Genomic DNA, 56208 nt, shown 5'->3' with positions numbered 1-56208 from the left:
ACACCGCGCTCGAGGCCAGCGGCAGGATCGACACGGTGCTGCTCGACAAGACCGGCACCGTGACCACCGGTTCCCTGCAGGTCGCGGGGTCGTGGCTGCCCGATACGGGCCGCAGTCAGCTGCTCGAGCGGGTCGCCGGCCTCGAGATGCGCTCGGAGCACCCGGTCGCCCGCGGCATCTTCGACTTCGTCCGCTCCCACGCCGAGGAAGGGGAGGCGACCGCCGGTACTGCCACTGAAGTCTCGGACGTGGAGGTGCTTCCCGGAGTCGGGATCGAGGGAATCGTCGACGGGAGGCCGATGGCCGTCATCAGCGTCTCCGCCGCTGCCGAGCGCATCGATCTGGGATCGGAGATAGACGACTGCGTCCGTGTCCAGGCGGAGGCGCAGCGCACCGTCGTGATCGTCATCGACGAGGGAGCGCCGGTGGCTGCGCTGGCGCTCAGCGATGACATCAAGCCCGACGCGACAGCCAGTGTGGAGCAGCTGCGCACCCTCGGACTGCGCACCGTCCTGCTCACCGGCGACGGCTCCGCTCCCGCAGGAGTCATCGCCGAGGAGATCGGCACTGACGATGTCATCGCCGAGGTCCTTCCCAATGACAAAGCAGCGGTTGTGACCTCCCTGCAGGAGGCCGGCCACCGCGTCGCGATGGTCGGAGACGGGATCAACGACGCGTCAGCGCTGGCTGCCGCGGATCTCGGCATCGCCGTGGTCACCGGTTCGGACATCGCGATGAAGTCGGCCGACATCATCATCGTTCGCGACGACCTCGGTGCCGTCGCCGAATCGATCATGCTCTCCCGCAAGACTCTGGGCACCATCCGCGGCAACCTGGTCTGGGCGTTCGGCTACAACGTCCTGGCGATTCCCATTGCGATGTTCGGCCTGCTCAACCCTCTGATCTCAGCGGCCGCCATGGCGATGTCCTCGGTGTTCGTCGTCTACAACAGCCTCCGGCTGCAGCGAGTGAAGCTGCGAGCTTGACACTCTTCGGCCTACGCCCAGGCGCCGAAGCAGGTGCTCAGGATTCCCAGCGGCGCTGACGCAGGATGGGCGGCAGGCCGAAGTAGATCAGCGGGCGCGCCGAGGCCGCCGGTGGTGAAGGTTCCGAAGCGGCAGCGCTGCCCGCGTCGTTCGCGCTGCCCGCGCCGTTGCCGGCCTCACCCAACGCCCACGCGCTCTCCCAGCTGATGAGCTCGCCGGCGTGGCAGACGGGGTCGCCTCCGCTCGAGGGCGGCTCGGCCCACATCCACAGGTTGATCCCGTACTCCATGAGAACCAGCTTGTCCCCGGGCTCCCGTGCCGAGTTCTCCTTGACCAAGGCCGCCCGCAGCTTCGCCGAAGCGTCCTCGAGATCCGCCCACCCGTCCTTCCGGTGCGGCAGAAACACCCACGTCCCCGCGGGGACGCGATCCGGCACGACCTCCTCGACGGTGGCGCTCTCGATCGCGTCCCCGAACGCATCGAGCATCCCCCCGAAGCACGCCCGGGCCACCCCGGGGGAAGGCGCGACGATGAGCAGTCGGGCCGCCTCGGTGCGCACCTCATCGGGGGAAAGATGCGTGAACGGATTCGCCCGCATCGACCCGAGCACCTGCGTCCAGTGCCCCGGCACCGCCCCGTCGGCCAGGAATCCGCTGGTGCGGGGACGTTCCTCATCGTGTCGCATCGAAGATCCTCCTCACCGAGGTTGCCCACCGTTTCCGTCCATCATGCACCCACCCGCCGGTCGAGTCAGCCGATGGCCGGCGGAAGGCGACTCTGTCGGGAGGTGGACGGGCGCTGTGTCTGCCTTCAGGCGCGATGCGCCGACCTTCAGAAGAACACGCCCCAGACGATCACCGCGGCGAGAACGATTCCGGCCAGCCACGTCCACGGGCTGCCGAAATTGATGGTCCACCCCCAGCCATAGCGCTTGGGGATCAGAGGGGCGCGGTCTCGCATGGAGGCGTAGAAGAGGCCCAGCTTCCAGTTGGAATCGTCCTGGCGGAGGGCCTCGACGTTGGGATCCTCGCTCATTGAGTGTCACAGCCTTCCTGCGTTCGAGATCATATGTAGTGGCCAGTCTATGCCCGTGCCCCGAGAGCTCTGAGGCCGTTGTCCGGCCAGTTTCCCCCCCTCACGATCTGGTGCATCTCCGGTCCGGTCTGCCTCGTACCTAACGAATGGGACACGTTCCCGCCGATCCTGTGTCCTCGACGCTCCGCCCGCTCTAAACTGGTCGAAGTGGATCGAGCAGCGGCATTCGTGTCGGCTCGGTCCACGACCACGTCTGAACGATCTCGCCACACCGGTGAGCCTGCACCTTGCGAAAGCCCACACTCTTGCTCTCTTCCTCACGCCGCGCCCTTGCGGCACTCGCAGCAGTCCTGTGCCTCGGTCTCCTCTCCGGATGCGCCGAGGCGACCGAACCGACCGTCGACACCGCAGCCTCCAGCACAGCCGACCCCAAGCCCACTCGGGAGGCCCCGGAACCGACCAGCGATGCCTCTGCGTCGGCGACACCCGATGACGCCGACGACGGGGGAAGCGACGACGGCGACGAAGGCCGCGCGGGCAGCTCGAACCCGGGCACCGCCTCGGCAATGCTGGACGAACTCACGGTCAAGGGTCGGGCACCGAAGACCGGCTATGACGGCGACCTGTTCAAATGGCGTTCGGACACCGACCACAACGGCTGCGACACCCGCAACGATGTGCTGCGCCGGGACCTCACGACCATCACTCTCAAGGCGGGAACCCACGGCTGCATCGTGCTGGCAGGCACGCTCGCCGACCCCTATGCCGGTGAGACCTACGACTTCGACCGCAGCGCGAACGCCGTCGACATCGACCATGTCATCGCCCGCTCGAACGCCTGGCAGACCGGGGCGTTCACATTCGACGAGGAGACGCTCAAGGAATTCGGCAATGACCCGCTCAATCTGCTCGCCGTGAGCTCGAGCCTCAACCGGCAGAAGGGCGACGGCGATGCCGCGACCTGGCTGCCGCCGAACAAGGGCTACCGGTGCGAGTACGTCGCCCGGCAGATCGCCGTGAAACACAAATACGAGCTGTGGGTCGTCCCGGCGGAGAAGACGGCCATGCAGCGGGTCCTCGACAAGTGCGATGACCAACCCGCCTTCGCCGAGGATGCCGACTGGCCCGTCCCAGGCGACGGTGACGATGTCACCACGAAGGAAGAGACCCGCCCGGCGAAGCAGAAGTCCTCGAGCACAGGATCGTCGGGCGGTTCGTCGACCGACGGAGCGTCAGGGTCGGGATCATCGTCGAGCGGTTCGTCGGACTCATCGACCTATTTCGAGAACTGCACGGCCGCCCGCGAAGCCGGCGCCGCGCCCGTCCACCGAGGCGACCCCGGCTACGGGTCACACCTCGACCGCGACGGTGACGGAGTCGGCTGCGAATAGCCGAAACATCGCAGTCAACGGACGGAGCACGCAGGGACGACGTGAACGCTGATGATCGGCCGCCTCGGCGAGGGTGGTGTGCACACCATCACAGTCGCTCGGTAGTCTGATCCCGAACACCGTCGCAGCTGCTCATGCCGACGGCCGCCACGATCATCGACGATGAGGAGACCTGCCATGTCCGGACTCGATACCGCCCTGACTCCGCTGCGCTTCCTCGAGCGCTCGCTCGAGGCCCACCCCGACCGGGAGGCGATCGTCGACGGGCCTCGCCGCTTCACCTACCGGCAGATGGCCGCGACCGTGCAGAACCTCGCCGAAGGACTCAGACGCCGTGGACTGTCCGACGGCGACACGGTGGCGGTGCTCGCGCCCAACAGCGCCGAGGCGCTCATCGCCCACTACGCCATCCCGCTGGCCGGCGGTGTGCTCGTCATGCTCAACACCCGTCTGGCCCCGCCGGAGGTCGAGTACATCCTCGGCCACAGCGAGGTGAAGTTCCTCTTCGGCGACGCCGGACTCCTCCAGCCGGTCATCGACGCCGGCGCCGCGAACGCGGTCGAGACCATCGTCGTCCATCCCGACGAGAACGGCACTCCCGGCGAAGTGAACCCCGGGGATCTCAGCGTGGAAGCGTATGCCGACTGGACCGCCTCGGCGCCGGAATCACCGCGGACCTACGAGGTCGACGACGAGACCGCGACGATCACCGTCAACTACACCTCGGGCACCACGGGCCGGCCCAAGGGCGTCATGTACACCCACCGTGGTGCGTACCTGAACTCACTCGGCGAGGTCGTCACGCAGGACTTCGCGCCGCTGACGAAGTACCTGTGGACGCTGCCGATGTTCCACTGCAACGGCTGGTGCACGACCTGGGCGCTGACCGCGGTGTCGGGCACGCACGTGTGCATCCGGGCCGTGCGCGGACCCGAGGCGTGGCGGCTCATCGACGAGGAGAACGTCACGCGGATGGCCGGGGCACCGGTCGTGCTCAACACTATCGCCGGGGCCGAGGAGGCCCACGGCATGGACGGAGCGCTGTCGATCACCACGGCCGGCGCCCCGCCGTCGCCGACGACGATCGCGCTGCTGGAGAGCCTCGGCATCGAGGTCATCCACGTCTACGGACTCACCGAATCCTACGGCCCGTACTCCTCGTGCGAACCGCAGCCCGAATGGACCGGCCTGCCCGTCGAGGAGCGCGCGGCACTGAAGTCACGTCAGGGAATCGGCATGATCAGCGCCGAGCGCATGCGCGTGGTCGAGCTGCGCGACGACGATGTGCTCACCGACGTGCCCCGCGACGGGACGACGATGGGCGAGATCGTCATGCGCGGCAACAACGTCATGAAGGGCTATCTGAACGCCCCCGACGCCACCGCCGAGGCCTTCCGCGGCGGCTGGTTCCACACCGGCGACCTCGCCGTCATGCACGAAGACGGCTACGTCCAGATCCTCGACCGAGCCAAGGACATCGTCATCTCCGGCGGTGAGAACATCTCCACCATCGAGGTCGAGCAGGCCCTCGTCGCCCACGAATCCGTCGCCGAGGCGGCCGTGGTCGGCATGCCCGACGAGAAGTGGGGACAGCGACCGTTGGCCTACGTCGTGCTGAGTCCCGGCGCCGAGGTGGCCGAGGAGGATCTCATCGCGTTCGTCAAGACCCGAATCGCCTCCTACAAAGCACCGGCCGGCATCGAATTCGTCGATGAGCTGCCGACGACGTCGACGGGCAAGATCCGCAAGAACGCCCTGCGGGAGATGGCGCAGGGTTAGGCTCGGCCGGCCCGCACGGACCGGCCCCACGCGGGACGGCGAAGTCGGCGCTGCCCGGTTCCGGGATCGCCGGCCGCTTCGTTCACTCTCCGTCGCTGGGCAGAGGAACGTTCTGCAGGCGCAGCTGACCGCGTGAGATCTGCTTGCCGCTGGCCGAATCCGTGATGATGACCTCCCACAGCTGCTGGGTCCGACCCTGGTAGAGTGCGCTGGCCTCGACGACGACCCGGGCGCCGGTGCTCGGACGCAGGAAGTCGGTGGCGTTGTGGACGCCGACGGCGAATTCCCCGCGATCGGCCACGGCGTGGCTGGCGCCGATGCTGGCGGCGCTTTCGACGATGGACGTGTAGACGCCGCCGTGGACGACACCCCATGGGGTGTGGTGGTCCTCACCGAGTTCGGCATGTCCCCGCACCGAGGTGGCAGTCACCGCCTCGACGACGAAACCGGACGCGGCGACGAATCGACTGGATTTCGCCAGAGAGACATCGGGGGTCTGGGCGGCCTTCGCGTCATCAGTCATGCGTTCTCCTTCGATCTGACTTGTTATTATGAAGTTAGCTCAAGACGTCGAACATGGTCAACCGAAGGAGGGGAACATGGAATGGCTCGAATTCGACTCCGCTGCCTGCTCGATCCGACGCAGCCTCGACGTGATCGGACAGAAGTGGACGCTGCTCATCCTGCGCGACGCCGTCAACGGTGTGCGTCGGTTCGATCAGCTGCGCGACCACCTCGGGGTCTCTGACCCCATGCTCGCCGAGCGTCTTCGCACGCTCGTCGCAGCCGGGCTTCTCGCGTCCGCACCGTACAGCGAGCCCGGACAGCGGGTGCGGAAGGAATACCGACTCACGGACAAAGGGCGCGACCTCTATCCCGTGCTGATCGCACTGCTCCAATGGGGCGACAAGCACTGCTCAGAACCCGACGGTCCGCCGGTGCGCGTGACACACCGCGACTGCGGCGAACCGGTCGAGGCGAAGGTCATGTGCGCGGCCGGCCATGAGCTCACTTCACCGAGCGAGAGCCAGACCGCTCCCGGCCCCGGCGCGCAAGAGAAGGCATAGGCCGCTCACGCGAAGATCGCGAGACCGAACACGACGAAGATGATGAGGTGGGCGGCACCCTGCACGGCGGTGACTCGCTTGCCGGCGAACCCGATGACCGAGACCAGCAGGGTGATCGCCAGCAGCGCGAGGTTGATCGGCGACTCGGCGAGCACGATCTGCTGATCGGTGAGCATCCCGATGACCAGCACCGTCGGAATCGTCAGCCCCACCGTCGACACCTGCGCCCCGTGGCAGAGGTTGCTCACGCGCTGGATCTCACCGTTCCACGCCGCTCGCAGCGAGGTCAGCGTCTCGGGCAGGAACACGATCATCGCGATGACCACGCCGGACAGCGCCACCGGAGCGCCGAGGCGGGCCAGACCGTCATCGAGAAGCGTCGCCATATCGTGGGAGAGCAGCACGATCGGCAGAACCGTGGCGACGAGGAGAACCAGCCGGGCGATTATCTCCGTCCGATGGGTCGAGAGGATCTCGACGATTCCCTGCGGATCGGATTCGGAAGTCTGCGCTCGCGGTTCGGGGTCGGCCGCCTCGGCGGGGGAGGGGTGCGTCGTTCCGGCAGTCGATGAGGCGCCCGCCGAAGCTGCAGCGACATCCGCGGGCGGCGCCACCTCGGTGAATTCGCGGGCTTGCGAACCCATCTGCCGGTAGAGGAAGAAGACATAGGCGCCGACGGTGATCACGATGATCGGGATCTCCTGCCATATCTCATAGGCACCGTCGGGGGTGCCGATGAGGGCGGGGACGGCGAAGGCAAGGGCGGCGAAGACGACGATCATGACCAGGTAGTTCGATACGCCCGTGCGGTTGTGCTCCATGGCTCCATGACGCAGGCCCCCGACGAGCAGGCACAGTCCGATGACAGCGCCCAGGATGATCATCGACACCGCCATCACCGAATCGCGGGCGATCGTGGCGTGGTCGCCGTGGCCGAGCAGGACGGCGGCGATGAGGATGACCTCGATGAGGCAGATCGAGATCGTCAGCACGAGTGAGCCGTAGGGGTTGCCGAGGCGGTTCGCTAAGTGTTCGGCTTCGGTGACGACTCCGAAAGCGCAGATCAGGATGACCGCGATGATGACCACGAGTGCGGTCACGAGCAGTGTCATGGGCACCGGCGGCGCGAGCAGGGAACCCATGAACTGCAGGGCGATGAATGCGCCCCAGCCGAGGACGAGTCTGGTGATCGCAGTCGGCGTGATGATGGTGCGGAGGGCGGCGGTCATGAAAGGTCTTCCTGTCTCTGAGGCCGTCCTCATCGTGAGTCTCACACAGTCGGGTCGTCCCGACTGGTTCCTTCCACTTTCAGGTTATCCATGCCCGCCTGGACCGGCAAATCCGGTGATCTGGGGCACCGGATGGCTTGGGGTGATGGCGCGGCTCAAGCGCGCCGTCGGCCAAATTGGGGTGCGCGTTGGTGGGCGCGAGCCTTTCGTCGGAGCGCACGTTCTGGTTCTGTATAGGTTCCTCTGAAATGACCACTTTCCTCGCTGTGAAATTCAGAGCAGAATGTACCGATTCGCTGGATCGGGCAGCCGCAACGGCACTATTGAAGTTGAGCAGCCCACGTTTGAAACAGCGCTACTCGTCGTCAACCGTGCCGCTAGCCCCCACGTTGCCGATCACTTCTGTCGCGCGCGGTCGACGAGGCTGCTCAGTGCTGATGTGTCGGAGCCGTTCCGCATCGCGTCACGATTGCTGAAGGGGATGCCTGACTGCAGGCCCCTCCCGCCGCAGGTGATCGCTTCGCCGAGCAGGCTCAATCCGATGCTCAGCGTCATGGGGCGCACGGCTTCTTCGGCGCCGATGAGCTGAGTTCCGAAATGCAGGCCCAGGCCTGCGAGCAGGCTGCATGCCCAGATGATCATCGTCTTCACCGTGTATTTCTGATGGAGGGTCCCGTCTCGTTCGAAGAGGACCGTGGAAGCTCCGCGCAGCATTCCGAAGCTGACACCGACTACCACCGAGGCGGTCAGGAAGGTGATGTTCGCCGGTGTCCAATGGCTGAACCCCCACAGTTCCTTGATGGCCAGCCCCAGCAGGATCACCGGTGGAACTGCGAGATCCTTGGCGTCGACAGGCTCTCCGCGGAAGCGTCGAACGATGACGACGACGATGACGGCTAAAACCCCGAGGGCAATGAGGAGGGGTGACATGGCGGGTCTCCTTCGACGTTGTGGCAGGTGCGTGCTAAAACGATAGCACGGTGTAGCAGGGGTGTGCTATAAAAGACCTATGCCGAAATTCGTCGACCCGGCTCAGCGCCGCGAACTCATTGCCGATGCTCTCTTCGCCATCGTCCTCAGGCAGGGGTTGGCCAAAGTCTCGCTGCGTACGATCGCCGACGAAACCGGCCTGGCGATCGGCTCGATCCGCCACTACTTCTCCGCCGCCGACGGCATCGTGCGCTTCGCGCTCGAGACCCTTGTCGAGCGAGTCGGCGGTCGGCTCGAGTCGCGACTGGCCGACATGCTCCCCAAGCTCGATGCCGGGAATCTCGACCACGGTGAAGCCAAGGACCTGACGGTCGACTTCCTCTCCGAGCTGCTGCCGCTGGATGAGACCCGGCACCGGGAATCAGTGGTGTGGCTGGCCTTCGAGGAGGAGGCGCGAACGACCCCGGAGCTCGCTGACGTCTTCGAAACTGCGGTACGCGGCACCCGTGATCTCATGGCCCGTGTCGTTGAGAGCATGACTGCCCGCAGAGTCCTGCGCGCCGGCCTCGACGCTCAAGTTGAGGCTGAGACGCTCGCGGCTCTCATCGACGGGTTGACCCTGCGCTCGGCTCTCCACCCCGCGGTGCTGAGTCCTGAGCGTGCGCGCGAGCTGCTGGCTGTGCACCTCGAAGGTCTGCGAAATTAGGGCGCTGTATCCGACGATGCGGTTAGCCCTGTCGGCTGCGACCGCGAGTGCCGCGGGCAGGTCTCCCACTGCGCGCCGAAGTCCCTTCCCTACTCGCAAGCCGAGCTGAGTATCGACTCGGCCCCGGCGAGATAGCCTGCGATCATCGCCCGTGCTACGTAAAGCACGGACCGCTCGGACGGCAGATACCCGGGGTTGTGGAGGGAAGCCAGCGGCTGACCGGTGCCGACGAAGCTCATGGCCGAGGGGACAGCTTCGGAGAAGAACGAAAAGTCATCGGCACCCAGTGACCGCATCGGCGATGCCACGGTCGTGCCGAGGCCCTTAGCCTGCGCGGCAAAGCGTCGTGCCAGGTCGGAGTCGTTGATGAGCACAGGTTCTCCGTCGACGATCGTGACGTCGGCCTCGAGGCCGTAAGCCTGTGCAATCCGCCGTGCCATGGTCCCAATCGCCGTCTGGATGTCGGTTCTCTCCTGCGCCGAGGTGGTCCGAACTGTGGCGCGGATGCTTCCGTAGCGGGGCAGCACGTTCGCTGCACCATCACCGACGCTCATCGTCCCGACGCTGACCACGGCCGCCGACATCGGCCCGATGGTCCTCCGTACGATCTCGGGCAGTGACAAGGCGACGTTCGCAACCGCCGCCACCGGGTCGGAGGCGTTGTGAGGGTAGGCGCCGTGTCCTCCGCGACCGTGGATGGTGATGTGGACTTCGTCCGCTGCCGCGTTGATGTAGCCCTCGCCGATCGCCACCTGCCCCAGCGGCACTCCTGGGTGGTTGTGGACGCCCACCATTCTGGCGATAGATACCGCTTCAAGACCCTTTTCGGAGACGATGTCGAGGGCGCCAGAGGGATAGGACTCCTCGCGCGGCTGGAAAACCGCGGACAGTGCCACAGGCAACTTGGAACTGGTGCGCTCGCGGACCTGGGGGATCGCCCGAATGACGGCGACGAGCGCGGACATGTGCACATCATGCCCGCACGCGTGCATTGCACCGTTCGTGGAGGCGAAGTCTGCGCCGGTCGCTTCCTTGCCGGGCAGAGCGTCGAGCTCGGCGCGGATGCCCACAGCGGGACCGTCCGTAGGCCCGATGCGTCCGATGCGACCGGTTCCGGCGATCGTGTCCAGGCACATGTAGGGAGAGAGCTCAGCTTCGATGACCTCGGCGGTTGTCTGCTCCTGACCACCGAGGTCGGGGGAGGCGTGGATGCGGCGGCGGAGGTCGAGGGCATGGTCGAGATCTGCCTCGACTGCATCCAGCCAAGCGGCTCCGAGTTCTGCGGACTGCTTGGTAGAGAACTGCTCCTGTCTGGTGCTCATACTCACTGTCCATGCTCTGTTTCGTTCGCCGCCAAGCCGTAGACCCGACGTGCGTTGCCTGCTCCGATCATTCCGGAGATACGACGGAGCTCATCCTCGGGCCAACCGTGTCGGGTGGCCCAGTCGGCGAGAACCGAGTCGAGTCCGTCTCTGAAAAGAATCGACCCGAGGCTGTAGAGCTCAGCGGCTCCCCAAGCATCGGAAGAGAACAGCGCCTTATGGAAGGGGGTGAGCTCGAGGGATTCGGCGATCACCTGAGCGGCCTGGGCCCCGGTGTAGTTGATGGCGAGTCCGACATCGGCATAGACGTGTTCGAAGCAGTGGGCTAAGTAGCCGGCCTCGCGGTGATAGGGGTAGCAGTGCAGTAGCATGACGCTCGCTCCTGAACCGCGACTGAGCCGCAGGAACTCGGTGAGCAGGAGCGGATTGCAGCGGTGAAGATCAACGTCGGGATCGCCGTAGCCAATGTGGAATTGAATCGGCACGGACCGGTCGACAGCTTCCCAGATGAGGTAACGGATGATCGTTGCGCTGTCGAGGCGGACAGGGCCGTCGGTATGCGCTTTGGTCCACTCACCGACTGCTGCGTCGACCTCGCCAGCGGTTGGGCGCTCGGGTGCGAAGTCGAGGCCGATGCGGTAGGCGGCGATCGACTTCACCCCAACGGCGGTGCGCAGGCGAGCATCAAGTTCGTCGGCGAAGGCGGCCCGGAAGTCGGCGGCGGAAACCCCTGATTCCACGAGCTCTTCGGCGATGCGTTCGAGGCGGACCACCTCGGAGACCCGGGTGCCGGCTCGCACTCCCATCTGTTGGGGACCGAGGATCTCATCCCCGCGGTGTCCAGTCTCGACTAGGAGAGTGTCGTAGCCGTGTCCGGTCAGCAGTCGTGTGTTGACCTCTACCGCGCCGAGGTGGGCCCTCTCAGCAATGTAATCTTCGGGAGAGGCGAAAGTCGGGAGACCCAGGAGCGGGGCGCAGTACCGTCGGACCATGAAGCCGAGTTGTGTGTCGAAGAACGTCGTGCCGGCCGGACCAGGACGATCGGACTCGGTGATGAGATCCTCGAAGCCCGCGCGATCGAGGTCGTGCTCGAGCACGCCATGGCAGTGGTGGTCGACGAGTTCCAGATCGTTCATCCATTCAAAGTGCACGGGGACTCCTCAGTAGAACTTCCGGTAGGCGGCGCACTGTTGTGAGGGCTCGAGGTCACCGAACTCGGCGATCTCCGCGCGCTTGACGGCCAGATATGTCGCTAGAAGCTCCGGATGGAACCAATCACGGACCACGTCATCGGATTCGAGGCGCTCGATAGCCTCTCGCAGGGACGTCGGAAGTTGACCTTCGGCGCTCACGGAGGAGTCGGGATCGCCGACGACCACCTCCGCGGGCTCGAGGTCCTGACGAAGTCCCTCCATACCGGCCTTGAGGAGGATGCCGAGCAGGAGATAGGGGTTGGCTCCGATGTCGCCACCGCGGAACTCGAAATGCAGCTGCGGACGAGGGTCTGCTCCGCCGATCTCGTTGGTGGGCACGATCCGCAGCAGCGCCTCGCGATTCTGGAGGCCGAGGAACGACGCCGCCGTGGACCAGTTGTGTGGGCGCAGCCGCTGGTAGGACACGACGAGTGGCGCGAAGATCGCGGTCAGTGAAGGGGCGTACTTGACGATTCCGGCTGCGAATTTTGCGGCCTTGGCAGAGATGCGTCCGGGACGTTCGGCGTCGAAGACTAGGGTCTCGTCGTCGAGGTCGTTGAGACCGAAATGGACGTGGACGCCGGAGCCTCCGTCGCCGGCGACCGGGACCGGTGAGAAGGTGACCTCCCTGTCGTGGCCGGCGAAGACCGCGGCAACGGTATCGCGGACGAGAACGGCCCGGTCGGCCGCGGTGAGTGCCGGGGCTGGTGAGACGGTGAGCTCGAACTGGTTGGGGGCGTATTCTGGCAGCCAATTCTCCGGTTGGGCGCCCATCTCGGCCAGGGCAGCCATCGCTTCCGAGCCGATGGGTTCGAGGGCGCGGTGGGCCTGCAGAGAGAACGGTTGAGTTGGGGAAGTGTTGCCGAGGTCGGTGAATTCGTGCTCGAAGGCGGCGTTGACCTGGATACCGAATTCCTCCGCCAACTCTGCGATCGCCCGCCGGAGGAATGAACGAGCGTCACCATGCCAGGGTGTGCCGTCGGTGTTGACCTGATCGGAGAACACGATGGTCAGCGGTGGTTGGCCGGGAATGAGGGTGGTGCGCACAGCGGAGTCGAAGTCGGGAAGGAGCCGGAGATCACCGGAGGAATCGAATGGGATGTCATCGGTGATGTGACCACTGGGACCGATGCCGAGATTGGCCGGCACCCATCCCACCGACGTCGACGACTTCAGCGATTCGGCGCGTACCGCACGGCCTCGTGTGTGTGCGGAGAGGTCGGAGGTGGTGAGGAAGACGAGTTCGCCAGGTTCGGGCCGCACGCGTTCGTGCAGCCACTCATGGCAGGGTAGGTCGGTGGCGGAAGTAGGTCCTGTGCTCACGGTGTGACTCCTTGTTCGAACGTCGGTGTTCGCTCGTGGCTGGTGGGCTGGAGTGGCGGGATGATCATACGCAATTCCAGTTATGTAATGAAGAATATCAAATGCAAGGATATGGTCAATCTATGTAATTGTGATTTCAGGCGGTTCTCCTCACCGCGTCGCGATCGGGTTGGCCGGCTGCGTGAGGGAAAGTTCGCCGAGCACAGACGTTGATTCGTCAGCGGACAGACGACTTCGCGCGGACACAGTACAGTCGGGGATGAGACAGAGAGGCGATGAGATGACACGCAAGGACGCGACCGCCGAGGACGAGCCGGATACGCAGGGTTCGAGAGGCGAAGACGGACCGAGTCTGGCAGTGGGACTGCGGGCTGCCATGTCGACGTTCACCCCGGCTGAGAAGAAGATCGCCCGTGCGATCCTTGCCTCCTATCCGTTCTCCGGACTCGAACCGATCTCGAGCCTTGCCGAGACCGCGGGAGTGAGCGCGCCATCCGTCGTCCGTTTTGCACGGACGCTGGGATTCAACGGTTATCGGGAGTTCCAAGAAAGGCTTAGGCAGGAAATCCGTGAGCGCGAGGAGTCGAATCTCTCGCAGGCCGAGACGCGCCCGCGTGGCCAGGAGCCGCAATTCGACGCCGCACGATCCGCCTATCATGCGGGGATCGACCAGACTTTCGACTCGGTGATCGGTGACGACCTCGACAGCACTGTCAGACTGCTCGCACAGATAAAGAGGTCGGTGGTCTTCCTCGGTGCGACGTACTCGGGTTTCATTGCAGACATCTTCCACGCCCAGCTGGCTCCGGCGAGGCCGGGCACGATGCGGCTGGCGGCAAATCCTCTCGTCGCTGCCGGCCAGCTCCTAGATCTCAAGCGGGGTGACGTCGTTGTCGCCTTCGACGTCAGGCGGTACGAGCCCGGAGTCACGGATGTCGTGCGGACGGCCAATGAGCTTGGCCTGACGACGATTGTGTTCACCGATCCCTGGATGTCTCCTGCTGCGGCCTTGGCGGACCACGTACTCACCGCCGATGTCCGCGCGGCGGGTCCCTCGGACACGATGGTGCCGATGCTTGCGCTCGTCGAGGCGGTGAGCGAACTCGTGGTGGTCGAACTCGGTCAGGCGGGATTCGACCGTTTGGGACGGCTGGATCCGCTGAGGCTCCGGCTTGGAGGCAGCGCGAACAGAGCGTGACCTTCACCTGGTCCGGTCCTGATTGCCGTGGTGCGTTAATCTTCCTCGATGACGCAGGCCACAGTGTTCTCACCACTGGCCGTTGCCGTCAGTCCATGGGTGATTCCGTTGAAGCCCGGGTAGAGGCGAGCGAGCTCGGCCTCGGCCTTGAGGTACTCCACGATCTTCGGGCTCACTCGTTCCCCAGGGACAAGAAGCGGGATGCCGGGCGGGTAAGGCGTGAGCAGGACTGCGGAGACGCGTCCCTCGAGCTGCGAGATCGCCGCATGCTCGATCGTCCCGCTAGTCATCGCCGCCCAGGCATCGGTCGGCAATAGTGCGACCGCAGGCTCCTCGAGGTAGATATCCGTAGTGAGGTTCGCGAAGTCATGCTCGCGATAGAGAGCGTGGAGCCGTTGGCAGAGGTCTTTCAGGCCCAACCCCGCGTACTGCGGCGAGTCCCCGACGAACTCCGGCATAACTTCGTCGATGCGGACGTTGCTGTCGACAGCACTCTTGAATCGGTGCAGTTCGGCGATGAGCGTATTCCACCGTCCCTTCGTGACTCCGATCGTGAAGAGGATGAAGAGCGAGTAGAGGCCGGACTTTTCGACGACGACACCATGTTCGGCGAGGTACTTCGACAGCACCAGGCCGGGGATGCCGAAGTCGCCGAACTCGCCGTCGATGCTCAGTCCCGGAGTCGTCAGGGTGACCTTGATCGGGTCGAGCATGGCGAAGTCCTCACCGATCTCGCCGAATCCGTGCCAGTCGTCTGCGGCACTCAGCTGCCATTCGGCCCGTTCTGCCAGCCCCTCCCGCGGGGGAGTGTCCGGCCCCCAGACACCGAACCACCAGTCAGAGTCGGCATGCTCGTCACCGATGCGGATGATCGCCCGGCGGAACTCCATCGCCTCGGTGATGGTCTCTTCGACGAGCGCATGTCCGCCGGGTCCGCGCATCATCTCTGCGGACACATCGCAGCTGGCGATGATCGAGTACTGCGGACTCGTCGAGGTGTGCATGAGGTAGGCCTCGTTGAAGATGTCGCGGTCGAGCTCCGTCTCCTCGGAGTTCTGGACGAGGATCTGTGAGGCCTGCGAGAGCCCGGCCAGGAGTTTGTGCGTCGACTGAGTGGCATAGACCAGCGACCGCCGTGTCTTCGAGGTCCGCTCGCCGACGCCGTGCATGCCCCGGTAGAGCTCGTGGAACCGGGCATGCGGGAGCCAGGCTTCATCGAAGTGGAGGACGTCGACGAATCCGTCGAGGGTCGACTTGATCTCCTCGGCGTTGTAGACGACACCGTCGTAGGTGCTCTGAGTCAGAGTGAGGATGCGCGGGGTCACGCTCTTATCCGAGACCGCCGGATGTGCCCGGATCTTCTCCGCAATTGCCTCAGGAGAGAACTCGCTGCGGGGGATCGGGCCGATGATCCCCGCACGGTTCCGAGTCGGCCAGAGGTAGATCGGAATCGCCCCGATGAGGATGATCGCATGGAGGATCGACTTATGGCAGTTGCGGTCGACGATCACGACGTCGCCGGCGCTGACAGCAGAGTTCCAGACCACCTTGTTCGAGGTGGAGGTGCCGTTGGTCACGAAGAACAGGTGGTCGGCGCCGAAGGTTTCGGCGGCCCTGGCCTCGGATTCGGCCACGGGGCCTGTGTGGTCGAGGAGCTGGCCGAGCTCCTCAACGGCGTTGCACACGTCCGAGCGGAGCATGTTCTCACCGAAGAACTGGTGGAAGACCGTACCGGCCGGTGACTTGAGGAAGGCGGTGCCTCCCGAATGCCCAGGGCAGTGCCACGAGTAAGCGCCGTCGTTCGAGTAGTCCATGAGGGCTCTGAAGAAGGGCGGCGCCAGACGTTCGACATAGCGTGTGGCTTCCCGGTGGATGACCTTGGCGACGAACTCGGGAGTGTCCTCATAGGCGTTGATGACGCCTTCGATCTCGGCAAGGACCTCCGTGGGAAGGCTGCGTGCCGTGAGCCTCTCTCCGTAAAGGAAAACCGGGACGTCAGCGCTCTGGGACCGGATCTGTCCGAGCAGTTCCCGCAGTGCGTCGGAGGAGTTCTCCGGACCGGCCGCGGCGTGGCCGGTGATCCGATCGACGACGATGAGCAGGCCCGACTTGTCATTGAGGAGCCTGGCCGACTGGAACGGCGTGATCTCGGTGACGGCGGTGCCCAAAGTGGTCAGCGCCCGTTTGACCGCCTCTAAGGGATCGGCATGGTCGGTGTCCGCCGCGCTGTGGTCGGAGACGACGGCGAGCGTGAAATCATTCTGGCTCATGGGGTTCCTTCGCTGGTGGGTCGGTGATCGGCGGGTGGAAGGGCGCATCGATCAGGGTGCTGTCGGCGGGCTTCGTCACCAGCCGGCGAACCGGTCGAGCACCTCGGCGGGCACTCGCCCGGACACGGCATCGTCGAGGGCACCAAGGATGATCTCGATGCCGCGGTCGAGATCACCCGTGGTGATTGGCAGCGGTGGGCTGATCTCAAGGACATTGTCTCGCACAACGTAGACGACAACGCCGAGTTCCCAGGCCCGATAGATCGTCAGCGCGGCAAGCTGCGCATCGGTGAGAAGGGACTCGTCCGGGGTACGGAGCTCGACTCCGAGGAGCAGCCCATTTCCGCGGACCTCAGCGACGGCCGTCGCGCCCGCACGGTCGCTGCCGCGGTAGTCGGCGATGCGTTGACGGGCACGGGACCCGAGTGCGGCGACCGCCTCGGCGAGGCCGGAATCGGTGGCGAGACCGAGGACGGTCTCGGCGGCTGCGGCGCAGATTGGGGCGCCGGCGTTGGTCAACAGCGCCGAGGCTGGGGCGACGTCGAGGACGGCTTCGGGACCAACGGCGGCCGAGATCGGCAGACCGCCGCCCAGGGACTTGCCCAGGGTGACGATGTCGGGCCGGACGGATGAGGCTTCGAAGGCGAAGAGCGATCCTGTTCTGCCCAGGCCCGCCTTGACCTCGTCGAGGATTAACAGCGTGTCCGTGGCGTCGCAGAGTTCGCGCAGCATCGGCAGGAAGCCAGCGGCGGGCACCCGGACCCCACCGTCACACTGGATCGCTTCCGTGATGACGGCGGCGACCGTACCTGACTCCAGCGCCTCGGCCAGCTGCGGGCGCAGCTCACTCAGCGCCGCCTCGGTGAGGGGGTAGTCGAACACCAGTGACCCCGGACCGGGGGACTCGGTGATGCCGGAGACGTCGCGAGAGGTGCCGAAGCCACCGTGATAGCTCCCGGAGAAGGAGACGATCGTGGGGCGCCCGGTAGCACGGCGGCAAGCTTCCACGGAGGCCGTGTTCGCGTCACTGCCGCTCAGCCCGAGGTAGGTACGCTCGGGGTGCTTCACCGGCACCAAGCTCACCAGCCGTTCGGCCAGATCGGTGGTGCCGGTGACCGCTGAGGACAGCGCGGAGGAGCCCGCGCCGGTGAGCGAGGCATGGTGGATCGCCTCGGCGATGGTGGGGTTCCCGTGTCCGAAGGCCGAGGCGGTCCAGCTCGCCGAGAGGTCGATGAGCTCCCGGCCGGAGGCAGTGTGGAGCCTCGCGCCGGATCCTCCGGAGACGACCAGAGGGAAGAATCGCAGGTTCTCGATGTGGGCCAGCGCGGACTGGTCTCGGGCGTAGGCGATCTCTTCGGTCGCGCGCTGTTCGGGGGTGATCTCGGCGATGTTCATCAGTCGATGTCCTCTGCTGCGAGCCGGGAGCCGATGCGCTGCGCGAGTGCCGGGCGGCTGATGACGATGATGAGACCGATGAGGCACCAGAGGCCGACGGCCCAAGGGAAGTAGGTGTAGGGGGCTTCCTGGCCGGTGACCTGGATGACGTAGACGAACACGAGGTAGATGAGGCCGAGGGCAGGGATGATGATCTCCCATTTCGGAATTCCCGAGTTCGCACGGAACGTGTGCCGGATGACGCCGACCGAGGTCATCCCGTATGCGACGACCATGCACAGGGTGCCCAGCGTCGCATACCAGTAGTAGGCGTCGACGCTAGTGGCGCCGAAGACCCCAAGGCCGAGGGTCATCAGGGTGGTGAGGACGATGACGGTGGTCACCGAGGTGGTCGGAACCTTGCTCACGGGGTGCTGGCGGGCCAGTGCGGAGGGTCCGAAGCCGTCGCGGGCGAGGGCGAAGAGGAGACGGGAGGCGGCGGCCGACGAGCTGAGGAAGGCGCCGAAGGCGACGAAGAAGGCGACGACAGAAATAAGCACGGCGAACCAGGTGCCGATATAGGTTGCCGACAGGCTGGTCAGGGTGGATGCGGCCGTGGAGAAGGCCTCGATGCCTGCCGCATCCGTGCCGAACCCGATGGTCTGAGCGAACATGACGAAGACGTAGACGATGCCGCCGATGACGACGGCCATGAGCAGCGAGCGCGGGATGATGCGCTTGGGTTCGGCGGTCTCTTCGCTCATAGACGATCCCGATTCGAATCCTGCCCAAGAGAGGAAGCCGAACACCGAGGCGGTCATGATTCCCGACAAAGCGTTGTCGCCGGGGGTGAGCACGCTGAGGTCGATACCGGTGCTGACCGGGGCGTTGCCGGTGCCGACGCGGGCGATGATGACGATCGAGAGGATGATCATGGCGGCGATGCCGACGAACCCGATGCCCAGCAGCGTCCGTGCGACGGTCGCGGATTCGCGGAGATTGAGTGCGAGGGCGATGACACCGACGACGAGGGCGACGATCATCCATACGCCGGGAGCCAAGTTGATGCCGATCTCCGAGAGCATCGCCTCGAAGAAGACTGCGCAGGCCCCGAGGATGCAGGCGGCGAAGAAGATATAGGTGCCCAGGAGGGCGAAGCCGCCGAAGAATCCTGCGCGCGGTCCCAGTGTGATTCCGGTGAGAGCGTAGACGGAGCCGGCATGGGTGATCTTCCGGAGCAGTCTGATGAAGCCGTAGGCGACGAACAGGGTGCCGATGAACGACACGAGGAACGTGAACGGGACGGCCTTGCCGACAAGGCCAGCAACCCCGATACCGTTCAGCGCCATGGCCATGACCGGGCCCATGAAGCCGATCGAGATTGCCGTAACTTCCCAGGTATGCAGGGGCCTCTTCAGTGATGTGCCGACTTCTTTGCCGGGCTTCGTGTCTTCCACTTGTTTCTCATTCCTTTCTAGGAACTTGAAAGGTTTCATCGTCCGTCCAAATACGCGAGCGCAGCCAAGGAAAGATTTCGGGAAACTCGTTTCAGCGAGTCGATAGACACCCACTCGTCGGGACCGTGGATTCCGCCTCCCTGCGGGCCGTAGATCACGGCCGCACTGCCGGCTGCAGCATAGAATGCGGAGTCGGCGACTGCTGGGAACCCGGTGACCTGTGGAGCACTTCCACTTGCTTCGACACTTTGGCTCAACGCTGTCACCAGGGAATCGTCGAAAGGTGTATCCATTGAGGGGAACCTAAGATCTGCCACCTCCCATTTCACCAGTGGAGGATTGTTCGCAGTCCAGTAGTGCTGCTTCGCCCAGGTGGACACGAAGTCCTCGAATTCCGCTCTGACAGAGTCGTCATCGCCCGGGATGAATTTGAGATCGAAGTCGATTGCGACGCTATCGGGTATCACAGCTGGATTGTTGAACAAGGTAGGTAGGCCCTGGCCGTCAAGTCCCGATCCTCCCCGAATGACTCCAGGCGAAATGGTGGTGATTCCCGGAGGCAAAAGGGGGTGAACTTTTGTAGCGGACCATTGCCTCTCCAGGCCGTTGACCGCTTGAAGAAAGTTCGAGGCCAAATCGATTGCATTTATGCTAGTGCCAGCATCTCGTTCAGGGGATTCGAAAGGCTGGGGGTAGATCTCAGCAAAGCGCCATCCTGCGTGCCCGCTTCGTCCTCGAATGGTGACGCGGACCCAATCGAGACCGCCTGCCGCAATCTGGATCTCTTCGTTGCTCGGTTCGCCCACAATGACTCCATCTGGCGCGAATTTCATGCGCGAGAGCAGATCTCTCGTTCCGAAGCCGCCTGCCTCTTCGTCGACGACAGTATGCATCCCTACTTTTCCGTCGATTTCGAAACCTGTGTCGTGCAAAGCCCGCAGCGCCAGCAGTGCGCTCGCGATTCCACCTTTCATGTCCATTGCCCCGCGGCCGTAAATGCGACCGTTGGACAGTGCTCCACTGAATGGAGGAAACGACCAGGACCGCTCGTCGCCCGCAGGAACCACATCGACGTGGCCGTTGAATGCTATCGTCCGGTCTGCTTCGGGATTCAGAGGTGTGTGCAAGTTGAGCCGGTCATCGGAAGCCGCGTAGAGAACGGGGTCCATTCCGAGTCTGTGGAGATAGTCTGCAATGTATTCTTGAACGTTCGCTTCGCCATATGGTGACTCCTCCGGATTGAACTTCGGGTTCACGGATGGAATCGAAATGAGATCCTGTGCGAGCTTGACGACGTCGTCGGCGTGGTCGTCAAACCACTGATGGAGCTTTGCATCGAGGCCTGGCGTTGGTTGCATTGTTAGTTTCCCTTCAGCTCGTCGCGCTGTTCGTGCTTGGTCGATGGACTATGGAAGTGGGAGCGGTGGCGGGTCTTGGAGCACTGATTGCGTACCCCACGATTGCGATGCTCATGGTCACCAAGGCTGGGAGGAACTGATCAGGGAGCGCGATGTAGACAATGGCTCCGACAGCTGTCCAGCAAACCGCGTGAATGTTCACGCCGTGTAAGTATCGATAGATGCCGTTCGGCTCGAAAAGTTGTGAGATGTCGATGGAGCCGCGCTTGATTACGAGATAGTCGGCAATCATCACGCCAGTGAGAGGCGCAAAGACGAGCCCTGAAGCACTCACTATGTCGGTGAAACGATTGGCGAGATCAGGTAAGCAAGACAGTACAATTCCGGCGAGTCCGACTGCCATTGTGGACGCTATTCGCCCTGCCCTGGGGATCAGATTGGCCAGCGCCAGTCCGCCGGTGTAAAGATTGAGAACGTTAATCGTCCAGTTTTCAAGGACTAAGACAACCAGGATGATTACGAGGACGATTGACCCGACATCGGATCCTCCTGCAACCTCGAAGGTATTGCCGCTCTTGCCTTGGCTCACCGCGGCACCGAATGCTCCGAACATAGCTGACAAGCCCGCCCCGATGATGGCGGCGCCGGCTGTTGACCACCACATCGCCCGTCGCGACTTGGTATAGCGACAGTAGTCGGCGGCGTCGGTTGCCTGACCTAGCCACGTGACGGCTACTGTATTCACCGTCACGAGGAATACAATCCATTGCGATGGGGATTGTGCGTTAAAGGAGAACACCTGAGCCATCCCCTCGCCACTGGCGTTGAGTAAGGCAATCGCGATGATTGGAAGACCTATCAACTTAACCGGAAAAGCGATCTGAGACAGCCAACTGAGGCTGCCGTACCCCATGACAGCCACCGCCAGTTGCAACATGCCGAAAACGACACACACGGCGATGAAGTTCATTCTTACGCCGGTGAGCCCATCGAAAGCAGCGATGATGCCGATTGCTCCCGCAGTAGTCTGCACAGCAAACCAAAACGCTGCGCTTAGGGCTCGAATGACAGACACGACCCACTTAGACGCAACTATGCCGAGAAAGCCTCGTGTCGAAACGATTCCTGGAATCCCATAGTCGACTCCGACAGTGGCGAGAACAATATAGGCCCCAAAAGCGACTGATATGCCGAGCAACGTCGCCGCGACGGCCTGGACGGGGGTGAGTCCGGATATGACGGCCAAGCCGCCGATCAGCATGAGCCCTGGATTGAGAAGAGTGTTCACAAGAATTTGGAACAGGTTCCAACCGGAAACGTTGCGTTGGCTTTGAGCGACGGGCTCAACCCCGTTGATCTCAACTAAACCTGGTGTCGAGGCGACCCGGTGTGCAGCCGTCAGCTCATTTGGTCTGTCCGCGGACCATTCAGTTGTCATTGCCGATCCTGTCTTGCGAGCGAAGGAAGGATGCGTCTGATGCGCGAAGTTCAAGGGGCATCGTTGCTCCAAAATGTAATTGCATTTACAGCATAGGACATTATGCCGAAAAATGTAACCAAACTTCCCGATCGGGCGTTTGATTCGACTCTGAGTGGTGGTGAGCTGCATTGGACTGCAGTGAGACCGTCCGATTTGCGCCTGTGCGCGAGCGCTCGTGGCGACCAGCCTTGCTATGAAGTACCTTCAGAAAACTTGAGGTGGGCGCGCGAACGGGCGGAGCTGACTTTATTTAGCCTCAGCACCTTAGTTGTTGCTCTAAAGGCATTTGAACGGCGCGGCGGTCGAGGGGCCGGGCCGGCGTTGTTCCCGAACGGGCGGGCCATTATAAATCGAAGGACCCTGTCGTTGACGGCTTAGGGTGCACGGATCTTCAGGTACGGACTTGCACACTTATGTCGTATTCGAGCAGCAGGTACGGGTCATCTTCGATATGGTCATCGCCAAGCGGGTGGATGATAAGTTCGGTTCCGGCGGTAAAGAGGGACCTTCTTGCCAGTGCCGCGGCATGGCCTGCGGACTAGAGGAGAGACCCCGAAAAGCAACTGCACTGACGCTGTCACCTACTTACGCCTAAGCTTCGGGATGGCGCCGCCGCAGAGCAGAGGCAGTTCCTGGGCTTGCGCGGTATTCTTGCCCATCATCTGCGCGGCCAATGGCCCAACTGGGAAACCATGTACGATGAGCTCCCGTCCAGGCCTCTTCGATTGATGCGCGAGCGCGGAGTAAGTACCCGGCCTCCTAGAAGTGAGATGTCTCGGCCATGGTGTTGGCGAAGGTTCTCAACGCGCAGGCATCGCGAAGGTTAACCGCGTGTCAGGCGGTTCTGCGTTTGGCGGCGGCTAGTCCGACCCATTGGCCAGTCACGACGTTACTTTACGATTCACGAAGAAGCCGGGCGCTGCGATTCGATCGGGCGAGCCTCTCTTCAATATTCTTCTGAGAGATACCTCATGCCGCGAACTATTGTCGTTGACGGGCTGTTGCTCAGCGGCAGTGAACGAGATCAGGGTCCGCATCATAATGAGGTCATTCATCGCAATGCGGATCCGGAACGAGCTCTGAGGGCTGGAGGGCGTGCAGGCATGTCCGATCTGCAGAGGCGGAGGTGGGGCGGGCCTCGTCGGCCACAGACCTTGATCCTGTCGCGCGCTTAATGCCCTTGCCCTTCTTCCACGCGAAGGGAACATGGTCAATTCTGAACTGGTCCGATCCTATGGTGGCGATGAGCTGTGAGCTGTGAGCTGGTGGCTAGTGTGGGCGGCGGGTCCCCAGTCGCCCAGGTCGACGAAGGCTGCGAAGTACGCGGCGATCCCGGGCAGAGGAGCCTCCGTCTGCGAGAACGAAACAGTGGTTCCGGCGGCGGCCCACTCGTTGAACCTCTGTCAGCCATGGGCGATGAAGATGGCGCCGAGGGAGATTCGGGGCGGTGGCGGTGATGATGCCAGGGGAGTTGTCGGAAAACCGGCCTTTGCGTACGTGCTAAGCTTCAGGGCTGGTTGAAAGTGCACCCACACGCTATGGGTGAGGATAGGAGGATCCGGAGCGCGCTTCCGCTGTCGATGGGGTGTCTGCTGGCAACGGCGATATGGCGCGGCGGTCCAAAGTGTGGAGGGAAGCGCACGCGGCTCGAATGCCAGCGAAACGGGATCTTCTCTCAGCTGCCGATCTCCTCGGAGGCCGCACGAGCGATGGTCGCCATGCGCTCGAGCGTGTCGATGACGGTGGTGCGCTCGGCTGTGGAGAGCTGTTCGGAGAGTGCGGCGGCATGGCGGTCCACCGGCGCGTAGATGGCTCTCAGTTCGTCGAACCGTTCAGATGCCGTCAGTGTGTGGGAGCGACGGTCGGTTTCGGCGACGTTCTTGCCCACCCAGCCTTCACGCTCCAGTCGCGCGAGGATTCCCGTCAGTGTCGCTCGGTGATAACCGGTCCGCTCTGCGAGGTGGGACGGAGTGCAGGGCCCGTCCCGATCGATGACATCGAGGATGTCGAGATCCCTAGGGTTGAGGCCGGCCGACATCGCCACCTTGTCATTGACGACCCTCAGCTCGATTCTGATCGCACGGATCGCGTCTCGCAGGCCCTGGTCGGCGGTCATCGGCGACGTCCTTCCTTCGTGGTGGTCGGCGCGACTGCCTTCCTCGCGTGAGCACTGTCCTCAGCCTCCGCGACCGTCGCGGCGGCGAGGTCGGGGCAAGTAGTGAACCCGTGGCTGGGGTGGTCGAAATCGACGGCGTAGTCGGAGACGTGATCGGCATCGATGAGGCGGCCAGGTCGCATGATCGTCCAGGCGATGTCATCGATCGAGCGGAGGTATTCCTCCATTCGTCGCATATCTGCATAGAGCGTGCGGCCGAGAACGTTCCGCAGGAACGGGAAGAGGAGGTGATCGGCCGCCCAATTCATCGGCGGTGGCGGGTAGGTGAGTCCAGAGCTGAAGACGACGAGGCGATCTCCTGCCGCGTGGCTTCGCATCGCCTCGACGATGGTGCGAGTGCCTGACGAATAGATCGAGATCGGTCGGCGCCCGTAAGGGGCACCCAGGGTCGAGATCACTGCGTCAGCCCCCGAGACCGCTTCTGCCACTCCTTCGCCGCTGTGGGCGTCGGCGCGAACGACGGTCAGGCGGTCGTTCGCCGGCAGGGGCAGGGGATCGCTGCGGCGGCTGACCGCCGTCACGGAATGCCCGGCTCGCAGAGCCTCACTGCAGGTCCAGAGTCCTGTCGGTCCAGCGGCACCGAAGATGGTGATGCGCATGATACGTCCTCTCGCTCGAAAGCGGACGACCATAGGCCTCAGGTCATGTGCCAGGGGTCAGCTCGACCGCTCAACTAATACGGAAAACAGACTAGTTTGGCAGAGGTTGGGCAAGAGCACGATCAGCGCTCGGCTCGTTTTTCGCAAGCGAGGCAGCGGCATCTGCATGGAAGACTCAGAACCCGTAGGCCGCGTCCCGCTCCTGACGGATCGAGGCAAAGGTGCGGGTGAGCACGATCGTGTCCTCGACGAGGCGGTCGAGGCGCTGAAGGACATCATGGCTGACGATCTCGCCGCGGTGCAGATCGCTCTCCTCGACGAACACATACGGCTGGACGACCTGCGCCTTCATGTAGGTCAGGATCGGGAGCAGGTGCTGAGCCGGAATGAGGTAGTGCTTCGACGATCCGGCCGTGGCGATGACGCCGACGACCTTGTCGAGGAAGGCACTCGTCGGCAGCAGATCGAAGACGTTCTTCAGAGCCGCAGGGATCGACGCCTGGAAGATCGGGGTGCCGATGATGATCGCATCGGCGTCCATGAGCTCCCTAGCCACCCGGCCGGTGTCTCCGGTGTACTCGGTGAAGTTCCGGCCGTCGGCAAAGACCATGTCCGCCTCGGCGAGGTCGATGACGCGGGCCTCGATGGTGGGGTCATAGGCGGCGACCGCCTCGGCGAGGTGATCGATCACGGTTCGGGTCTTCGTTCCGACGTTCGAGCCGGACAGCAGGACAAGCTTCACGAGTGGGCCTCCTCGGCGGAGTCGGATGCGGAGCCGGGGGACTCAGTCCCCGAATCCGCGGGTGCGGCAGCGGTGTACTTCTTCACGGCGGGCAGGATCTCGGTGCCGATGATCTCGATCTGCTTCATCACGTCCGCGTAGGCCATCCCGCCGAAGTCGACCTGCGCGAGGTAGCGCTGATGGCCGAACACCTCGTGCTGGCGGAGGATCTTCTCGATGATCTGCTGCGGGCTGCCGATGTTCGCGATGCTCGCCGGCTCGACGCTCTGGGCGAAGTGCTGCTTGGGCATGCCCTGCCCGTTGGTGCGCTTCATCCCTTCGTTGATGTGGGGGTACATTCCAGCCAATGCTTCCTGCGAGGTCTCGGCTGCGTGGAAGAACCCGGCCGTGGTGATCGGCAGGGTGGCAGGATCGAATCCGGCATGAGCGGCCGCGCGACGGTAGGCATCGACGGTGCCCTTGAACACCGAGGTGGTCCCGCCGAGGTGGGCCATGACCATGGGAACCCCGGCCAGTCCCGCCTTCACCGCGCTCGCCGGTGCTCCGCCGACCGCGCGCCAGATGCGCAGCGCCTGCCCGGTGGGGCGGGGGAGGACCTCGGCGTCGTTGAGCGGTGCCCGGAACCGACCGGACCAGGTCACCTGCTTCTCGCGGTTGATCTGGAGCAGCAGGTCGAGCTTCTCCTCGTACAGCTCTTCGTAATCGCGCAGGTCGTAGCCGAGGAGCTCGAACAGTCCGACCCGGGAGGCGCGTCCGGCGACGAGCTCGGCACGACCGCCGGAGATGAGATCGATCGTCGCGAAATTCTCGAACACCCGGACCGGGTCCGAGGTCGAGAGGATCGTCGAGGAGCTGCCGATGCGGATTCTATCCGTGGCTTGGGCGATCGCGCCGAGGATGACGGCATGGGCCTGCGAGGCGAAGAACTCCTGGTGGCTCTCGCCGAGGCTGAAGAAGTCGAGCCCGGCGGCCTCCGCGGCTTGGGCATAGCCGATGAATTCATGGATGCGCTGGCCTGCGTCGACGCGTGATCCGTCGTGCGGATCGGGCAGATGATCGCCGAGGCTGTAGATGCCGAACTGCAGCCCCTGACCTCGGTCGAGGCCGAATTCGTGCATGTAGTTCGGCTGCTGTGGCGGCGGGGACTCGGGTGCTCCGGAAGCCTGCGTCGGGTTGGTGTGCGGCTGCGTGGACTCGCTCAAGGTGTCTCCTCGTGATGGCGACGAAAATGTCATTTGCCATGTCAACTGAGACGGAGGCGGGATTATTCCCGCGTGCCTTGACCGCGCTTCCGACTGGTGTCGTAGAGCTTCTTCATGAGCGCGTGCAGCTGCGCCTTCTCATCTTCGGTGAGGGCATCGTCGAACAGAGATGACTGCTGCTGGAGCTGGGAGGGGAATGCGCGCTCGAGGAGTGCGCGGCCCTTGGTCGTGAGCGAGATGTGTTTGGTCTTCCAGTCCTGTTCGCGGGAGATGAGCCCTTCGGCCTCGAGGCGGGCGAGCATGCGGGAGATCCCTCCCCCGCTGACGGTCAGACCCTCGGCGAGAGCGGACTGGGTGATCGGTTCGAAGTTGCGGATGTGGGCGAGGGCCTCGAATTGGGCGACGGTGAGACCGAACTGGCGCAGGTGCTCATTCGACAGCTGGTTGCTGTTCTGGACGAAGCGGGCCATGCGCAGCCAGATGAGCGTGCTCAGGCTCAGATCCTCCACCATGGCTCCTTCTGCTGACTTCGTGCTCGCGATTCGTCCTCACATTACCTGGCTGCAGGTGAGGCAGGGAGTGGGCAGGGACGTAGCTGCAGGAGGGGGCTGTGGAGGCGCAACGCAAACGGTGGTCACCATCGGATACTTTCCGGCAAGGGGAAGTGTCCGATGGTGACCACCGTTTGGCCTAGGCGAAGAGTCCGGCCCGGATTCTCAGGCGTCTGCGGCCACGGCGCGAGATGCACTCGAGCGTTTGCGGCCCGTGCCTTTCTTGTCGGCGAAGAGGAGGCGGTCGACGCTCAGACGGCCGGGACCTGCGGCGGCAATCAGCAGGGCACCGGCGGCCAGTGCGGCGACGAGCTCCCAGCCGCCCTGGTCGACGAACGGGGTCGGTGTGAGATGGACGATGACGAGGGCGCCGATGACATTGGCCGCCAGCAGGAATCCGACGATGGGAGTGAGCGCGCCGAGGATGAGCAGTGCTCCGCCGATGAGTTCGACGAAGGTCGCAACCGGGGCCGCGATATCGGCCATTGGCACTCCCATCTGCGCAAACGAATCGCTCGTTCCGGCGATGGTCCACTCGTTGAACTTCTGCCAACCGTGGGCGATGAAGATCGCGCCGAGGCCTATCCGGGCAATGAGAGTGATGATGTCGCGGGCAGAGGTCGGCAGTCCGGTCGTTGCGTACACGGTGATCTCCAAGATTGGTTGAAATTGCAATCACACGTTATTGGTCGAGTATGGCAAGAGGCTGAACGTCAGGAGGAAATCGAGGCGGATCGACCGATCAAGCCCAGCGACGAGAGTATTACCGTGGGCGAGACTCATGTCGCTGCTCGCGAGACCCGGTACTCACCTCGGCGTTGGGCGGTCTCACCGGCTCCGGTGTCGGTCTGACCCACTTCGGTGGGCGGGGTCTGTGTGGAAAAGGCAGGCGGGCGTTCCGCACCCGGCTCGGAGGCGCGGGCGAAGGCGAGGACGATGCCGACCCCGGTCAGCGTGGCGACGAGCGACGACCCGCCATAGGAGACGAGGGGCAGCGGCACCCCGATGACCGGCAGCAGGGTGGTCACCACTCCCATATTGATGAGTGCCTGGCCCACAACCCAGGCGAGAACACTCGCGCCCAGGATCTTCGTCCGCCGGTTCCGGCTCATCAGGGAGGCGCGGATGAGCCCGATGGCGATGAGACCGAACAGAGCGACGACTGCCAGCGTCCCGAATAGGCCGATCTCCTCGCCGACGATGGCGAAGATGTAGTCGGTGTGGGCCTCGGCCAGCCAGAACCACTTCTCGCGACTGGCCCCGAGTCCGACGCCCGTCCATCCGCCGGAGGCGAGGGCGAACAGGCCGTGGCTGGACTGCCAGTGCTGGCCCAGGGCCTCGGCCTCGCTCTGCGAATCACCCGCGAACATCGCGCGCACCCGTGCCATCCGATAGGGGCTCGAGGTGACCAGCAGTGTGACGGCCACGGAGATGACTCCGAAGGCGATGACGAAGTACCGCTTCGGCACCCCGGAGACGAACAGCGCGGCCAGTCCCATGAGCATAAGCACCAAGGTCGTGCCGAGGTCGCCTCCGATGAGGATGAATCCGGCGGCGACGATGACGGGGCTGAGAGTGAGCAGGAGCCTCCGGGGACGGTAGTGCTGGGAGGTCAGGTGTGTCAGAGCCACGGCGAACCAGACCGCCAGGATGGGCTTGAACAGCTCGGAGGGCTGCGCCTGCAGGCCCCCGATCCGCAGCCAGTTCGTGCTGCCGTTCACCGTTGTTCCCAGCCCCGGTACCAACGGCAGTGCGAGCAGCAGCAGGCCCGCACCCATGAGCGGCCAGGCCAGCCTCTCCCAGGCCCGCACGGGGGTGAGCGCGGCGAGGGTCATCATCGTCAGTCCGGCGATCGCGAAGAGCCCCTGCCGCACGAACACGGAGAAGGAGGAGGTTCTGGTGCCGTCGTACGCGGTGATCGACGTCGCCGAGAGCACCATGAGCAGACCGAGGGCGACCAGGCACAGACAGGCTGCGACCAACATCGTCGTTCCCGGCAATAGGCGCGGCGGCCGCTTCAGCAGCTTTCGCAGGGGGAGTTGCTTCGACGGCGGCTCAGCGCCCGCCGAGCCCACGCTTCTCTCGCGACCGTCCATACATCCTCGCTGACTTCATCCGCTGTGACCGACCACCATTTCAGGAGTCCGCGTAAACATGCAAGTCGAGTTGTGATGAACTTCTGTCCGGATCGGATGCGGAGATGAGGCCGGGCCAGGCAGAGGCGTGAGACGTAGGATGGAATTGTGAGCACTCCAACGAACGTGACCGACTCCGCCTCCAGCCCTCGGTGCAACGCCCTCCTCGGGGCAGGACGCAAGGCTGCCGTCATCATCGCGTCCACCTCGGCGGCCAGAGGCGAAGCCGCGGATACCACCGGCCCGATCCTCGTCGAGTGGCTGCGTGGCCGCGGCTACGAAACACCCGAGGCCATCGTCGTCCGCGACGGCGAGCCCGTCGGCCAGGCCCTGCGCGAACTCCTCGTCGACACCCCGGAGGCCGATCGCCCCCGCTTCATCGTCACCAGCGGCGGCACTGGCTTGGCACCCGATGACCGCACCCCGGAGTTCACTGCCGAACTTCTCGAACGCCAATCCCCGGGCCTCATCTATGCGATGTGGCGCAAGGGACTGGAATCGACCTCCTCGGCGGTGATGAGCCGCGGAGTCGCTGGAGTGCGTGGTCGCAGCTTCGTCATCAACTTCCCTGGTTCGAAGGGTGGGGTCAAGGACGGAATCACCGTCATCGATGACCTCCTCGAACACATTCAGACCTCCGTCGAGGACACCACCGACCATGGTCCTCGGGTCTGAGAGAGGAACGAGAACATGCAGATGCGCAAGTCCGTGCGAGCCCGGGTCTATAAGTTCGACGCCACCGGTGAGGTCTCGGCCGGCCCGGATTCTCTGGCGGGGGAGGAGCCCCTGGAGGTCCAGCTGGGCGGTGAGCCGTACACGGTGACCATGCGCACCGCCGGCCACGACGTGGAATTGATCGCCGGCTACCTGCTCTCCGAGGCGGTCGTGACTTCGATGGACGATATCGAAGAGGTCAACTTCTCTGCCGGAATCGCCCCCGACGGCAGCCGGAACTACAACGTCGCGCAAGTGCGTCTGACCCCGGGGACCTGGAATCCGGAGACGGCGCCGGCCCGCAACGTCTACACCTCATCGTCGTGCGGAATCTGTGGAACCGCGGCCGCCGATGCCGTGACGAAGACCTCTGCTTTCCCCCTTATTCCCGCCGCCTTCCACGTCGAGGATCACGGGGAATACGAGTTTCCACAGCTGCTCTCGGCTGCCCGCATCGGCGAACTGCCCGATCGTCTGCGGCAGACGCAGGAGATCTTCGACAAGACTGGCGGAGTCCACGCAGCTGCCCTCTTCGCCGTCGGCGAGGACCCGAACGCAGAACCCGAACTGCTCGTCGGGCGTGAGGATGTCGGTCGGCACAATGCTGTGGACAAGGTCATCGGCTGGGCCATGGCCAACCGGGGACTGCCGCTGCGGTCAACCGTCCTGCAGGTGTCCGCACGGGCATCGTTCGAACTCGTCCAGAAGTGCGCGATGGCCGGCATCCCGATGATGTCCGCGGTGAGCGCTCCCTCGGCGATGGCTGTCGACTACGGCAAGGATGTCGGCGTCAGCGTCATCGGCTTCAACCGCAAGGGAAAGTTCAACGCGTACTCGTACCCCGAGCGCGTGGCCTGACTTCGCCGAGGCGGCGCCGCAATTCCAGTGTTAGATTCACTGGCATGGACATCAATGACGATCCAGCCCTGAACATCGCGCAGGCCCGTGCCGAATGGGATGTGCAGCGTACCTTCCTCGACTCCTGCTCCTACGGTCCGCCGCCTCGGCGGGGGTGGGAGGCGATGCAGCGATCGCTCGACGAATGGAGGGCCGGCAGCGTTCCCTGGCAGACGTGGGCGGAATCCGTCGATGCCAGTCGGGAGCTGTTCGGTCGCCTCGTCGGTGCGCCCGCCGGTCAGGTGGCCACCGGGGCGGCCGTGTCCCAGCTGCTCGCCCCGATCGCCGCGGCCCTGCCCGACGGTGCGGAGGTCCTCATCCCCGACTTCGAGTTCACCTCCGGGGTCTACCCGTTCGCCGTCCATGCCGACCGCGGGGTGCGAGTGCGCACCGCGCCGCTGGCCACCCTCGCCGAGGCGGTCGATGAGTCCACGGCCCTCGTGTCATTCTCCGCCGCACAGTCGGCTACCGGCGAGGTCGCCGACATCCCGGCGATCACACGTCGCGCCCGCGAGGTCGGGGCCATTACGGTCCTCGACGGAACACAGGCGGCCGGATGGCTGCCGCTCGACGCGAAACAGGTCGATTTCCTCGCCGTCGCCGCCTACAAATGGCTGTGCGCCCCACGCGGAACCGCCTTCCTCACGCTGCCCACTCGAGACTCGGCGGCCGACGCCCCCGAAACCGCTGACACCTCCGATACTGTCGGCACCGACCACCTGTGCCGCGACGACTTCTTCGGTCGGCTCAAGCCTCTGGCCGCAGGCTGGTTCGCGGCTGGCGCTGGAGCGAGCTACGGGATGCCGATGCACCTGGCTGACGGTGCCCGAGCCTTCGATATCTCACCGGCCTGGCACTCGTGGGTCGGCGCGGCTCCGGCGCTTGAGCTGCTCCTGGAGATCGGCATCGACCAGATCCACACTCACGACCTCGCCCTGGCCAACCGGTTCCGGGCTGGGCTCGGTCTGGGAGAGTCGGACTCGGCCATCGTCACGATCGACCTCGACGCAGGTCAACGTTCATGGCCCGGCGCACTCGACCGACTCGACGCGGCCGGGGTGCGGTACTCGCAGGCCGGAGGCAATATGCGCTTCGGATTCCACCTCTACAACGACGAGGCAGATGTCGATACGGCGCTCAACGCTGTGACAGGCACCGTGACTTCCTGACAGGCGCTGCTGTCCCACACCCGGACCCGTCCAGCGCTGAGCCCCGCGGAATTCGATAACGCAGCCATAACGATCGACTGGCCGTTGTCCGGCGGCGGACAGTCACCCGGCCCCACTGGTCGGGGCAGGGCGGCCTTTGTGAACGAACTGCAACATTCAACGGTTTCTTCATGTGGCGATCGGAGCGCGAACTCGGGGCTAATCTTGTTTTCGGTGCCTGTCCGGTGTGAACGGGACGGGCACGACTGACAGACCAACGCGCATCACGACCGTACCTGCGGCGATGCCGAGAACGAGATGGAGTGACGATGACCTACACCCTGCAGGCCGTTGAGAACTCGGATGAGAAGACAGACCTGGTCAAGCGGTTCCGGACCGGGACGCTCATCGTCATCGTCGCCGCCGTACTGGGTGGGCTGCTGGCATGGAACGAACAGCACCCCATGGCGGTGGCACTCGCCATCCTCGTCGCCGGTGCCGGCATCCTCGGCGTCGATATCGCGGTGGCCTACCGGTCCGCGGTGCGACGCTCGAAGGCCTGAGCCCCGCACCCGTGCCCGTCGAAGCGCTGAGACACGGCAGCTGAGACGCCACGACAGCCGCCGTCCTCCTCCGGCTAGCATGCTGACTTGAAGCATGCGCGCGACAGGAGGTGAGCGATGACCAGCCACGACCAGAAGACTCCGGGCATCGGACTGCTCAGCGTCCTCCTCGGCGCCGTGGCCGCCGGACCGATCCTGCTCTACGGGCTCAGCGCCACAAGCGACTCGATCATCGCCGAAATCGGCATCTCCGAGGCCCACTTCGGACTCCTGGCCACCACCTGCTTCGGCGCCGCGGCCATCGGCAGCGCCACCCTGGGCAGGCTCGCCGATCGCCACTCCGACCTCTCGCTCATGGCGTTCATCTTCGTCCTCTCCGCACTCGCCCTGCTCCTGGTGGCCGTGCCCGACGGGTTCTGGATGCTCCTCATCGCCGCCGGCCTGTCCGGCATCGCCCAGTCCTTCCCCAACGGGGTGACCAACCGGATCCTGCTCGAACGCGTGCCCACCGTCCGGCGAATCGGCTGGGTCGGCATCAAACAGTCCGGAGTTCAGGTCAGCCAGCTCGTCGCGAGCCTGCTCTTCCCCGTCCTCGCAATCGGAATCGGCTGGCGCGGCGCAGCCCTGACCGCAGCCGTCATCCCGCTCATCCTCCTCGCCATCACCTGGCATTCCCTGCGCACCACACCGCTGCTGCCCACCGCGCCCTCGAAGGTCGGCACCGACACCCCCACCGAGGCGGCCGACACCGGCGTTCCCACCGAGGATGCCCACACCAACGCCTCCACCGAGGTGGCCGACCGTCCCGCTGAACCGGCCCCCACGCGTCCGGCGAGGCATCCGGGGATGGTGTGGGCGCTCGCCGCCTTCGGACTCATCAACGGCATCGGCGTGCAGGCGACGAACGTGTACATGCCCCTCTTCGCCGTGCGTGAGATGGGCTTCTCCCTCGTCCTCGGCGGTGCCACGGCGGCACTGGCCGGCGTCATCGGCGTCATCGCGCGTGTGACCTGGGCCAGGCGGATGGCCAAAGGCGCCTCGGGTGCCCACCTGCTGCTCACGCTCGCCCTCATCGCCTTGGCCGGGGCGGTCCTCTTCTTCGTCGCCGAGGCCACCGGGTGGGCGGCATTTCTCTGGCTGGCCGTGGCCTTCCACGGCATCTCCGCGCTCGGGGTCTCCGTGGTGCTCATGGCCGCGCTCATGCGGGTCATCCCGGCGGCTTCGATGGCCTCGGCCAGTGGGATGGTGACGGCCGGAATGTTCTTCGGCTTCGCGCTCGGGCCGCTGCTCATGGGTGTCATCGTCGGTTCGCCCGGCGGGTTCGAACTCGGCTGGATCGCCGTAGGTGCCACCTATCTGCTGTGCACGCTGCTCGCTCTCGTACTCATCCGCGTGAATTCTCGGGGTCGGCGATGAACGACGGTGGTGATGGCAGGTGGTGAACAGCACCGCCTGTCGTCAGTGATCATCAGCCGGTGCAGGGGAAGGCGCGCAGAGGTGCGGACCGTACGAATCAGGTCAGCTGCAGATGCAGCAACGGGTACGGTCGTCCGGCGTCGTCGGTTTCGCTGCGACGGACAACGTGGAAACCTCGACGGGTATAGAACTCCACAGCTTGGCGATTCTGTTCATTCACGTCGACGTTCCTGACGCCGTGGTCTTCGACTGCGTGGCTGAGAAGCCTCGTGCCGATACCTGTGCCGCGTTGCTTCGCGTCGATGAACAGCATCTCCAGGTTTCCGTCGAGGACGCCGGAGAATCCCACCGGTCGACCATTCAGCTCTGCGACAGTGAGCGAAACGGCGGGGAAGTAGTCAGACTCCAGATGGGATTCGATCTCATCGCGGTCCGGCTCGGCAAGGAAATCGTGGGTCGCGTCGACCGCGCTTCGCCAGATGGCGACGAGGGGCGCAAAGTCTTCTGGTCCGTGTGACGGCCGAATTCTCAGTTCACCCGCGCTGAGGTCTGGCTGCTCACTCATGTCTCCATTATGGCAGGGGTCTCCGTGGTGCTCATCCGTGCGAGCAGTCGGCACAGGAGGTGAGCCGCGAGCCTGATCGGTGCAGGCGCACTGCCCGCATTCTCACCCCACCAGCTGGAGCGTCTCCTCGACCACGACGATCGTGGCGATGAAGAGGACGAAGACACCGAATCCTCTGCGCAGATCACCGTCTGGAATCCGCGTGCTGAGCCAGAAGCCGAGGAACGATCCGGCGACGGCAAGCGCAGTGATGGTGAGTCCCAGTCCCCAGTCGAGGGGAGTCGAGAGCACATAGCCGGCCAGGCCGGACGCGGACTGCATGGTGATGACGAGCAGGGACGTCGCCACTGCCAGTCTCATGGGCAACCGCGCCAGGAGCGCGAGCGCGGGCACGATGAGAAAGCCGCCCCCGGCTCCGACGAACCCGGACACCAGCCCGACGACGGCTCCGGTGATGATGATCTTGACCACCGGCAGCCTCGCCGATTCCTCGCCGTCGGAGCTCTCACGCCTGCCGCGGATCATCGCCACCGCGGCGGCGATCATGACGGCGGCGAAGGAGAACATGAGGATCGGTGAGGGCACGGCGCTGCCGAGTCGGCCGCCGACGAAGGCTCCCGCCATCGCGGCGATGCCGAAGATGATTCCCGTCCGCCACTGCACCCTCCTCTTCAGGGCGTGCATGGTGAGACTGACCGCCGAAGTGACGCCGACGATGAGCAGTGACGTCGGAATCGCCTGCACCGGCTCCAGGCCGGTGATGTAGGTCAGCACCGGCACGGCGAGGATGGCGCCGCCGCCACCGAGCAGGCCGAGGGAGATGCCGATGAGCAGAGCGAGGGCGAACGTGATGATGAGTGAGATGTCCATGAGTTCCCGAATCCGGGCGCAGCTGCGCATCCGGCGGTGCGATCATCCGCCGGATGCGCGGGGGTGCCGATCTACTTCTGGGCGGCCTGCCAGCCGAGGTAGCTGCCCTCGAGCTCGACGACGTGATGGCCGGCACGGCGCAGGGCGCTGGCGGCCACGGAATTGCGCACACCGCTGCGGCAGAACGTCACGACAGTGCCGCCCTCCTTTGGCAGCTGGTCCTGGTGCCACAGCACTCTGCCCGCACTGAGCTGCTGCGCCCCTGGGATGGTGCCGTCGGCGAACTCGGAGGCATTGCGCACATCGAGAAGCAGATCGTAGTCCGTCGACTCCAGGGCATCGGGCGAAACGAGTTCGGGGATGACGATGGGCAGGCCGTCGAGACCGGTGACGAAGCCGGCGACCTCGTCGATGCCGACGCGGATGAGATGGTCCCAGACCATCTGAGCGATATCGCGGTTGGCGGCGAGGAGGACGAGCGGCTGCGAATCGGACTCGGGATCGTAGGCCCAGCCGGCATGTGTGGCCGGTTTGTTGAACGCTGGGACATTGATCGATCCGGGCACGGTTCCGCGATGGACCTCGTGCTGGTCACGGGTGTCGACGAAGACCGCGGTCCCGTCCTCGACATCCTTCTTCACAGTCTCTGCGTCGAGCTCGGGCAGGGGGCTCCGGTGTCCGAGGACCGCCGGCCCGTCACGGTTCTGGCGCTTCATCCGCCCGAAGTAGGCCGGAGCGTCGGGCTGGCCGGCCAGCAGCTCGTCGATGAAACCCTGTTCGTCGTCATCTGCGACGTAGCGGCTCCACCAGGCGAAGTTCCGCTCGTAGCCGACCGTGGTCGTGGGCACGGCTCCGAGAGCCTTGCCACAGGCGCTGCCGGAACCGTGCGCCGGGTAGATCTGGACGTAGTCGGGCAGGGCCAGGAGTTTGTCACGCAGACTGGCGAACATCTGCTTGGCACCTTCGTACCGGGTGTCGACCCCACCGGCGGCCTCGTCGAGCAGGTCCGGTCGGCCGAGATCGCCGACGAAGACGAAGTCGCCGGTGAACAGGTAGCCGGGCTCGTCGGCGGCGGCACCGTCCGTGAGCTTGAAGGTCAGGTGCTCGGGGGTGTGGCCGGGGGTGTGGTCGACCGCAAGGGTGAGGTTGCCGACCGTGATGGTGTCGCCGTCGCGAAGGCGCCGGCCGTCGAATCCGTACTGCCAGTCCGCTCCGCCCTCGCCGGAGAGATGGACGGCTGCCCCGGTCGCCTGAGCCAGTTCACGTGTTCCCGACAGGTAGTCGGCGTGGATGTGGGTCTCGGTGACGTGCGCGATGCGCATGCCGTTGGCCTCGGCGAGGTCGAGGTAGACCTGGACGTCTCTGCGGGGGTCGATGACGATGGCGTCATTCGTCTGCTGGCAGCCGATGAAGTAGCTGGCCTGGGAGAGGTCTTCGTCGTAGATGCGTTCGAGAAGCATGATGTGTCCTTCGTGAGTGTTCGGAGAGTCTGTTGGCGATGGAGTGGGCCGGGGGAGGCGGCTGCAGGTTCTGCGCCGCTCTGCGTCAGGGTCAGGCGCGACCCTTGAGGATGAGGTTCCAGTACATGGCGGGCAGGCCGTAGCGTTTGAGATACCACATGTCGCGCCGTTCATGTGTGGTGTCGATGAACGGGATGCTCGGTGCCGGCTGCATGCTGTAGTCGAACTCGGCCAGAAGCATGGTGCTCCGCGAGGTCGTGATCGGGCATGAGGCGTAGCCTTCGTAGCGCGTCATCAGCGGGCGGTGCTCCATGGCGGCCAGGAGATTGTCGACCAGGACCGGGGCCTGCTTTCTGATGGCGGCGCCGGTCTTCGAATTCGGCGTCGAGCCGGCATCGCCGAGAGAGAAGATCTCCGGCCACCGAGTGTGCTGCAGGGTGTTGGGATCGACGTCGACGTAGCCGTTCGGATCGTCGGCTTTCGCCACCGGACTGTTCTTGATCCAGTCGGGTGCGGACTGCGGTGGCACGACATGGAGCAGGTTGTAATCGACCTCGTCGCTCGTGTCGTGGGCGTTGTCCGTGATGGTCACCGTCTGCGCGGTCGAGTCGATCGCAGTGACCTCGCTGCTCAGCCGCACTTCGATGCCGTAGCGCTTGACTGCCTTGTCGAGTTCCGCGGAGAAGACGGGAACGCCGAACATTGCAGGGGTCGGCAGGACGAGGACGATTCGGATCGCATCGAGCACGCCCTGCTGACGCCAGTAGTCGGCGGCGAGGTAGGCGATCTTCTGCGGTGCCCCTGCACACTTGATCGGCCCTGAGGGCATGGTGAACACGGCGGTTCCCTGCCGCAGACCCTTGATGAGCTTCCATGTCTTCGGTGCCAGATCGAATCGGTAGTTGCTCGAGACGTTCGCGGTCTCGATGGCATCGGCCATTCCGGGGATGCGATCCCAATCGAGCTGGAGGCCCGGGCTGACGACGAGGTAGTCGTAGCTGACCTCTGCTTCGGAGGCGAGGGTGAGCCTGCGCTCGTCGGGGTGGATCTGTGTGGCCGCGTCCTTGATCCAGGCCACGCCCTGGGGCATCACCTCGGCCTGCGGGCGCGCGCTCTCGCTGCGATCGGCCGCACCGCCGCCGACGAGCGTCCACAGCGGCTGGTAGAAGTGTTCGGCCTGCGGTTCGATGACGGCGACATCGTCCTGACCGGCGTTGCGCAGTCGTGCCGCCACGCTGAGCCCGGCGTTGCCTCCGCCGATGATGACGATCCTGTGATGCATTCCCACGGTCGCTTCCCCCTGAACTGTTCGAGACGGTGCCACCGACGAGGTGGCCGGTGCGGGATCCGTAATGTACGTACATTTCTAATGTACGTACATTTAATGCATTTGTGAATCCCCGTCGTGAATCAGCTCAGGATGTCGCCCGGTCGGGCGGATGCGGTGAGGTGGGAAAGCAGCCTGCCCGGCCCGGCCCGGGCAGGGGCAGGGGCAGGGCCGGCGGGGCAGAAGTGCCCGGTCAGGCAGAGGAAGCGAGGGCCCGCCGGAGAGCAGCGGCGAGGGCCCGCCGGGGAGCAGCGGCGGTCAGACTGGAGGTGGTCAGACTGCGGTGAGGCTCAGGGGTAGGAGGTCGAGACGGTGAAGCGGTCGCCGCGGATGACCGTCTGCCTCCATTCGATTGCGCGATCGTCGATCCGGCCGAGGCGTTCGATGAAGAAGGCCGCCGAGCCGGGTTCGCAGGACAGTGCCTGAGACTGCTTGGGAGTGAGGTTGATCGAGTGCAGGGTCTCGTCGCCCGAGGTCAGGGTGAGTCCGCAGCAGCGCTGGAGTGCCTCGTAGAGGGCGGTGTTGCTCAGGTCCATGTCGAGGACGCCGCGGGCTTCGGGTGACAGCCACACCTCGTCCTCGGCCAGCGGCTCCTCGTCGGCGTACCGGGTTCTGGCGATGTGGACGAGTTCGGTGTCGATATCGAGGCCCAGCTGCTGTGCGGCCTGGGGTGAGGCCGCCATCTCGGCCGTGCGGATGGTGCTCCGCTGGCTCATCTCGGCACCTCTGACTGCGGCGAAGAGGCTGTAGATGGGCCCGTACGCATGTTCGCCCGAGACATTGACGACTTGGGAGGGGCGGCCCGGCTGAGCGGTGACCGTGCCGTTGCGTCGCAGCGGCGTCAGGGCGGCTCGGATCGTCGAGCGGCTCACGCCGTACTGCTTGGACAGCTCGAGCTCGCCGGGGAAGGCCTCGCTGAAGTCGCCGGAGCGGATTCGGTTTTCGAGATCGTCGCGAACCGCCGCCCACAGCGGCTGGCGGTTGCGCGGCGGCCGGTCGTCGGCCGAGGAGGCGCGCTCTGAAGAAGTGACCATGTCACCAGTGTGCCCGACGTGGGCACGACTCTTCTGCACCGTCTCGGTGAAGTGATGGACAGGTGCCGTGTCATCGCTCTGGCTGTCGCAGATGCCTGCTGTGCTGAGGGACCGGCCCACCCGTGCGCGCAGGCACGGGTGGGCTTCGAGGGTGCGCGCTGCAGTCTCCGGTGACTCAGTCCTGTGCGGCCACTCCGGTGGTGTTCGCCGCGCCGTGATTGAGTGTGCGTTTGACTGTGCAGAGGCTGTCGATGGAGCGCTCGGCGCTGGCGATGAGCTTCTGCCGGGTCTCTGCGTCGAGCTCTGACATGTCGGCCTCGATGCTGGTGACAAGTCGTTCGATGCGGTTGTCGTCCATGTTCAGCTCTGCCTCGACCGTCGACACAGCGTCGAAGTCCTCGCCGAGGCGGTTGGCGAGCTTGGCCTCGGCGGACAGTGCTGCGCACCCGGCCGCGGCGGCCTGCAGGAGCTCGACAGGTGTGAACGAACCGTCATCAGCACCGGGTGCACCGATGCGGAACTCACCGCCATTGGCATTGCGGACCGTATAAGTGGCGGGGGCGGTCCGCTGTGCCGTCAGGGCGGGTACGGAGGCGTCGTCGGACATGGTGTCTGTTCCCTTTCGCAGTTGAGTGCTCGGTCCGTGCGACCGGTCCGAGATCCAGTGTCATCCAGTATACCCCCATGGGTATTCTTCCCATGCTGTCGGGCTATGAGCGATTCCGCGCCCGTCTGTGTGGCGGCTCTCAGCCGTCCTCGGAGTCCTCGGCGACGCGGTCGGTGGCCAGCAGCGTCCGATCGCCTGCCTGCACCGTGCCGAGGCCGTCGGGGGTGAACGCTCCCGGCACCGCGACCACACCCGAGCCGTCGGCCGGGTAGCCGCGGGCAAGACTGCCGGTCATGGCGTTGTGGACCCGCAGGGTGCCTTCCTCGCGCAGATAGATCAGTCCTCCGACCGTCGCCTCGAGTTCGACCGACTGCGGCACCGACACCGGCAGTTCGTTCTTGCCCGTGTCGTCGATGACCGTCAGCCCCTGCTTGCCGAGCGTGACGATGGCCCCGGTGTTCGCATCTTGGGCGACCCCGCGGGCGTCGTCATCGAGCAGCTCGCCGGTCTCGCGATCGAGCACCGGGCCGACTCCGTCTCCGGCGTCGAGGGCGATGACGTCCCCTCCCGGATCCGCCTCGGGGACGGCGCGCAGCTCATCGGCGTTCCAGCCGTTGTCCGGCAGTGACAGCTCCCATGACTGCTCACCGGTGGCGCGCAGCGTCTTGTCGTCGGTGCTCAGTATCGTGCCCCGGTACTCGCCGAGGCGGCGCACGTCCGAGGCTCCGTCCTGCACCGCCTCGCCGGTGGCCGGATCGAGGGCGAGAGCCTCGGTGGGCTCGGCATCCTCGGCGGCGAAGACCGTGCCCGGTCCGCGCATCGGGCCGGGCACGTCGACGGGTCCCCACTCCTGCTCGCCGGTTTCGAGGTCGTAGGCGCTCGCGGTGACGTCCTCGTCGCAGTCGGTCGACGAGTCGGAATCGGTGAGCACGGCCAGCGGGGTGCCGTCGGCATCGACGCTGGCGGTGAATCCGGTGCATCCGCTCGGTCGTTTCGCCTGCCACAGTGTGGAGCCGTGGATGTCCACGGCGGAGAAGTCGAGGGTCTCGTCGCCGGTGCTGGCAGAGAGGAAGACCTCACCGAGGTGCGCCGGCGGCAGGTCCCACCCGGGCTCGACGAGCTCGAGCGGCTCGATGATCAGCGGCAGCTGCAGATCGGAGGCGTCGACGGCATCGAGTTCGGTCGTGACCTGCTCCGGCGTCCGGTCGAAGTCGTCGGGGGCCTGGGAGCAGCCTGCGAGGGCGAAGAAGCCGATGAGCGGTCCGGCGAGGGCGGAGAGGAGTCTGCGGGTGCGCATGGTTCAGTGCTTCGTCCCGGGCGTCTGCGTTGGCTTCGCCGACTCCTCGGCCGAGGCGGTGCCACCCTGGTCGGATGCCACGCCACCCTGGTCGGAAGCTGCGGTGCCCCGATCGGAGGCCGCGCCCTGGTCCGCGGCAGCGGCTCGCCGGGCGCGGCGACGCTCATGTCGGAACCACAGGGCGATCGCGAGTACCGCCAGCACGCAGACGACGATGATGTCGGTCGTCGTCGAGGACCACGAGCTCACCCATTCCTGAGCATGAGCCAGAGTGGTCGTGGGCACCAGCGACGGCGCCGAGACGAGGCCGTTGGTCGTCCAGAACACGATGCCCACAACGATCATCAGGACACCGGTGACCATCGACATGATGGGCAGCCTGCGACCGAAGAAGGTGACCGAACCTCCGCGCAGAACCGACCGGGTCCGGGCGCCCACACGGGTCCACAGCGCCGCGATGATGAACAGCGGCACGACCATCCCGGCCCCGTAGACGGCGAGCATGATGCCGCCGAGGACGAAGCTGCCCTTGGTCGCGGCCAGAGTCAGCACCGCGCCGAGGATGGGCCCGGCACAGACTCCGGCGATCCCGCTCGTGGCGCCGAGGAGGAAGGTCTTCGTCCATCCGGTCGCCCGCGCGGAGCGCTGCCGGGCGGCATCGGCTCCCGGCAGCATCTTGGCCGGGTCGAAGCCGAAGCCGAAGAACTGGACGATGCCTAAGACGATGAGGATCACCGAGGCGACGAGGACGATCGCGCCGCGGTGGGAGGTGAACAGGGCCCCGAGCGTGCCGGCGCCCATGCCCAAGGGGATGAGCACGAGCAGCATGCCCACATAGAAGATGAGGCCGTGGAGGATCAGGCGCGAGCCCGCTCCGACGGTGGAGCCGAAGAAGGCCGGCAGCAGGAGTGCGGCGCAGGGGCTGAGCAGGGCGAGGATTCCGCCGATGAAGGCGCTGATCAGGCTGATGTCCATCAGTTCTGTCCTTTCTTCGCCGTCTCGACGGCATCGACGAAGACGTCCGTGGGCTGGGCGCCGACGTACGGCTGCCCATCGAGGATGAACGTCGGGGTGGAGAACGCACCGAGGTCGGTGCCCATGGCGGCATTGTCCGCGACCGCCTCGGCGGTTTCTTTGGAGTTCATGTCCGTGGTGAATCGGTCGGTGTCGAGGCCGATCTGCTCGGCCACGGTGGTCAGGGCTTCGGGTGTGAGCTCATCGGGGGAGCGGGGCTTGCCGTCTGAGAACAGGGCATTGTGGAATTCCCAGTGCTTGTCCTGCAGGGCCGCGGCATAGGCGGCCTTCGCAGCCTGCTCTGACGCGGAGCCGAACACATTGACCTCGCGCCATTCGATGCGCAGGTCCCCGGAGTCGACGTAGTCGAGCATCTTCGGCAGAGTGTCCTGCGACCAGGCGGCGCAGTAGGGGCACTGGTAGTCGGAGAAGACGACGAGCTTGACGGGTGCGTCGGCGGGACCGTCGGACATCGGATCCGATTCTTCGCTGGAGTCGACATCGCCGAGGTCGGACTGCTCGGGGTCGGCGACCTCGGTGACGACGACCTCGGATTCAGGTCCGGCACCACCGGCCGTGGGCGTCGACTCGTCCTCGCCGCTGCGGTCGATGACGAGGATCATGAGCACGAGTGCCACGGCGATGGCGCCCACCGTGGCGGGGATCCACCAGCGGTACTGCGGTCGCGGTGCCGCATGTTTGGCCATGCTCTCACTCCTCAATTACTAAGATGCTTAGTAAACTATAGTTCATCGATCTCGCGGGCCGAAAGCTGCGCATCGACTTCCGCCGGCATCGACGGCCGGTCATTTCTTCGCCGATCGGTCCGCGGGCGGGATGAGCAGGGGGCTTCCGGGATCGCCGACGAGGCGGGCACCGGAGTCGGCGATGTGGTGCGGTGCGCCGAAGTCCCCGGACTCGGGTGCCTCCTCGGCGGCATCGAGGAGCTGCCCGTCATCGGCCGACCGTGTCTGCGTGCCATCCTCGTCCGCATCCCCGGCGCCCGATTCGGTGACGACGAGTCCGGCTCCGACGGCGGAGAGTTCGGCATCCCCGTCCAGCGGTGCTTCCCACCGCTTCGTCCCGTCGAGGTCGAAGCCGTGCAGCTTCGAGTCACTGGTCACCAGTGTGCGGCTGTGCGAGTCGAAGCCGGCGCCGTCGATGCCGGAGGCGACGGTGTCTCCCGAGCGCAGGTCGATCAGGGTGCGCTGCCCGCCGCCGCTGCCGAGGAGTGCGTGGGAGCCCCCGACGGCCTCCCAGGGGGTCTCACGAGCCTCGGCGGCCGTGAGTCCGAGGTCCGCGACGGGGCGAGTCCACAGTCGTCGACCCTCGAGGTCCTGGCCGATGAGCTCCTCGCCGTCGGCGAGGACGAGGTGGCTGTCGAGGAGCGCGAGGATCCGCGGTGCGTCGCCGTCCTCGACGGCCAGTTCCGCTCCGCTTGCGGGATCGAGGGCGGTGCGAGGGCCGCCGGCGCCGATGAAGTCCTCCGGCGGGCCGGCGAAGACGAGGCCGCTGCCGAGCAGCGGTCCGGGCACCTCGACGGGCCCCCAGAGCTTCTCGCCGGTGTGCAGATCGAAGCCTGAGGCCGTCGTCTTAAGCGGGCCGCCCGATCCGGGCTGCTGGTCCATGAGCACGGCCACCGGTCCGTCTGCGGAGTCGCTGACGAGGAAGCCGGAGCATACGCGCGGACGCTGGGCCGACCACAGGATCGTGCCGTCCGAATCGACGGCGCGGAACTCGAGGTCGGACTCGGCCTCGTGCAGTGACAGGAACACGTCTTCGGCTTCCTGTGCGGCCACGTCCCAGCCGGGGTCGATGGCCCCGGTCCCGCTCTCCCCGGCGCCGACGGTCCCCGAGTCGTTCGTCTCGGCCGGGCGGAGTGTCTCGGCCGGCGAGTGCACCGGCCGGGGGTCGGCCGATTCGCTGTTCGCGTCGAGGCTCGAGCAGGCGGTCAGCGAGCCCAGGGTGAGCAGGCAGGCGGGCAGGATCATGGCGGCTGCCGCGCGGCGCTTCATGGCTCAGCTCTCGGCTCGGGCGAGCGCCTCATCGACTGCGTCGGTGAACTGCTGGGTCGGCTGTGCGCCGAGCAGCGGTTTGCCGCCGATGACGAAGGCCGGGGTGCTCGAAACGCCGATCGACTGCCCTTCGGAGGCGACGGTCTCGAACTGCTCGTGGGCCTCGGTCGAATTCATATCCTGTTTGAACTGCATCGGGTCGAGGCCGAGGTCCTCGCCGAGGCTGACGAGCGAGTCGTCGTCGAGCTGAGACTTCGGGCGGTGCTCGCCGCCTTCGAACAGTGCGTTGTGATAGTCCCAGTACTCATCCTGCTTGCCTGCGGCGAAGACGGCGCGCGCGGCCCGCTCGGACTCCTCGCCGAAGACGGCGAGATCGCGCATCTCGATGCGCAGATCCCCGGAGTCGACGTAGTCCATCATCGCCGGCAGGGTGTCCTCGTTCCATGTAGCGCAGTAGGGGCACTGGTAGTCGGAGTACATGACGAGTGTGACCGGAGCGTCGACGTCACCGACCGCATTCGTCTCCTCGGAATCCCTGTGCTCGACGAAGGACAGGTCGACGTCTTCTTCGGCGGAACCGTTCTGCGAACTCGAACTCTCTTCCTGGGCATCGGCGTCTGAGCCGCCTTGGTTGGCGATGACGATTCCGATGACCACGGTGGCGAGGATGATGACGGTCAGCGGGACGAGCCAGAACATGGGGCCGCGTTCGGTGCGAAGCACAAAAGCCTCCTGAAGGTGAAGTCGTTGGGGTGTAGCCGGGGCGATGTCGATGTATTTACTAAGAAGCATAGTATACTAATGTGCATAGTAGACTCGTATCGGCTGCCGTATCGGAGAGGGACCCTCATGCTCGTCAATGCTGTCAAGGACGCCTACCGGGGCCTCCTGCTCTGGGACCGCAGGCGCATCGGTGCAGCGGTGGCCGCGGCGGCAGGCTCCGCCGTGGTCATCGGCCTCGCGACAGTGCTCATTCCCAATTCCCTCTTCGCCCGCGACATCCCGCCCGTGTGGTGGGACTATCCGGTGTGGATCCTCACCGCGGTGCTGCTCGGAATGCTCATCGCCACCTACGTGCGCAGCCCCAGAGCCGAGGGAGGGTCGAGCGGCCGGGACTCCGCTTCCGCGGGAGGGTCGAGCGGCCACGACTCCGCGACCGAGGGGCGTTCGAGTGGTCCGGATGCCGCCTCCGAGGGGCGGTCGGGTGTCCTCGGCGGCGTGGGCGGAGTGCTCGGATGGTTCGCCGTCGGATGCCCGGTGTGCAACAAGATCGCGCTGCTCGCCCTGGGCTACACTGGCGCCTTGACCTACTTCGCACCCCTCCAGCCGATCCTGGCTGCTGCTTCGGTCATCCTCCTGCTGGTGGCTGTGATCATCCGCCTCAAGGGCCAGTACTCGTGCCCGCTTCCCTCGCCCGAAAGGAGCGTCCGCTCATGACTCACGATGACGATCGGGATGGGGGCTCCTCGCCGATTCGCCTCGGCGCCCTCGAGAAGCAGGTGATGGGACTGCTGTGGGACCATGAACCGCTCACGGTTCGGCAGATCATCGAACTCTCGCCGGCCGAGCCTGCGTACACGACCATCGCCACCGTGCTGACCAACCTCGAGCGAAAGGGGCTCGTCAGTCGCGAGCGTCGCGGCCGCTCGGTTCTCCATGCCCCGGTCGTCAGCCGTGAGCAGCACACCGCGCGGACGATGCAGGCGGCCCTGGTCGACGGCGGGGATCGTGCGGCGTCGATCCTCCACTTCGTCGAGGGCATCGATGCCGCCGACATCCGGCTGCTGCGCGACTACCTCGACACGAAGGGCGTCGCCGAATGAGCCTGCTGATCGGCGGTGCATGCGTCGCCGCCCTCGCCTTCGTCCTCGCCTGGGCCGGTCCCGCCCTCGTTCGCTCCGCCGCGCCGGTCCTCATGCGCGTCCCGCGCGTGGCGGTGTTCGCCCTCCTGTCGCTGCCGATGCTGTCCTGGGCCGTGGTGACCGCGCTCAGCCTCATGGCGGCATGGCTGCTCAAAGGCCCCGATGTGCTGCCGATGCCCATCGGCGATGTGTGCCAGCGCTGCCTCATTGCAGCGAACCCCTTCGGCGGTGCTCAGATCGACACGCTCATCCCCGTCGTCCTCTTCCTCCTCCTGCCTCTGGCCGTCACCCTCGGATTCCTCATCCGCGGTGGGCTTCTGGCCAGGCGGCGGCACCGCGAGAACGCTGAGACGGCTCGACTCCTCGGTCAGGAGGCCGCCGACGTCGAGGTGGCCGGACGGACCGTCAAGATCGTGAGCGGCCACCGGCATCTGGCCTTCTCCCTGCCGCGCAGGTACGGGGGAGTGGTGCTGTCTGAGGATCTGTGTTCGGCGCTGGAGCCCGGCGAGCTGACGGCCGTGCTCGAGCACGAGAGGGCTCACGTCGACCAGGGCCACCACGCGATCATGGCCCTGGTGGAGGCCTTCGTGCGCCCGCTGCGGTTCATCCCGCTCTTCGCGGAGGTCGCAGCCTCCGTCCCGCTCTACCTCGAGATCGCGGCCGATGATCGTGCGCGGAAGGTCGCAGGGACTCCCGCCCTGGCCGGCGCCCTGCTCAAAATCGGGCCCCAGGTGAGAGAGGGCGGTCACCTCGGCGGTTCGTATGCGCTGAATATCGCCGGGCCCGACCGGGTCCGGCAGCTCGTCGCTCCCGTGAGGATGTCCCCGGGACTGCTTCCGACGGCGGCTCTGAGCAGTGCGCTGACCGCCTTCTGCGTCCTCTTCTCCTCGGTCATCGCCACCTATGTCGGAGTTCTGCTCACCGGCTGCACTCTGCCCTGACGGCGAACGGACTCCGGCGAAGCAGACGACCGGTCGGACTCCGGCTGGACTTCCCCGTGTCGACCGCCCGACCTACAATAGAACTCATGTACGAAAAAGAGGGCGCGGAGCAGGACTGCGAGCACGAGTATGCGCCCCCGGCATGGATGGTCCGCTACCGGAACTTCAAGACGCTGTGCGCTTATGTCTGCGGTGAATTCATCCGCTTCTACCTCACCACCGGCTGCGATCAGATCAGCTACACGCATTCGCAGATCACCGAAGGACTGCCGAACTATTCGTGCCGCCTGACCTCCGACGACGGGACGGTTCTGCTGCTGCCGCTCGATGACTGGGCCGAGCGCATGGACGAGGTTCGGCCCCTCGTTCGGGCCTGGCTGGGGGAGCATTCGGATCTCAAGGGGTGCAAGCCGGAGAAGTCGCACTACCAGGGCGACCGCTATTGGTTCACCCGCTGGCAGGAGGCCAACCCCTGGTGAGTGCCGTCGGCGAACCGCGACATCGACGAACGGCGGGTCTGACCCAGTAGAATCGAGAGTATGCGCAAACGTGTAGTCATCATCGTCTTGGCCGCCCTGGCGGTGCTCGGACTGGTCGCCGGGATGCTCGGCGGCACCCCTGCCTGACCCCCGTCCCTGATCGACAGAGGATTCGGCGCACTCAGTCGTATTCCGCTCCCCGGCCTGCGAGATCAGGGACTCACGCGGAAGTCGCCGAGATCGGTCGATCACGGCCCCCGCTGCGCTGGTTTCGAACGACCTGCGACCCTTCAGCGGTGGCGCAGCGGTGCTGTTGCGAGTTCGGCGATGCCTTCGTCGGGACCGATGCGGGCCCGAAAGCCCAAGCTTTCGAGGGCCGCCCGCGGGGAGGCCGCGACGTGCCTGACGTCGAAGGACCGGTATCGGCCGTTGACCACCGGCTCAGGGCCGTTCATCACCGTGGCCAGTCGTCGGGCCATGTCGCCGATAGTGTAGGTCTGGCCCGAGCAGATGTTGTAGGCGCTCAGACCGAGGGGATGGTCACCTACCGCTTCGATCGCGGCGACGTTCGCGCGAGCGAGGTCGGCGACGTGAACGAAGTCCCGCAGCTGGTTGCCGTCCTCGAAGACCTGAGGCGGCTCTCCGTGCTCGAGCGCCGAGCGGAAGATGGCCGCAACCCCGGAATACGGAGTGTCCGCCGGCATGCCGGGCCCGTAGGCGTTGTGGTAGCGCAGAGCGATGGCGCGGCCCGATTCCAAGGTGCACCAGGCGGCGGCATAGTTCTCCTGGGCGATCTTCGACGCGGCATAGGCCGTGCGCGGGGCAAAGGGTGCCTCTTCGCCGATCAGGTGCGGTTCGACCCTACCTCCGCACTGCGGGCACAGCGGGTCGAAGCGGCCCAGCCGCAGTCGGCTGTCCTGCCGTGGCGCCGGTGGCACATCGCCGTCCTCGGGGCACGTATACCGTCCTTCACCGTAGACGACCATGGACGACGCCAGCACCAGCCGAGTCGTACGGGTCCGAGCCATCGCCGCCAGCAGGGTGGCGGTGCCGAGGTCGTTGTGGGCGGCGTAGCCGGGCAGGTCCTGGGCATCGACGCCGTTGCCGACAGTGGCCGCCTGGTGGCAGACGACGTCGACATCGGCGAGCAGCTCGTCGAGGAGGCGCGGGTCGCGGATGTCGCCGTGCATCACCCCGGAGGGCACCTCGGCGGTCTCTCCATGGGCTTGAGGAAGCATCAGATCGACGCCGGTGACCTGGTGCCCGGCGGCGGTCGCCGCCTCATTGATGTGTCGTCCGATGAATCCGGCCGCGCCCGTCAGAAGCACCTTCATGGCAGCTCCAGGGGAAGTGCCATGCCGTCCAGCGCCTCGGAGCAGCTGCACGGACGCCTCGTCGACAGGGAGGCGATCACGGTTCGCAGGCTCGACTTCAAGCGGTCGGTGTGCTCGGCGAAGACACGGAAGACCTCTGACTGAGCGACCGCGTGCGACGAGTCGATGCCCGCGTCGAGATCGGTCACCAACGCTGCGGTGGCATAGCACAGCTCGAGTTCGCGAGCCAGGATCGCCTCGGGCTGGCCGGTCATGTTCACGACGTCCCAGCCCTGTGCCGCATACCACTGGGACTCGGCGCGGGTGGAGAATCTCGGACCCTCGATGACCACCATGGTTCCACCGTCGACCGGCCCTTCGTGGTCATCGGCGAGTCCATCCAGCAGAGCCGTGCGCAGCCGCGGACAGTACGGGTCGGCGAAGGAGACGTGGCAGGCGCCTTCGTCGAAGTACGTCTGCTTCCGACCGTATGTCCGGTCGACCAGCTGGTCGGGAACCACCAGAGAGCCGGGCCCGAGATCGGGGTCGAGCCCGCCGACTGCGCACGGTGCCAGCACCTGCCGCACTCCCAGGCTGCGCAGTGCCCACATATTGGCGCGGTAGTTCACGCGGTGGGCCGGGTATTCGTGGCCCTGGCCGTGTCGGGGCAGAAACGCCACGGTCCGGTTCGTCCCCGCATGAGCGAGGCTGCCGATCGCGACGGGTGCCGATGGGGCGCCGAACGGCGTCTCGACCTCGATCTCCTCAGGATCATCGAGGAAGGTGTAAAAGCCGGAGCCGCCGATGATGGCGACGTCGGGTGATTCAGTCATCACGTTCTCCTTCGGTTGATGGTGTGCTTCGTATCCGGCGTACGCAGGATCGGACTGCGTAGGCCAGGACGCTGAGACAGCAGAACAGGAGCGTCAGCCACAGCCAGCGCTCGAGGAACGGCGCATGGGTGTGGCCGGTGGCGGCCAGGTGGGTACGCGCACCCTGTTCGATGATGCCGGGAAGGAACAGCACGAGCAGCAGCCCGCTGGCGAGCACCGGTACGCGGATGTAGTTGACGAGAGGAACTCGAGGGGCGGGGTGCGGGACGGCCCGCCGGGAGCCGAGGACGGCGATGAGCCCTCGGTTAGCCGCGGCGCACAGCGGAAGCAGGATGAGGTCGACGACGATCGCCGCGCCCACGAACCACACGGCGATGGACTGCCACCACACGTCCGCTCCGAACAGCCGGTCCGGGCCCAGAGCAGACAGCGCACAGCCAGCCAGGAGGAAGCACCCGGTCAGCACCAGCAGGTGCGGCAGCCGGGCTCCGTAGATCGCGCGGAACCGTCCGGGAGAGATCGGCATATCAGCTCCTGAACTCGATGGAACGCACCCATTTGGTGTTGTGCACACCGGGCATGGCCGGGACGATGATCCGGGCCGGAAAACCATGATCGCTCGACAGGTCTGCGCCGTTGACGCGCAGAGCGAGCAGCGAGTCGGCCGCGAGCACTTGATTGCGCTGCAGCGAGGCGGCCCTGAACGCACCTGACTCCTGCAGCGATTCGACCCGCGCCGAGGCCGGTTCGTCGACTCCGGCCAGGCCGGCCAGCTCGGCCAGACGGACGCCGGTCCAGGTCTGTGTCGTCGACCATCCCTCGACACATGCGATCGGCAGGTCGGCGGTGTGCTGGGGCATTGCCAGCAGCTGCGCTCGGTCGAACACGACGTCGTCGTGACCGCCGCTGAGCCTCAGTCGCCATGCTGCCCCCGTGTCATCGGGGCTGATCAGTGCGGCTGCGGCCGTCCGATTGACCTGGAAGTCGTTGGGCCCGTCGCCGAGGACCCGCCCTCGCGGCAGCAGCACGGACAGCGGCCGGAATGCGCCGCCGATCGACTGGCCGACGGTCAGCAGCACCACCAGCGCAGATCCTCCTCCGACCAGCGCCAGGGCGCCGCGGCGACTCATCGTCGGCGGGTCGGGGCGAGCCGCCACCAGTCCTTCGGCATCGGAGGGTTCCGGGCGGGTCTGGGAAAGAGGCGTGCTCAGCTCGGCGCGAAGCGATCGGGAACGCAGGGACGAGACCATCGTCGGAAGTTTGAGGCACACGTGTGCGACGAAGGCCGCGATGAACACCCAGGCGCCGAAGTAGTGCGCGGTGTAGAAGCTGAACCCGAAGATGTAGTCGTACTGAATGTTCAAGACGCCGGTGACGAGTTCGAACAGAATGCTGCCGACCAACAGCAGCAGGGACAGCCGCTCGAGGGCATGGGCAGCGGAGCGCACCGGCGGCCACGCGAACAGCTTCGGGGTCACAGACCACAGCTTGGCGAGCACCACCGGAATGACCGCCATGCCGAGTACGACATGGGTTCCCTGGTTGAGTTGGTAAGCCCACTTGGGCGCAGTCGGCCATTCCACGGCCGGTGGCCGAAGCCAGCCCACGTTCCCGGGGATGGCCTGTCCCAGCTGCGGAGAATAGGCGAGGTAGGAGAGCAGGCCGGTCAGCGTGACCACCGGCAGCGCGACCAGGAGGGCGGCGCCGAAGACCGATGTCAGCCACGGCCCGCGCAGAGGGCTGCGCCAGCGCATCGGTCAGGCCCGCCCGTCCCGGGTCAGCTGGGCTGCGTAGCGGCCCCCATGGCTGTGCAGCCGGCAGCCGTGAAGACCCGCGGCGGCGGCCACGTCGGCGATGGCGTCGGCACCGACCCGCGACCAGGTGAAGGCACCGGTGAGCTGTCCTCGCACGCGGAGTCGGATTCTCTCGTGGGCCAGTCCCGTCCCGGGCGCGTCGACCTCGACCAGGACGGACCCCTCCGGGTGCATGAGCTGGCGGACCCGCTGCAGCAGCCGAACCGGATCGCCGCCGATGCCCACGTTTCCGTCCGCCAGCAGAGCGTCCTGCCAGGTGCCTTCCTCGAGCACGTCGTCGAAGACGTTCCCGTGAACGGCGATCGCGCCGCGTTCCTGGGCCAGTCTCACCGCGACGGGGGAGACATCGATCCCCAGAGCCGTGCTTCCCCGAGCAGCCAGGGCGCCAGCGAGACGTCCTGCACCGCAGCCGACATCGAGGGTCGGGCCGGTGCAGCGGTCCAGGAACAGCGCATGGTCGGCCGCATCGGGGGCGCTGATCCACTGTTGGACATCCAAGCGGATCGTCGTGCCGTCCGACCTGACCACGTCGCAGTCGTGACCCGACATCGCCTCATTCAAGGCGTCGAGCGGTGCGAAGTCGATGGTGTCGGTCATGTCTGGGATCCGATCTGTTCACGGTCGGCTGCCAGCGCGACCTCGGCGGCGAAACGGCTGTGCGGGATGAGGGAAGCGACCGCGCGTGCGTCCTCCCAGCGATCGACATCGGCCAGGACAGGAACGGAGGCGACCCGAGCGCCCTCGCGGAGGAGCGCCTCCTCGGTGCGCTCGCCGGTATCGGGCCTCGACATCGGCACCGTACTCAGGCAGGACGACCAACCGGGTCTCCGCACCGCCAACACCCACCAGCCTCCGTCCTCGGCCAGACCGAGTGCGGCGTCGTGGCCCTCCAGAGCAGTTGCCGCCGTTTCGAGGGCGGACGTCGTGAGCTGCGGCGTGTCCATGCCGATCTGGATGACACCGTGACCGGCGTCGGCATCGTGGTGAGCGGCAATCAGCCGGGAGACGAAGGAGTCTCCGCGTTGGGCGATGACCTGGTGCCTGCCGCATGCCGAGGCGAGTTCGTCTCCCATCGCGGCCTGACCGAGGTCACCGGTCATCGCGATGACCACGGGCCATCCCAGACCGTCCACGACCTCGAGCGTGTCCAGCAGTGAAGCGGCGGCGATCCGCGCGGCCGTGTCATCGCCGACGGTTGCCGCCAACCGGGTCTTGGCCTGACCGGGGACGGGTGCCTTGGCGACCACCAGCATCGTCGGCGCCGCCCTCACCTCAGCACCCCCGCGAAATCGACGATGGTCCGCCACGTCCCCAGCACCGTCCCGGAGACCTTGGACTTCGTGCCTTGTGCGCGCCGACGGTAGACGACGTCCTTCTCATGCACGGTCCAACCGGCCCGAGAGGCCCTGATCATCAGCTCCAGCGGATAGCCGAACCTCCGATCTCTGACGTCCAAGGCAAGCAGATCGTCCCGACGGCAGACCCGCATCGGAGCCAGATCATGCACTGCGAAACCGCTGCTGTGTCGTATCCACCAGGCGAGCACGGCGGTTCCGGCCCGTGCATGCCATGGCCAGCTGCCGCTGTTCTCCGGTCGGCGGCGTCCGACCGCCATCGTGGCCGTTCCTCCGTCCACCACGGACACCAGCTCGACCAGGTCGCCGGCGTCCATCGAACCGTCGCCGTCGATCACTGCCACCAAGGGGGTCGTGGCTGCGAGGATTCCTGTGTGCACCGCAGCGCCGTAGCCGGCGACCTCTTCATGGACCACCTCGGCACCCAGGTCGCGGGCGACGTCTGCCGTGTCGTCGACCGAACCGTTGTCCACGACGAGCACATCCATGCCGTCGGGGATCGTTCTGAACACTCCCGGCAATGCTGGTGCCTCGTCGCGGCACGGAATCACAACAGTGCAGGCAAGCGGCTCACGTGCGGAGGGATCGGGCATAGGGTGACACTACCAGTGTTAGAATGTGAACGTGCCCACACAAGCCCCCTTCCTCTCTCGCAAGGCCTGGGTCGCAGCAGTCGTCAGCACACTCATCGGAGCGGTTCTCGTCGCCTTCGCCATCGCCTGGCCGCGTGCCACAGGGACGGACGTCTTCATCTTCTGGCCTCCGCTGAAGGCGAGATGGTCGCCTGGCTTCACCCCCACATTGGTGCTTCCTGCGCTGGTGGCGCTGACCGGTCTCCTGTGCTGGCGACGAGTGACCTCCGCACTGAAGTGGGGCCCTTTCCTGGCCGCGGTCTTCGCCGGGTCCTGGCTGTGGACCGCCGCGCTGGGACATGTCGGGGGCTCGGAAAGCATCAGCAAGGTGTTTGCGCGTCCGAGCGAGTATTTCGTCGATGCGAAGGAAGTGCCGTCGATCTCAGGGTTCCTCTCGGGGTTCACCGAACGAGTGCCTCTGGACGCGAAGGACCATTGGCCCATTCACATCGCCGGCCACCCTCCGGGCGCAACGCTGTTCTTCATCGTGCTCGATCGCCTCGGCATCACGGACCCGTACACGGCGGGCATCATCGTCCTCACCCTCGGCTGCACGGGGGTGGTCGCGGTTCTGCTGACCGTTAAGACCCTGGGCTCTGAGAAGTACGCACGCCGTGCTGCACCCTGGCTGGTCGCGGGACCATCGGCGATCTGGATGGGCGTGTCCGCTGATGCGATGTTCACAGCGACGGCCGCCTGGGGGCTGGCACTGCTGGCGCTGGCTTCGACGGCGGTCCGCCGATCGCGTCTGATCGCCTTCGGTCTCCCGGCCGGACTGCTGCTGGGCCTGTGCGTCTATTACTCCTACGGTCTGGTTCTGCTGGGGTGCCTCGCGATCGCCGTGATCTGGCTGGGCGGCAGGTGGGAATCGCTGCTGTGGGCGCTCGGCGGTGCGCTGCTCGTCGCTGCGGCATTCACCTTGGCAGGGTTCCGCTGGTGGGAGGGCTTCCCCGTGCTGGTCACTCGGTACTACGACGGAATCCAATCCAAAAGGCAGTACGCCTACTGGGTGTGGGCGAACCTCGGCGCCTGGACCTTCACCATCGGTCTGGCAGTCTGGGCGGCCTTTCCCCGTGGCATTGCCGAAGCCTGGCGGCGGAGCGACCGTAACCGTCACGTGGTCGCTGTCCTGGGCTGCGCCGGGCTGTTCACGATCCTCTTGGCGACCCTGTCGAGCATGAGCAAGGCGGAGGTCGAACGCATCTGGCTGCCGTTCACGATCTGGGTTCTGCTGCTGCCGTCGCTGTTGCCCCTGCGGTGGCATCGCCCTCTGCTGGCGACGCAGATGGCCTCCGCGATCGCCATCGAGTATTTCCTCACGACACAATGGTGAACGTGCCGCCGCCCGACCGCCGGCCCGCCCGACCACCGACGCCGCCCGTTCGCGGACTGGACCGCAGGCCTGAGCGGCCCGACTGAAATCGGTCGTGCCGGCGACTCTGCAATGCTATGTTGAGCGGCATGGGAAGCAACGACGATCTCAACTCACAGAAGCCGGACGTGACGAGTCAGAAGCCGACCGTGAAGACCTTTCACGACGACATCGGTGTGCTCAACCACTTGCAGAAGCTCGCGTCGGAGGGCGTGCCGAAGACGGCCCTGCACGTCTTCGCCCATGACGCGGAAGGCGCCGACGAAGTGGTCGGCACCGGCGCCGGCGGAACTCTGAAAGGCGTCGGAGAACTCGTGGACGAACGGTACAACGAAAGAGGCGACGAACTCAGAAAGCGCTTTCAGCGGTACGGCTTCGACTCCGAAGAGATAGAGAAGTTCGAAAGCGATCTCGACAACGGAGCGATTCTGCTTGTGATCGACGACCCCGATCTCGGTGCGGATTATAAAGGCAAAGGCCGGACACCGTAAGGGGCTGGTCGCGGTCATCGAGATTTGGGACGGTGGAGTCTCGGTTCGGCAGAGGTCGCGGAGCAGACGTGATTCCTGCTCCGCAGAGCACCTCCCGAACCTCGAGGAAAGGAGAAGCCGTGACCGCGAAATTCAACACCACGAACCCGGCGACCGGAGAGGTCCTCAAGGAATTTCCCACCGCCAGCGACGAGGAGATCTCCGCCGTCATCGACGCCTCCGACGCGGCCTTCCAGACATGGCGGACGACCGATGTCCGTGACCGCACCGTCCCGCTCGCCCGAGCGGCGGATCTCATGGACGAGCGCAGGTGGGACCTCGCTGAGCTCCTCACACTCGAAATGGGCAAACTGCGCGCTGAGGCCGAAGCAGAGGTCGAACTGGCAGCGAGGATCCTGCGCTACTACGCCGAAGAGGGACCCCTGCTCCTCTCCGACGAACGGCTCGAACCCGCCAGCGGAGGCAGCGCCGTGATGAAGTGCGAACCCATCGGCCCGATCCTCGGCGTGATGCCGTGGAACTTCCCCTACTATCAGGTCGCCCGACTCGCCGCACCGAACCTCGTGGCGGGCAACACCATCATCCTCAAACACGCATCGAACTGTCCGCAGTCGGCTCTGGCCTTCGAACAGGTCATGAACGATGCGCAGCTGCCGTCCGACTGTTATCGCAACGTCTTCGCCGAC

56 protein-coding genes (2 of these 56 only partly in view) are annotated in these 56208 nt (G+C 65.5%); 18 read left to right on the top strand and 38 right to left on the bottom strand.

The window, feature by feature from the left end; translation table 11 throughout:
- Positions 1 to 986, top strand: the final stretch of a protein-coding gene (locus FHG09_RS10445) for a heavy metal translocating P-type ATPase (protein WP_264674068.1). Its footprint begins 1303 nt before the window's first position; the window shows 986 of its 2289 coding nt (coding positions 1304-2289); its start codon lies beyond the left edge, outside the window; its stop codon occupies positions 984 to 986.
- Between the two features lie 37 nt (positions 987 to 1023).
- Here the strand turns inward: FHG09_RS10445 and FHG09_RS10440 are convergent, their stop codons facing one another.
- Together FHG09_RS10440 and FHG09_RS10435 are read right to left on the bottom strand one after the other, a co-directional pair.
- Entirely contained in the window at positions 1024 to 1671 is a 648-nt protein-coding gene (locus FHG09_RS10440; protein ID WP_152347572.1) for a hypothetical protein, read from the bottom strand.
- 146 nt (positions 1672 to 1817) lie between these two features.
- On the bottom strand, positions 1818 to 2021 hold the full coding sequence (locus FHG09_RS10435) for a DUF5808 domain-containing protein (protein ID WP_152347571.1): 204 nt from the start codon (positions 2019 to 2021) through the stop codon (positions 1818 to 1820).
- A 305-nt stretch (positions 2022 to 2326) separates the two neighbouring features.
- Between FHG09_RS10435 and FHG09_RS10430 the strand changes: the two genes are divergently transcribed.
- A complete protein-coding gene (locus tag FHG09_RS10430) occupies positions 2327 to 3412 on the top strand; it encodes a DUF1524 domain-containing protein (protein ID WP_227492697.1) in 1086 nt (361 codons plus the stop codon).
- Positions 3413 to 3589: 177 nt separating this feature from the next.
- On the top strand, positions 3590 to 5191 hold the full coding sequence (locus FHG09_RS10425) for an AMP-binding protein (RefSeq protein WP_227492696.1): 1602 nt from the start codon (positions 3590 to 3592) through the stop codon (positions 5189 to 5191).
- 82 nt (positions 5192 to 5273) lie between these two features.
- Here FHG09_RS10425 and FHG09_RS10420 read toward each other — a convergent pair whose 3' ends face one another.
- The gene (locus tag FHG09_RS10420; protein WP_152347568.1) at positions 5274 to 5714 is read right to left on the bottom strand and encodes a PaaI family thioesterase; all 441 of its coding nucleotides are present in this window, start codon (positions 5712 to 5714) and stop codon (positions 5274 to 5276) included.
- A 76-nt stretch (positions 5715 to 5790) separates the two neighbouring features.
- Between FHG09_RS10420 and FHG09_RS10415 the strand changes: the two genes are divergently transcribed.
- Entirely contained in the window at positions 5791 to 6258 is a 468-nt protein-coding gene (locus FHG09_RS10415; RefSeq protein ID WP_152347567.1) for a winged helix-turn-helix transcriptional regulator, read from the top strand.
- Positions 6259 to 6263: 5 nt separating this feature from the next.
- Here the strand turns inward: FHG09_RS10415 and FHG09_RS10410 are convergent, their stop codons facing one another.
- A complete protein-coding gene (locus FHG09_RS10410; protein WP_152347566.1) occupies positions 6264 to 7487 on the bottom strand; it encodes a calcium:proton antiporter in 1224 nt (407 codons plus the stop codon).
- Between the two features lie 396 nt (positions 7488 to 7883).
- Complete coding sequence (locus FHG09_RS10405) at positions 7884 to 8417, bottom strand: DUF1453 domain-containing protein (protein WP_152347565.1); 534 nt, start codon at positions 8415 to 8417, stop codon at positions 7884 to 7886.
- 79 nt (positions 8418 to 8496) lie between these two features.
- Between FHG09_RS10405 and FHG09_RS10400 the strand changes: the two genes are divergently transcribed.
- Positions 8497 to 9123, top strand: coding sequence for a TetR/AcrR family transcriptional regulator (locus tag FHG09_RS10400; RefSeq protein WP_152347564.1), 627 nt, complete (start codon positions 8497 to 8499; stop codon positions 9121 to 9123).
- Between the two features lie 89 nt (positions 9124 to 9212).
- On the opposite strand, the gene FHG09_RS10395 is transcribed toward FHG09_RS10400, so the two are convergent.
- From FHG09_RS10395 to FHG09_RS10385, 3 genes are read right to left on the bottom strand one after another with little or no spacing between them, the layout of a single operon-like run.
- Complete coding sequence (locus FHG09_RS10395) at positions 9213 to 10445, bottom strand: M20 metallopeptidase family protein (RefSeq protein ID WP_152347563.1); 1233 nt, start codon at positions 10443 to 10445, stop codon at positions 9213 to 9215.
- A 2-nt stretch (positions 10446 to 10447) separates the two neighbouring features.
- Positions 10448 to 11581: an amidohydrolase family protein gene (locus FHG09_RS10390; protein ID WP_152347562.1), complete on the bottom strand. Its 1134-nt coding sequence runs from the start codon at positions 11579 to 11581 to the stop codon at positions 10448 to 10450.
- 24 nt (positions 11582 to 11605) lie between these two features.
- On the bottom strand, positions 11606 to 12961 hold the full coding sequence (locus tag FHG09_RS10385; RefSeq protein WP_227492695.1) for a glutamine synthetase family protein: 1356 nt from the start codon (positions 12959 to 12961) through the stop codon (positions 11606 to 11608).
- Between the two features lie 280 nt (positions 12962 to 13241).
- Here FHG09_RS10385 and FHG09_RS10380 point away from each other — a divergent pair, with 280 nt between their 5' ends.
- A complete protein-coding gene (locus FHG09_RS10380; RefSeq protein WP_193627356.1) occupies positions 13242 to 14159 on the top strand; it encodes a MurR/RpiR family transcriptional regulator in 918 nt (305 codons plus the stop codon).
- Positions 14160 to 14194: 35 nt separating this feature from the next.
- Here the strand turns inward: FHG09_RS10380 and FHG09_RS10375 are convergent, their stop codons facing one another.
- From FHG09_RS10375 to ftsW, 12 genes are all read right to left on the bottom strand, one after another.
- Positions 14195 to 16429, bottom strand: a complete 2235-nt coding sequence (locus tag FHG09_RS10375) for an arginine/lysine/ornithine decarboxylase (protein ID WP_152347560.1) — start codon at positions 16427 to 16429, stop codon at positions 14195 to 14197.
- Positions 16430 to 16504: 75 nt separating this feature from the next.
- Positions 16505 to 17824: an aspartate aminotransferase family protein gene (locus FHG09_RS10370; protein ID WP_152347559.1), complete on the bottom strand. Its 1320-nt coding sequence runs from the start codon at positions 17822 to 17824 to the stop codon at positions 16505 to 16507.
- Positions 17824 to 19260 carry an APC family permease gene (locus FHG09_RS10365; protein ID WP_227492694.1) on the bottom strand — a complete coding sequence of 479 codons (1437 nt, stop codon included), beginning with the start codon at positions 19258 to 19260 and terminating at the stop codon, positions 17824 to 17826. Before FHG09_RS10365 ends, FHG09_RS10370 begins: the two co-directional genes overlap by 1 nt.
- Before the next feature lie 35 nt (positions 19261 to 19295).
- A complete protein-coding gene (locus tag FHG09_RS10360; protein ID WP_152347557.1) occupies positions 19296 to 20618 on the bottom strand; it encodes a M20 family metallopeptidase in 1323 nt (440 codons plus the stop codon).
- Positions 20619 to 20631: 13 nt separating this feature from the next.
- Positions 20632 to 22056: a purine-cytosine permease family protein gene (locus FHG09_RS10355; protein WP_193627355.1), complete on the bottom strand. Its 1425-nt coding sequence runs from the start codon at positions 22054 to 22056 to the stop codon at positions 20632 to 20634.
- Positions 22057 to 23773: 1717 nt separating this feature from the next.
- Positions 23774 to 24214 carry a MarR family winged helix-turn-helix transcriptional regulator gene (locus FHG09_RS10350; protein ID WP_152347555.1) on the bottom strand — a complete coding sequence of 147 codons (441 nt, stop codon included), beginning with the start codon at positions 24212 to 24214 and terminating at the stop codon, positions 23774 to 23776.
- Positions 24211 to 24873 carry an NAD(P)-dependent oxidoreductase gene (locus FHG09_RS10345; RefSeq protein ID WP_193627354.1) on the bottom strand — a complete coding sequence of 221 codons (663 nt, stop codon included), beginning with the start codon at positions 24871 to 24873 and terminating at the stop codon, positions 24211 to 24213. The genes FHG09_RS10350 and FHG09_RS10345 overlap by 4 nt, the downstream gene beginning before the upstream one ends.
- Positions 24874 to 25048: 175 nt before the next feature.
- Positions 25049 to 25615 carry an NADPH-dependent FMN reductase gene (locus FHG09_RS10340; protein WP_152347553.1) on the bottom strand — a complete coding sequence of 189 codons (567 nt, stop codon included), beginning with the start codon at positions 25613 to 25615 and terminating at the stop codon, positions 25049 to 25051.
- A complete protein-coding gene (locus tag FHG09_RS10335; protein ID WP_227492693.1) occupies positions 25612 to 26817 on the bottom strand; it encodes an LLM class flavin-dependent oxidoreductase in 1206 nt (401 codons plus the stop codon). The genes FHG09_RS10340 and FHG09_RS10335 overlap by 4 nt, the downstream gene beginning before the upstream one ends.
- 62 nt (positions 26818 to 26879) lie before the next feature.
- Positions 26880 to 27329, bottom strand: coding sequence for a MarR family winged helix-turn-helix transcriptional regulator (locus tag FHG09_RS10330; RefSeq protein ID WP_227492692.1), 450 nt, complete (start codon positions 27327 to 27329; stop codon positions 26880 to 26882).
- Between the two features lie 204 nt (positions 27330 to 27533).
- Positions 27534 to 28013, bottom strand: coding sequence for a DoxX family protein (locus FHG09_RS10325; RefSeq protein ID WP_152347552.1), 480 nt, complete (start codon positions 28011 to 28013; stop codon positions 27534 to 27536).
- A 134-nt stretch (positions 28014 to 28147) separates the two neighbouring features.
- Positions 28148 to 29353, bottom strand: coding sequence for a putative lipid II flippase FtsW (gene ftsW, locus FHG09_RS10320; RefSeq protein ID WP_193627353.1), 1206 nt, complete (start codon positions 29351 to 29353; stop codon positions 28148 to 28150).
- 258 nt (positions 29354 to 29611) lie between these two features.
- Here ftsW and FHG09_RS10315 point away from each other — a divergent pair, with 258 nt between their 5' ends.
- From FHG09_RS10315 to FHG09_RS10295, 5 genes are all read left to right on the top strand, one after another.
- Positions 29612 to 30178: a MogA/MoaB family molybdenum cofactor biosynthesis protein gene (locus FHG09_RS10315; RefSeq protein WP_152347550.1), complete on the top strand. Its 567-nt coding sequence runs from the start codon at positions 29612 to 29614 to the stop codon at positions 30176 to 30178.
- A gap of 15 nt (positions 30179 to 30193) precedes the next feature.
- A complete protein-coding gene (fdhD, locus tag FHG09_RS10310; RefSeq protein WP_152347549.1) occupies positions 30194 to 31075 on the top strand; it encodes a formate dehydrogenase accessory sulfurtransferase FdhD in 882 nt (293 codons plus the stop codon).
- A gap of 44 nt (positions 31076 to 31119) precedes the next feature.
- Positions 31120 to 32283 carry an aminotransferase class V-fold PLP-dependent enzyme gene (locus tag FHG09_RS10305; protein WP_152347548.1) on the top strand — a complete coding sequence of 388 codons (1164 nt, stop codon included), beginning with the start codon at positions 31120 to 31122 and terminating at the stop codon, positions 32281 to 32283.
- Positions 32284 to 32591: 308 nt separating this feature from the next.
- Positions 32592 to 32825, top strand: coding sequence for a hypothetical protein (locus tag FHG09_RS10300; RefSeq protein WP_152347547.1), 234 nt, complete (start codon positions 32592 to 32594; stop codon positions 32823 to 32825).
- 117 nt (positions 32826 to 32942) lie between these two features.
- Positions 32943 to 34241 (top strand): MFS transporter, encoded by a 1299-nt coding sequence (locus tag FHG09_RS10295; RefSeq protein WP_152347546.1) that lies wholly within the window; start codon positions 32943 to 32945, stop codon positions 34239 to 34241.
- A gap of 97 nt (positions 34242 to 34338) precedes the next feature.
- Here the strand turns inward: FHG09_RS10295 and FHG09_RS10290 are convergent, their stop codons facing one another.
- The 11 genes from FHG09_RS10290 to FHG09_RS10240 all read right to left on the bottom strand — a co-directional run bounded on the left by FHG09_RS10290 (position 34339) and on the right by FHG09_RS10240 (position 45153).
- Positions 34339 to 34806 (bottom strand): acetyltransferase, encoded by a 468-nt coding sequence (locus tag FHG09_RS10290; protein WP_152347545.1) that lies wholly within the window; start codon positions 34804 to 34806, stop codon positions 34339 to 34341.
- A gap of 102 nt (positions 34807 to 34908) precedes the next feature.
- Positions 34909 to 35676 (bottom strand): sulfite exporter TauE/SafE family protein, encoded by a 768-nt coding sequence (locus tag FHG09_RS10285; protein WP_227492691.1) that lies wholly within the window; start codon positions 35674 to 35676, stop codon positions 34909 to 34911.
- Positions 35677 to 35747: 71 nt separating this feature from the next.
- The gene (locus tag FHG09_RS10280) at positions 35748 to 37136 is read right to left on the bottom strand and encodes an MBL fold metallo-hydrolase (RefSeq protein WP_152347543.1); all 1389 of its coding nucleotides are present in this window, start codon (positions 37134 to 37136) and stop codon (positions 35748 to 35750) included.
- Positions 37137 to 37227: 91 nt separating this feature from the next.
- A complete protein-coding gene (locus FHG09_RS10275) occupies positions 37228 to 38424 on the bottom strand; it encodes an FAD/NAD(P)-binding oxidoreductase (protein WP_227492690.1) in 1197 nt (398 codons plus the stop codon).
- Between the two features lie 329 nt (positions 38425 to 38753).
- Positions 38754 to 39497 carry a GntR family transcriptional regulator gene (locus FHG09_RS10270; RefSeq protein ID WP_152347542.1) on the bottom strand — a complete coding sequence of 248 codons (744 nt, stop codon included), beginning with the start codon at positions 39495 to 39497 and terminating at the stop codon, positions 38754 to 38756.
- Positions 39498 to 39672: 175 nt separating this feature from the next.
- Entirely contained in the window at positions 39673 to 40104 is a 432-nt protein-coding gene (locus FHG09_RS10265) for an OsmC family protein (RefSeq protein WP_152347541.1), read from the bottom strand.
- Between the two features lie 139 nt (positions 40105 to 40243).
- Positions 40244 to 41401, bottom strand: coding sequence for a hypothetical protein (locus FHG09_RS10260; protein WP_152347540.1), 1158 nt, complete (start codon positions 41399 to 41401; stop codon positions 40244 to 40246).
- 3 nt (positions 41402 to 41404) lie between these two features.
- A complete protein-coding gene (locus FHG09_RS10255; protein ID WP_152347539.1) occupies positions 41405 to 42376 on the bottom strand; it encodes a cytochrome c biogenesis CcdA family protein in 972 nt (323 codons plus the stop codon).
- Positions 42376 to 43122 carry a DsbA family protein gene (locus FHG09_RS10250; RefSeq protein ID WP_152347538.1) on the bottom strand — a complete coding sequence of 249 codons (747 nt, stop codon included), beginning with the start codon at positions 43120 to 43122 and terminating at the stop codon, positions 42376 to 42378. Before FHG09_RS10250 ends, FHG09_RS10255 begins: the two co-directional genes overlap by 1 nt.
- Before the next feature lie 99 nt (positions 43123 to 43221).
- Positions 43222 to 44430 (bottom strand): hypothetical protein, encoded by a 1209-nt coding sequence (locus FHG09_RS10245; protein WP_152347537.1) that lies wholly within the window; start codon positions 44428 to 44430, stop codon positions 43222 to 43224.
- 3 nt (positions 44431 to 44433) lie between these two features.
- Positions 44434 to 45153 carry a DsbA family protein gene (locus FHG09_RS10240; RefSeq protein WP_193627352.1) on the bottom strand — a complete coding sequence of 240 codons (720 nt, stop codon included), beginning with the start codon at positions 45151 to 45153 and terminating at the stop codon, positions 44434 to 44436.
- A gap of 126 nt (positions 45154 to 45279) precedes the next feature.
- On the opposite strand from FHG09_RS10240, the gene FHG09_RS10235 reads away from it, so the two are divergent.
- From FHG09_RS10235 to FHG09_RS10220, 4 genes are all read left to right on the top strand, one after another.
- Positions 45280 to 45867, top strand: a complete 588-nt coding sequence (locus tag FHG09_RS10235) for a hypothetical protein (RefSeq protein ID WP_152347535.1) — start codon at positions 45280 to 45282, stop codon at positions 45865 to 45867.
- Positions 45864 to 46253, top strand: coding sequence for a BlaI/MecI/CopY family transcriptional regulator (locus tag FHG09_RS10230; RefSeq protein WP_152347534.1), 390 nt, complete (start codon positions 45864 to 45866; stop codon positions 46251 to 46253). Before FHG09_RS10235 ends, FHG09_RS10230 begins: the two co-directional genes overlap by 4 nt.
- Positions 46250 to 47233: a M56 family metallopeptidase gene (locus FHG09_RS10225; RefSeq protein WP_152347533.1), complete on the top strand. Its 984-nt coding sequence runs from the start codon at positions 46250 to 46252 to the stop codon at positions 47231 to 47233. The genes FHG09_RS10230 and FHG09_RS10225 overlap by 4 nt, the downstream gene beginning before the upstream one ends.
- An 86-nt stretch (positions 47234 to 47319) precedes the next feature.
- Positions 47320 to 47712: a hypothetical protein gene (locus FHG09_RS10220; protein ID WP_152347532.1), complete on the top strand. Its 393-nt coding sequence runs from the start codon at positions 47320 to 47322 to the stop codon at positions 47710 to 47712.
- A gap of 290 nt (positions 47713 to 48002) precedes the next feature.
- Here the strand turns inward: FHG09_RS10220 and FHG09_RS10215 are convergent, their stop codons facing one another.
- The 7 genes from FHG09_RS10215 to FHG09_RS10185 are packed head-to-tail and all read right to left on the bottom strand — an operon-like array spanning position 48003 to position 53620.
- Positions 48003 to 49046 carry an NAD-dependent epimerase/dehydratase family protein gene (locus FHG09_RS10215; RefSeq protein ID WP_152347531.1) on the bottom strand — a complete coding sequence of 348 codons (1044 nt, stop codon included), beginning with the start codon at positions 49044 to 49046 and terminating at the stop codon, positions 48003 to 48005.
- Positions 49043 to 49858, bottom strand: a complete 816-nt coding sequence (locus FHG09_RS10210; protein ID WP_152347530.1) for an S-methyl-5'-thioadenosine phosphorylase — start codon at positions 49856 to 49858, stop codon at positions 49043 to 49045. The genes FHG09_RS10215 and FHG09_RS10210 overlap by 4 nt, the downstream gene beginning before the upstream one ends.
- Entirely contained in the window at positions 49851 to 50384 is a 534-nt protein-coding gene (locus FHG09_RS10205) for a hypothetical protein (protein ID WP_152347529.1), read from the bottom strand. The genes FHG09_RS10210 and FHG09_RS10205 overlap by 8 nt, the downstream gene beginning before the upstream one ends.
- A gap of 1 nt (position 50385) precedes the next feature.
- Complete coding sequence (locus FHG09_RS10200) at positions 50386 to 51612, bottom strand: molybdopterin-dependent oxidoreductase (protein WP_152347528.1); 1227 nt, start codon at positions 51610 to 51612, stop codon at positions 50386 to 50388.
- A 3-nt stretch (positions 51613 to 51615) separates the two neighbouring features.
- A complete protein-coding gene (locus FHG09_RS10195) occupies positions 51616 to 52269 on the bottom strand; it encodes a methyltransferase domain-containing protein (protein WP_227492689.1) in 654 nt (217 codons plus the stop codon).
- Entirely contained in the window at positions 52266 to 52925 is a 660-nt protein-coding gene (locus tag FHG09_RS10190) for a DUF2064 domain-containing protein (protein ID WP_152347527.1), read from the bottom strand. Before FHG09_RS10190 ends, FHG09_RS10195 begins: the two co-directional genes overlap by 4 nt.
- A gap of 14 nt (positions 52926 to 52939) precedes the next feature.
- Complete coding sequence (locus FHG09_RS10185; protein WP_152347526.1) at positions 52940 to 53620, bottom strand: glycosyltransferase family 2 protein; 681 nt, start codon at positions 53618 to 53620, stop codon at positions 52940 to 52942.
- 31 nt (positions 53621 to 53651) lie between these two features.
- Here FHG09_RS10185 and FHG09_RS10180 point away from each other — a divergent pair, with 31 nt between their 5' ends.
- The 3 genes from FHG09_RS10180 to FHG09_RS10170 form a co-directional block, all read left to right on the top strand.
- Positions 53652 to 54992, top strand: a complete 1341-nt coding sequence (locus tag FHG09_RS10180) for a hypothetical protein (RefSeq protein ID WP_227492688.1) — start codon at positions 53652 to 53654, stop codon at positions 54990 to 54992.
- A 128-nt stretch (positions 54993 to 55120) separates the two neighbouring features.
- On the top strand, positions 55121 to 55522 hold the full coding sequence (locus tag FHG09_RS10175; protein WP_193627351.1) for a general stress protein: 402 nt from the start codon (positions 55121 to 55123) through the stop codon (positions 55520 to 55522).
- Between the two features lie 119 nt (positions 55523 to 55641).
- Positions 55642 to 56208: the 5' portion of an NAD-dependent succinate-semialdehyde dehydrogenase gene (locus FHG09_RS10170; protein ID WP_152347523.1), read on the top strand. The gene runs 807 nt beyond the window's last position; only the first 567 of its 1374 coding nucleotides appear in the window; its start codon is at positions 55642 to 55644; the stop codon falls past the right edge of the window.

The sequence above is a fragment of the Brevibacterium sp. CFH 10365 genome (assembly GCF_009299785.1).
Lineage (GTDB): Bacteria > Actinomycetota > Actinomycetes > Actinomycetales > Brevibacteriaceae > Brevibacterium > Brevibacterium limosum.
This window is presented reverse-complemented; position numbering and strand designations above follow the sequence as displayed.

What these genes read in the sequence shown, in the direction of transcription:
- FHG09_RS10440 (WP_152347572.1), bottom strand. Translation starts at nt 1,671, where the DNA reads ATGCGACACGATGAGGAACGTCCCCGCACCAGCGGATTCCTGGCCGAC.
- FHG09_RS10330 (WP_227492692.1), bottom strand. Translation starts at nt 27,329, where the DNA reads ATGGTGGAGGATCTGAGCCTGAGCACGCTCATCTGGCTGCGCATGGCC.
- FHG09_RS10350 (WP_152347555.1), bottom strand. Translation starts at nt 24,214, where the DNA reads ATGACCGCCGACCAGGGCCTGCGAGACGCGATCCGTGCGATCAGAATC.
- FHG09_RS10245 (WP_152347537.1), bottom strand. Translation starts at nt 44,430, where the DNA reads ATGAAGCGCCGCGCGGCAGCCGCCATGATCCTGCCCGCCTGCCTGCTC.
- FHG09_RS10355 (WP_193627355.1), bottom strand. Translation starts at nt 22,056, where the DNA reads ATGACAACTGAATGGTCCGCGGACAGACCAAATGAGCTGACGGCTGCA.
- FHG09_RS10300 (WP_152347547.1), top strand. Translation starts at nt 32,592, where the DNA reads ATGACCTACACCCTGCAGGCCGTTGAGAACTCGGATGAGAAGACAGAC.
- FHG09_RS10370 (WP_152347559.1), bottom strand. Translation starts at nt 17,824, where the DNA reads ATGAACATCGCCGAGATCACCCCCGAACAGCGCGCGACCGAAGAGATC.
- FHG09_RS10395 (WP_152347563.1), bottom strand. Translation starts at nt 10,445, where the DNA reads ATGAGCACCAGACAGGAGCAGTTCTCTACCAAGCAGTCCGCAGAACTC.
- FHG09_RS10205 (WP_152347529.1), bottom strand. Translation starts at nt 50,384, where the DNA reads ATGCCGATCTCTCCCGGACGGTTCCGCGCGATCTACGGAGCCCGGCTG.
- FHG09_RS10375 (WP_152347560.1), bottom strand. Translation starts at nt 16,429, where the DNA reads ATGAGCCAGAATGATTTCACGCTCGCCGTCGTCTCCGACCACAGCGCG.
- FHG09_RS10230 (WP_152347534.1), top strand. Translation starts at nt 45,864, where the DNA reads ATGACTCACGATGACGATCGGGATGGGGGCTCCTCGCCGATTCGCCTC.
- FHG09_RS10400 (WP_152347564.1), top strand. Translation starts at nt 8,497, where the DNA reads ATGCCGAAATTCGTCGACCCGGCTCAGCGCCGCGAACTCATTGCCGAT.
- FHG09_RS10255 (WP_152347539.1), bottom strand. Translation starts at nt 42,376, where the DNA reads ATGGACATCAGCCTGATCAGCGCCTTCATCGGCGGAATCCTCGCCCTG.
- FHG09_RS10295 (WP_152347546.1), top strand. Translation starts at nt 32,943, where the DNA reads ATGACCAGCCACGACCAGAAGACTCCGGGCATCGGACTGCTCAGCGTC.
- ftsW (WP_193627353.1), bottom strand. Translation starts at nt 29,353, where the DNA reads ATGTTGGTCGCAGCCTGTCTGTGCCTGGTCGCCCTCGGTCTGCTCATG.
- FHG09_RS10270 (WP_152347542.1), bottom strand. Translation starts at nt 39,497, where the DNA reads ATGGTCACTTCTTCAGAGCGCGCCTCCTCGGCCGACGACCGGCCGCCG.
- FHG09_RS10190 (WP_152347527.1), bottom strand. Translation starts at nt 52,925, where the DNA reads ATGCTGGTGGTCGCCAAGGCACCCGTCCCCGGTCAGGCCAAGACCCGG.
- FHG09_RS10185 (WP_152347526.1), bottom strand. Translation starts at nt 53,620, where the DNA reads ATGCCCGATCCCTCCGCACGTGAGCCGCTTGCCTGCACTGTTGTGATT.
- fdhD (WP_152347549.1), top strand. Translation starts at nt 30,194, where the DNA reads ATGCAGATGCGCAAGTCCGTGCGAGCCCGGGTCTATAAGTTCGACGCC.
- FHG09_RS10290 (WP_152347545.1), bottom strand. Translation starts at nt 34,806, where the DNA reads ATGAGTGAGCAGCCAGACCTCAGCGCGGGTGAACTGAGAATTCGGCCG.
- FHG09_RS10250 (WP_152347538.1), bottom strand. Translation starts at nt 43,122, where the DNA reads ATGGCCAAACATGCGGCACCGCGACCGCAGTACCGCTGGTGGATCCCC.
- FHG09_RS10260 (WP_152347540.1), bottom strand. Translation starts at nt 41,401, where the DNA reads ATGCGCACCCGCAGACTCCTCTCCGCCCTCGCCGGACCGCTCATCGGC.
- FHG09_RS10235 (WP_152347535.1), top strand. Translation starts at nt 45,280, where the DNA reads ATGCTCGTCAATGCTGTCAAGGACGCCTACCGGGGCCTCCTGCTCTGG.
- FHG09_RS10195 (WP_227492689.1), bottom strand. Translation starts at nt 52,269, where the DNA reads ATGACCGACACCATCGACTTCGCACCGCTCGACGCCTTGAATGAGGCG.
- FHG09_RS10360 (WP_152347557.1), bottom strand. Translation starts at nt 20,618, where the DNA reads ATGCAACCAACGCCAGGCCTCGATGCAAAGCTCCATCAGTGGTTTGAC.
- FHG09_RS10435 (WP_152347571.1), bottom strand. Translation starts at nt 2,021, where the DNA reads ATGAGCGAGGATCCCAACGTCGAGGCCCTCCGCCAGGACGATTCCAAC.
- FHG09_RS10225 (WP_152347533.1), top strand. Translation starts at nt 46,250, where the DNA reads ATGAGCCTGCTGATCGGCGGTGCATGCGTCGCCGCCCTCGCCTTCGTC.
- FHG09_RS10380 (WP_193627356.1), top strand. Translation starts at nt 13,242, where the DNA reads ATGACACGCAAGGACGCGACCGCCGAGGACGAGCCGGATACGCAGGGT.
- FHG09_RS10200 (WP_152347528.1), bottom strand. Translation starts at nt 51,612, where the DNA reads ATGCGCTGGCGCAGCCCTCTGCGCGGGCCGTGGCTGACATCGGTCTTC.
- FHG09_RS10415 (WP_152347567.1), top strand. Translation starts at nt 5,791, where the DNA reads ATGGAATGGCTCGAATTCGACTCCGCTGCCTGCTCGATCCGACGCAGC.
- FHG09_RS10405 (WP_152347565.1), bottom strand. Translation starts at nt 8,417, where the DNA reads ATGTCACCCCTCCTCATTGCCCTCGGGGTTTTAGCCGTCATCGTCGTC.
- FHG09_RS10265 (WP_152347541.1), bottom strand. Translation starts at nt 40,104, where the DNA reads ATGTCCGACGACGCCTCCGTACCCGCCCTGACGGCACAGCGGACCGCC.
- FHG09_RS10285 (WP_227492691.1), bottom strand. Translation starts at nt 35,676, where the DNA reads ATGGACATCTCACTCATCATCACGTTCGCCCTCGCTCTGCTCATCGGC.
- FHG09_RS10215 (WP_152347531.1), bottom strand. Translation starts at nt 49,046, where the DNA reads ATGAAGGTGCTTCTGACGGGCGCGGCCGGATTCATCGGACGACACATC.
- FHG09_RS10175 (WP_193627351.1), top strand. Translation starts at nt 55,121, where the DNA reads ATGGGAAGCAACGACGATCTCAACTCACAGAAGCCGGACGTGACGAGT.
- FHG09_RS10305 (WP_152347548.1), top strand. Translation starts at nt 31,120, where the DNA reads ATGGACATCAATGACGATCCAGCCCTGAACATCGCGCAGGCCCGTGCC.
- FHG09_RS10280 (WP_152347543.1), bottom strand. Translation starts at nt 37,136, where the DNA reads ATGCTTCTCGAACGCATCTACGACGAAGACCTCTCCCAGGCCAGCTAC.
- FHG09_RS10220 (WP_152347532.1), top strand. Translation starts at nt 47,320, where the DNA reads ATGTACGAAAAAGAGGGCGCGGAGCAGGACTGCGAGCACGAGTATGCG.
- FHG09_RS10420 (WP_152347568.1), bottom strand. Translation starts at nt 5,714, where the DNA reads ATGACTGATGACGCGAAGGCCGCCCAGACCCCCGATGTCTCTCTGGCG.
- FHG09_RS10390 (WP_152347562.1), bottom strand. Translation starts at nt 11,581, where the DNA reads ATGAACGATCTGGAACTCGTCGACCACCACTGCCATGGCGTGCTCGAG.
- FHG09_RS10210 (WP_152347530.1), bottom strand. Translation starts at nt 49,858, where the DNA reads ATGACTGAATCACCCGACGTCGCCATCATCGGCGGCTCCGGCTTTTAC.
- FHG09_RS10345 (WP_193627354.1), bottom strand. Translation starts at nt 24,873, where the DNA reads ATGCGCATCACCATCTTCGGTGCCGCTGGACCGACAGGACTCTGGACC.
- FHG09_RS10410 (WP_152347566.1), bottom strand. Translation starts at nt 7,487, where the DNA reads ATGACCGCCGCCCTCCGCACCATCATCACGCCGACTGCGATCACCAGA.
- FHG09_RS10425 (WP_227492696.1), top strand. Translation starts at nt 3,590, where the DNA reads ATGTCCGGACTCGATACCGCCCTGACTCCGCTGCGCTTCCTCGAGCGC.